The sequence below is a fragment of the Elusimicrobiaceae bacterium genome (genome assembly GCA_028700325.1).
GTDB lineage: Bacteria > Elusimicrobiota > Elusimicrobia > Elusimicrobiales > Elusimicrobiaceae > JAQVSV01.
The window spans coordinates 1-57,053 of the sequence record JAQVSV010000001.1 but is presented as its reverse complement, the minus strand read 5'-3'; the positions used below and the strand labels follow the sequence as shown (position 1 = coordinate 57,053).

General features: G+C 59.2%; 52 protein-coding genes, 3 tRNA genes and 1 other RNA gene (1 of these 56 running past the window's edge). 39 read left to right on the top strand and 17 right to left on the bottom strand.

The annotated features are described in order from the left end of the window. The 3 genes in view from PHW69_00280 to PHW69_00270 are tightly spaced (at most 33 nt apart) and all read right to left on the bottom strand, a layout consistent with a single transcriptional unit that may run on beyond the window. Positions 1 to 2,107 carry the 5' end (the start) of a DUF2012 domain-containing protein gene (locus PHW69_00280; protein ID MDD4003624.1) on the bottom strand. 15,938 nt of this gene lie to the left of the window's left edge, so only the first 2,107 of its 18,045 coding nucleotides appear in the window; the start codon lies at positions 2,105 to 2,107; its stop codon lies off the left edge, out of view. Then, the gene (locus PHW69_00275; GenBank protein MDD4003623.1) at positions 2,097 to 3,320 is read right to left on the bottom strand and encodes a hypothetical protein; all 1,224 of its coding nucleotides are present in this window, start codon (positions 3,318 to 3,320) and stop codon (positions 2,097 to 2,099) included. The genes PHW69_00280 and PHW69_00275 overlap by 11 nt, the downstream gene beginning before the upstream one ends. Positions 3,321 to 3,353: 33 nt before the next feature. Further along, positions 3,354 to 4,805 (bottom strand): FecR family protein, encoded by a 1,452-nt coding sequence (locus tag PHW69_00270; GenBank protein MDD4003622.1) that lies wholly within the window; start codon positions 4,803 to 4,805, stop codon positions 3,354 to 3,356. 770 nt (positions 4,806 to 5,575) lie between these two features. Here PHW69_00270 and PHW69_00265 point away from each other — a divergent pair. From PHW69_00265 to rlmD, 3 genes are all read left to right on the top strand, one after another. Beyond that, positions 5,576 to 5,649 (top strand) — tRNA-Glu (locus tag PHW69_00265). A 56-nt stretch (positions 5,650 to 5,705) separates the two neighbouring features. Further along, complete coding sequence (gene ychF / locus PHW69_00260) at positions 5,706 to 6,779, top strand: redox-regulated ATPase YchF (GenBank protein ID MDD4003621.1); 1,074 nt, start codon at positions 5,706 to 5,708, stop codon at positions 6,777 to 6,779. 22 nt (positions 6,780 to 6,801) lie between these two features. Next, positions 6,802 to 8,013, top strand: coding sequence for a 23S rRNA (uracil(1939)-C(5))-methyltransferase RlmD (gene rlmD, locus PHW69_00255; protein ID MDD4003620.1), 1,212 nt, complete (start codon positions 6,802 to 6,804; stop codon positions 8,011 to 8,013). 896 nt (positions 8,014 to 8,909) lie between these two features. Here rlmD and metF read toward each other — a convergent pair. Next, positions 8,910 to 9,788, bottom strand: a complete 879-nt coding sequence (gene metF / locus PHW69_00250; GenBank protein MDD4003619.1) for a methylenetetrahydrofolate reductase [NAD(P)H] — start codon at positions 9,786 to 9,788, stop codon at positions 8,910 to 8,912. Positions 9,789 to 10,084: 296 nt separating this feature from the next. On the opposite strand from metF, the gene PHW69_00245 reads away from it, so the two are divergent. The 7 genes from PHW69_00245 (at position 10,085) to PHW69_00215 (ending at position 16,474) form a co-directional block, all read left to right on the top strand. After that, complete coding sequence (locus PHW69_00245; protein MDD4003618.1) at positions 10,085 to 11,287, top strand: phospholipase D-like domain-containing protein; 1,203 nt, start codon at positions 10,085 to 10,087, stop codon at positions 11,285 to 11,287. 225 nt (positions 11,288 to 11,512) lie between these two features. Beyond that, a complete protein-coding gene (buk, locus tag PHW69_00240) occupies positions 11,513 to 12,616 on the top strand; it encodes a butyrate kinase (protein MDD4003617.1) in 1,104 nt (367 codons plus the stop codon). 12 nt (positions 12,617 to 12,628) lie between these two features. After that, complete coding sequence (locus PHW69_00235; protein ID MDD4003616.1) at positions 12,629 to 13,543, top strand: phosphate acyltransferase; 915 nt, start codon at positions 12,629 to 12,631, stop codon at positions 13,541 to 13,543. A gap of 224 nt (positions 13,544 to 13,767) precedes the next feature. Further along, positions 13,768 to 15,072 (top strand): peptidoglycan DD-metalloendopeptidase family protein, encoded by a 1,305-nt coding sequence (locus PHW69_00230; GenBank protein ID MDD4003615.1) that lies wholly within the window; start codon positions 13,768 to 13,770, stop codon positions 15,070 to 15,072. A 16-nt stretch (positions 15,073 to 15,088) separates the two neighbouring features. Beyond that, positions 15,089 to 15,670, top strand: a complete 582-nt coding sequence (locus tag PHW69_00225) for an ATP-binding protein (protein MDD4003614.1) — start codon at positions 15,089 to 15,091, stop codon at positions 15,668 to 15,670. A 12-nt stretch (positions 15,671 to 15,682) separates the two neighbouring features. Continuing rightward, positions 15,683 to 16,117 carry an SEC-C metal-binding domain-containing protein gene (locus tag PHW69_00220; GenBank protein MDD4003613.1) on the top strand — a complete coding sequence of 145 codons (435 nt, stop codon included), beginning with the start codon at positions 15,683 to 15,685 and terminating at the stop codon, positions 16,115 to 16,117. 102 nt (positions 16,118 to 16,219) lie between these two features. Further along, on the top strand, positions 16,220 to 16,474 hold the full coding sequence (locus PHW69_00215; protein ID MDD4003612.1) for a hypothetical protein: 255 nt from the start codon (positions 16,220 to 16,222) through the stop codon (positions 16,472 to 16,474). Between the two features lie 448 nt (positions 16,475 to 16,922). Here the strand turns inward: PHW69_00215 and PHW69_00210 are convergent, their stop codons facing one another. Both PHW69_00210 and PHW69_00205 read right to left on the bottom strand, forming a co-directional pair. Then, positions 16,923 to 17,453, bottom strand: a complete 531-nt coding sequence (locus PHW69_00210; protein ID MDD4003611.1) for a ferredoxin-thioredoxin reductase catalytic domain-containing protein — start codon at positions 17,451 to 17,453, stop codon at positions 16,923 to 16,925. Beyond that, entirely contained in the window at positions 17,450 to 17,704 is a 255-nt protein-coding gene (locus PHW69_00205) for a glutaredoxin family protein (GenBank protein ID MDD4003610.1), read from the bottom strand. The genes PHW69_00210 and PHW69_00205 overlap by 4 nt, the downstream gene beginning before the upstream one ends. Before the next feature lie 342 nt (positions 17,705 to 18,046). Here PHW69_00205 and PHW69_00200 point away from each other — a divergent pair, with 342 nt between their 5' ends. Together PHW69_00200 and PHW69_00195 are read left to right on the top strand one after the other, a co-directional pair. Further along, on the top strand, positions 18,047 to 18,718 hold the full coding sequence (locus PHW69_00200) for a DUF2064 domain-containing protein (GenBank protein MDD4003609.1): 672 nt from the start codon (positions 18,047 to 18,049) through the stop codon (positions 18,716 to 18,718). A 34-nt stretch (positions 18,719 to 18,752) separates the two neighbouring features. Beyond that, a complete protein-coding gene (locus PHW69_00195) occupies positions 18,753 to 18,986 on the top strand; it encodes a DUF2892 domain-containing protein (protein MDD4003608.1) in 234 nt (77 codons plus the stop codon). Positions 18,987 to 19,218: 232 nt separating this feature from the next. On the opposite strand, the gene PHW69_00190 is transcribed toward PHW69_00195, so the two are convergent. Together PHW69_00190 and PHW69_00185 are read right to left on the bottom strand one after the other, a co-directional pair. Next, a complete protein-coding gene (locus tag PHW69_00190; GenBank protein MDD4003607.1) occupies positions 19,219 to 20,382 on the bottom strand; it encodes an FAD-binding oxidoreductase in 1,164 nt (387 codons plus the stop codon). A gap of 2 nt (positions 20,383 to 20,384) precedes the next feature. Further along, complete coding sequence (locus PHW69_00185) at positions 20,385 to 22,484, bottom strand: 2Fe-2S iron-sulfur cluster-binding protein (protein MDD4003606.1); 2,100 nt, start codon at positions 22,482 to 22,484, stop codon at positions 20,385 to 20,387. A gap of 308 nt (positions 22,485 to 22,792) precedes the next feature. Between PHW69_00185 and PHW69_00180 the strand changes: the two genes are divergently transcribed. The 6 genes from PHW69_00180 (at position 22,793) to PHW69_00155 (ending at position 28,507) form a co-directional block, all read left to right on the top strand. Then, a tRNA-Met gene (locus PHW69_00180) sits at positions 22,793 to 22,869 on the top strand. 75 nt (positions 22,870 to 22,944) lie between these two features. After that, entirely contained in the window at positions 22,945 to 24,954 is a 2,010-nt protein-coding gene (locus PHW69_00175; protein ID MDD4003605.1) for a cation:proton antiporter, read from the top strand. A 32-nt stretch (positions 24,955 to 24,986) separates the two neighbouring features. Beyond that, the gene (locus tag PHW69_00170) at positions 24,987 to 25,868 is read left to right on the top strand and encodes a DUF4097 family beta strand repeat-containing protein (protein ID MDD4003604.1); all 882 of its coding nucleotides are present in this window, start codon (positions 24,987 to 24,989) and stop codon (positions 25,866 to 25,868) included. Between the two features lie 24 nt (positions 25,869 to 25,892). Further along, positions 25,893 to 26,261 (top strand): VOC family protein, encoded by a 369-nt coding sequence (locus PHW69_00165; protein MDD4003603.1) that lies wholly within the window; start codon positions 25,893 to 25,895, stop codon positions 26,259 to 26,261. A 3-nt stretch (positions 26,262 to 26,264) separates the two neighbouring features. Beyond that, positions 26,265 to 27,395 (top strand): nicotinate phosphoribosyltransferase, encoded by a 1,131-nt coding sequence (pncB, locus tag PHW69_00160; protein MDD4003602.1) that lies wholly within the window; start codon positions 26,265 to 26,267, stop codon positions 27,393 to 27,395. A gap of 86 nt (positions 27,396 to 27,481) precedes the next feature. After that, the gene (locus PHW69_00155; protein MDD4003601.1) at positions 27,482 to 28,507 is read left to right on the top strand and encodes a metallophosphoesterase; all 1,026 of its coding nucleotides are present in this window, start codon (positions 27,482 to 27,484) and stop codon (positions 28,505 to 28,507) included. 79 nt (positions 28,508 to 28,586) lie between these two features. Here the strand turns inward: PHW69_00155 and PHW69_00150 are convergent, their stop codons facing one another. From PHW69_00150 to PHW69_00135, 4 genes are all read right to left on the bottom strand, one after another. Further along, the gene (locus tag PHW69_00150) at positions 28,587 to 29,609 is read right to left on the bottom strand and encodes a PorV/PorQ family protein (GenBank protein MDD4003600.1); all 1,023 of its coding nucleotides are present in this window, start codon (positions 29,607 to 29,609) and stop codon (positions 28,587 to 28,589) included. Next, on the bottom strand, positions 29,606 to 31,081 hold the full coding sequence (locus PHW69_00145; protein MDD4003599.1) for a FlgD immunoglobulin-like domain containing protein: 1,476 nt from the start codon (positions 31,079 to 31,081) through the stop codon (positions 29,606 to 29,608). The genes PHW69_00150 and PHW69_00145 overlap by 4 nt, the downstream gene beginning before the upstream one ends. 92 nt (positions 31,082 to 31,173) lie before the next feature. After that, positions 31,174 to 31,245 (bottom strand) — tRNA-Thr (locus PHW69_00140). A 183-nt stretch (positions 31,246 to 31,428) separates the two neighbouring features. Next, on the bottom strand, positions 31,429 to 32,133 hold the full coding sequence (locus PHW69_00135) for a DUF2064 domain-containing protein (protein MDD4003598.1): 705 nt from the start codon (positions 32,131 to 32,133) through the stop codon (positions 31,429 to 31,431). Positions 32,134 to 32,226: 93 nt separating this feature from the next. Between PHW69_00135 and yqeK the strand changes: the two genes are divergently transcribed. The 15 genes from yqeK (at position 32,227) to PHW69_00060 (ending at position 47,813) form a co-directional block, all read left to right on the top strand. Next, on the top strand, positions 32,227 to 33,372 hold the full coding sequence (yqeK, locus tag PHW69_00130; protein ID MDD4003597.1) for a bis(5'-nucleosyl)-tetraphosphatase (symmetrical) YqeK: 1,146 nt from the start codon (positions 32,227 to 32,229) through the stop codon (positions 33,370 to 33,372). Beyond that, entirely contained in the window at positions 33,339 to 34,229 is an 891-nt protein-coding gene (locus tag PHW69_00125) for a LytR C-terminal domain-containing protein (GenBank protein ID MDD4003596.1), read from the top strand. Before yqeK ends, PHW69_00125 begins: the two co-directional genes overlap by 34 nt. Positions 34,230 to 34,346: 117 nt before the next feature. After that, a complete protein-coding gene (locus tag PHW69_00120; GenBank protein ID MDD4003595.1) occupies positions 34,347 to 35,483 on the top strand; it encodes a type IV pilus twitching motility protein PilT in 1,137 nt (378 codons plus the stop codon). A 3-nt stretch (positions 35,484 to 35,486) separates the two neighbouring features. After that, on the top strand, positions 35,487 to 36,392 hold the full coding sequence (locus tag PHW69_00115) for a cyclic nucleotide-binding domain-containing protein (protein MDD4003594.1): 906 nt from the start codon (positions 35,487 to 35,489) through the stop codon (positions 36,390 to 36,392). Positions 36,393 to 36,409: 17 nt separating this feature from the next. Next, positions 36,410 to 36,892 carry a ribosome silencing factor gene (rsfS, locus tag PHW69_00110; protein ID MDD4003593.1) on the top strand — a complete coding sequence of 161 codons (483 nt, stop codon included), beginning with the start codon at positions 36,410 to 36,412 and terminating at the stop codon, positions 36,890 to 36,892. 25 nt (positions 36,893 to 36,917) lie between these two features. Then, on the top strand, positions 36,918 to 37,994 hold the full coding sequence (locus tag PHW69_00105) for a type IV pilus twitching motility protein PilT (protein ID MDD4003592.1): 1,077 nt from the start codon (positions 36,918 to 36,920) through the stop codon (positions 37,992 to 37,994). Continuing rightward, on the top strand, positions 37,991 to 39,658 hold the full coding sequence (gene argS, locus PHW69_00100) for an arginine--tRNA ligase (protein MDD4003591.1): 1,668 nt from the start codon (positions 37,991 to 37,993) through the stop codon (positions 39,656 to 39,658). Before PHW69_00105 ends, argS begins: the two co-directional genes overlap by 4 nt. Before the next feature lies 1 nt (position 39,659). Then, on the top strand, positions 39,660 to 40,460 hold the full coding sequence (gene murI / locus PHW69_00095; protein MDD4003590.1) for a glutamate racemase: 801 nt from the start codon (positions 39,660 to 39,662) through the stop codon (positions 40,458 to 40,460). A 15-nt stretch (positions 40,461 to 40,475) separates the two neighbouring features. Then, positions 40,476 to 41,216, top strand: a complete 741-nt coding sequence (locus PHW69_00090) for a polyphenol oxidase family protein (protein MDD4003589.1) — start codon at positions 40,476 to 40,478, stop codon at positions 41,214 to 41,216. Positions 41,217 to 41,275: 59 nt separating this feature from the next. Beyond that, the gene (gatB, locus tag PHW69_00085; protein ID MDD4003588.1) at positions 41,276 to 42,742 is read left to right on the top strand and encodes an Asp-tRNA(Asn)/Glu-tRNA(Gln) amidotransferase subunit GatB; all 1,467 of its coding nucleotides are present in this window, start codon (positions 41,276 to 41,278) and stop codon (positions 42,740 to 42,742) included. Between the two features lie 74 nt (positions 42,743 to 42,816). After that, entirely contained in the window at positions 42,817 to 43,164 is a 348-nt protein-coding gene (locus PHW69_00080) for a hypothetical protein (GenBank protein MDD4003587.1), read from the top strand. Positions 43,165 to 43,414: 250 nt separating this feature from the next. After that, entirely contained in the window at positions 43,415 to 45,607 is a 2,193-nt protein-coding gene (locus PHW69_00075) for a UvrD-helicase domain-containing protein (GenBank protein ID MDD4003586.1), read from the top strand. 1 nt (position 45,608) lies between these two features. After that, entirely contained in the window at positions 45,609 to 45,896 is a 288-nt protein-coding gene (gene gatC / locus PHW69_00070; GenBank protein ID MDD4003585.1) for an Asp-tRNA(Asn)/Glu-tRNA(Gln) amidotransferase subunit GatC, read from the top strand. Next, positions 45,896 to 47,329, top strand: a complete 1,434-nt coding sequence (gene gatA / locus PHW69_00065) for an Asp-tRNA(Asn)/Glu-tRNA(Gln) amidotransferase subunit GatA (protein MDD4003584.1) — start codon at positions 45,896 to 45,898, stop codon at positions 47,327 to 47,329. The genes gatC and gatA overlap by 1 nt, the downstream gene beginning before the upstream one ends. 37 nt (positions 47,330 to 47,366) lie before the next feature. Next, positions 47,367 to 47,813, top strand: a complete 447-nt coding sequence (locus tag PHW69_00060; GenBank protein ID MDD4003583.1) for an NUDIX hydrolase — start codon at positions 47,367 to 47,369, stop codon at positions 47,811 to 47,813. A 59-nt stretch (positions 47,814 to 47,872) separates the two neighbouring features. Here the strand turns inward: PHW69_00060 and PHW69_00055 are convergent, their stop codons facing one another. Continuing rightward, on the bottom strand, positions 47,873 to 48,367 hold the full coding sequence (locus PHW69_00055; GenBank protein ID MDD4003582.1) for a nitroreductase family protein: 495 nt from the start codon (positions 48,365 to 48,367) through the stop codon (positions 47,873 to 47,875). 62 nt (positions 48,368 to 48,429) lie between these two features. Here PHW69_00055 and PHW69_00050 point away from each other — a divergent pair, with 62 nt between their 5' ends. The 5 genes from PHW69_00050 to PHW69_00030 all read left to right on the top strand — a co-directional run bounded on the left by PHW69_00050 (position 48,430) and on the right by PHW69_00030 (position 51,184). Then, positions 48,430 to 49,146, top strand: a complete 717-nt coding sequence (locus tag PHW69_00050) for a class II aldolase/adducin family protein (GenBank protein ID MDD4003581.1) — start codon at positions 48,430 to 48,432, stop codon at positions 49,144 to 49,146. Continuing rightward, positions 49,146 to 49,892, top strand: a complete 747-nt coding sequence (locus PHW69_00045) for a hypothetical protein (GenBank protein ID MDD4003580.1) — start codon at positions 49,146 to 49,148, stop codon at positions 49,890 to 49,892. Before PHW69_00050 ends, PHW69_00045 begins: the two co-directional genes overlap by 1 nt. Next, positions 49,889 to 50,479: a ribonuclease HI family protein gene (locus tag PHW69_00040; GenBank protein ID MDD4003579.1), complete on the top strand. Its 591-nt coding sequence runs from the start codon at positions 49,889 to 49,891 to the stop codon at positions 50,477 to 50,479. Before PHW69_00045 ends, PHW69_00040 begins: the two co-directional genes overlap by 4 nt. Before the next feature lie 58 nt (positions 50,480 to 50,537). Next, positions 50,538 to 50,895: RNase P RNA component class A (rnpB, locus tag PHW69_00035), an RNA gene on the top strand. Between the two features lie 19 nt (positions 50,896 to 50,914). Beyond that, positions 50,915 to 51,184 (top strand): hypothetical protein, encoded by a 270-nt coding sequence (locus PHW69_00030; GenBank protein MDD4003578.1) that lies wholly within the window; start codon positions 50,915 to 50,917, stop codon positions 51,182 to 51,184. 30 nt (positions 51,185 to 51,214) lie between these two features. Here PHW69_00030 and PHW69_00025 read toward each other — a convergent pair whose 3' ends face one another. Further along, positions 51,215 to 52,027: an FkbM family methyltransferase gene (locus PHW69_00025; GenBank protein MDD4003577.1), complete on the bottom strand. Its 813-nt coding sequence runs from the start codon at positions 52,025 to 52,027 to the stop codon at positions 51,215 to 51,217. 177 nt (positions 52,028 to 52,204) lie between these two features. On the opposite strand from PHW69_00025, the gene PHW69_00020 reads away from it, so the two are divergent. Further along, positions 52,205 to 53,593: an MFS transporter gene (locus PHW69_00020; protein ID MDD4003576.1), complete on the top strand. Its 1,389-nt coding sequence runs from the start codon at positions 52,205 to 52,207 to the stop codon at positions 53,591 to 53,593. 294 nt (positions 53,594 to 53,887) lie between these two features. On the opposite strand, the gene PHW69_00015 is transcribed toward PHW69_00020, so the two are convergent. From PHW69_00015 to PHW69_00005, 3 genes are all read right to left on the bottom strand, one after another. Continuing rightward, positions 53,888 to 54,850 (bottom strand): alpha/beta hydrolase, encoded by a 963-nt coding sequence (locus tag PHW69_00015; GenBank protein MDD4003575.1) that lies wholly within the window; start codon positions 54,848 to 54,850, stop codon positions 53,888 to 53,890. After that, positions 54,819 to 56,387 (bottom strand): N-acetylmuramoyl-L-alanine amidase, encoded by a 1,569-nt coding sequence (locus PHW69_00010; protein ID MDD4003574.1) that lies wholly within the window; start codon positions 56,385 to 56,387, stop codon positions 54,819 to 54,821. Before PHW69_00010 ends, PHW69_00015 begins: the two co-directional genes overlap by 32 nt. 20 nt (positions 56,388 to 56,407) lie before the next feature. Then, a partial coding sequence (locus tag PHW69_00005) for a ribonuclease E/G (GenBank protein MDD4003573.1) occupies positions 56,408 to 57,053 on the bottom strand: 646 nt, incomplete at its 5' end.

Sequence of the window (57,053 nt, the reverse complement as noted above, 5' to 3'; positions counted from 1 at the left end):
GTATGCTGGCGGTGGAAACGGCGACAAAGCTGACGCCAGAAATACTTGCCGAAGCAAGCGAAACCGTGCGGGAGGAAGGAGTAAACGCATAGCCTTCTTTCACCGGGGCCAGCAGATACGAACCCGACGCCAGGGCAAACGAATACAGACCGGCGGCATCACTGACCGTCATCCATGAGATCTGGCCGTTGTACGCGGTAACCGTAGCGCCCGCCACCGGCTCGGACGCTTCCGTAATGATGTAGCCCGCTATGTAAAGCTGCGACAGGGCCGCCTCAAAATCAATCCCCGTCGTGTTCGCTGAAAGGGTAAAACTGCTCGCGGCCGGCGCAAATTCATAACCGGCCCGGCCGGGCGCGACAGTGCAGACGCCTGCGGGCAGACCGGTCAGCAGATAAACGCCGCTGCTGTCGGTGACAGCCGAAGCGGACTCGCCGCCGCTGACACCCGTCACGCTCACCGAAGCCAGCCCGACCCCGCCCGCCGCCACCGAGCCGCTTACCGAATAGGTTTTTGTAGCAGCCGTGAAATCAATCTCGGTATCGCTTTGCAGATTGACAGTCGCCTGCGCAGGCTCAAACACCTTTTCCGCCAGCGCCGGCGTGATCACATAAGATCCGGTTGAAAGGCCCGTCACCGCATAATAGCCTCCCGCATCGGTGGTGGCAGTATGGCTGGACGCGCCGCCATAAACAGAAACAGTCACGCCGGACAGACCGGCGCTGTTCTGCGTAACGGCTCCATAAATAGCGCAGGTGACAGAAGAAGTGGCCATCCGCCCTGCAAAAATCCGGTTTTCCGGTGTCGCGTAAGATATATAGGGCCCGATTTCGGACACCAGCGAAATCTGCCGCGCGTAAGCCTGGCTTATCATGCTGTCGGAAAATTCGGCTGAAGACAGGTAAGTCCGGTTCTGCAGGTACGGCACGCCGGACCCGTCGGTCGCGGTAAACAGCACGCTCCTGCCCGTTTCGTTTATAAACGCGACCGCATTGTAACTGACGATACCGGTGCTTACTTCTGCTGTGAAACTTTCGGAGGGCAGCGCCGCGAAAAGCGTGCGTTTTCCGTCAGCGGACGAGGCCAGCACATAGGACGCGAAGGGCAGCGCGCCGGAATCAACAGCCAGGGAAACGGAATCGAACGTATCCTCCGAAGCGCTCGCCACCAGCGCCGAAACCCATTCCCCGCCCGACAGCTTCGCGTAAAAAAGCCGCTGCGGCGAGCCGGAACAGCTGTACAGCACATGCGCCGTGCCTGACGAATCCACCGCCAGCGCCGATTTCAGGCCGCAGGCCGCATCAGTCGAAACGACGGACTCCGCACCGTCATGCATCAATGTCAAAAACGTGCCGCGGTACAGCAGATATCTGCCGAACGAATTTACCCGCAAAGACACGTCAAGCGACGGCCCCGCGCCAGCCGCTATTGTGGAAGTCCACACTCCTGTTTCATCGCTTGCCAGCATGATATTTGATGAGAGGGATTTATACGCCATGAAAGAGTGGCCACCGTAAACTGCGGGAGCCGGCACGGCAGCCGTATCGGCGAGAGCCGTAAAAAGAGCCTGAATAGAACCGCCTGCTATACTCGCGTAAACCGCGCTGCCCTGCTCTACGGCATACGCCATAAACGGTATGCCGGATTCATTTGCGGCCAGCCGCGCGGAAACGCCGGCCGCCACCTCCGCAAACTCCCACTGGCCGCCGTCCTGGGCGCTCACATTCTGCACGAAATCGCTGGTGACATCCTGCGTGAGCGTGAAATCCGCCCGTTCGGGTGTGAAATATACGCCCGGCCCGCTTACCTGCGGCACCACCGCGCAGGAAACGCCGGCGGTGGGAAATGAAAGCGAATAAAAACCCGCGCCGTCGGTAGTGGCGTAAATGGTGGCGCCGGGATAAAAGCCGTTGAGGCTGACGCCTGAAATGCTGTTGCCGCTCTGATCCCGCACATAGCCGCTTATGGTATAAGCCTGCGCCGCGCCCGCGGACAAGGCCGCCGCCGCAACCGCCGCGCACAGGTATTTGGTCAAATGCTTAAAGAACCGCGCCATAATGTTCTCCCGTTTTTCAGGCGGCACGACTGCCATGTTTTCAGAATTCATATTTCACTCCGGCCAGATAGGTGAAAATGTTGAAATTGTAAACATATAGTTTCTCATAGCTCATGTTGGAGGTCTGGTTGCCGTACATGACGCTGGCCACGACATCAACTTTCTGTGACACGGGGTACGAGCCCGACAGTCGCCACACATACTCGTTGAGATAAATATTGTCCGTACCGTACGCCCCGGCGGAATTCTGCACCGGCCTTGAAGGATAGCTGGTCCGTCCGTAAGACAAACCGAAATCAACCGCCAGATACTTGTTTTTATACTCCGGCACCAGCCGCCGGTACTCCGCGTCGGCGCCGACGCGCGCTTTCGAGTAATTATAAAACTCCGGCACAAACTTCGCGCTGGTGGCGTCATAGCTGTTCTGGTTGGAACCGTTATGCGCACAGGTCAGGCTGAGCCCCGGAATGACAATCGAGGAAGGCGAAAGTTTCACCGGATATTTCAGCGTGGCCCGCCCGGAAACAAGATTGTCGTTGCGTGTCGCGCTGTCAAAAAGGCCCAGCTCGTTGACCACATGCTGGCTGCCGAACGACTGCCTGGTGTAGCCCAGCGCCGCATCCCACAAAAACATGTTCAGGCGGCCGTTGATGCTGGCGGTAAACGCCAGATTGCTGGAATTAATCACATCCTTGCCGGCCAGCTCCCGCGCCATATCGCCGCCGACCTGCGATTCAAGCGAGGTGTAATTCGGGAATTTCAGCCAGTACAGATCAGCCTCGAACCGCACGGAAAACGGATCCGCGTAAATATGCTCCACCGTTACGGCGGTGTTCGTGCGGCGGTAATCAAAAAGCCCGGTCCCCCATTTTTCGTCGCGCGTTTCGTTCAGATAATAAATCTTGTAGCCGGCTTCCGGCTTGACCGTCCAGCCATAAGCGAACTCATAAATCGCGGAAAGCGACAGCCGATGGCTCATCATCTGGTTAAACATCGTGCCGCCGCCCACGATATCATAAACCTGCTGGGTGCTCTGATAGCGCCCCTCGTAAATCGGCGTAAGGAACCAGCTCCCGGCGTCCAGCCCTACGGAAGCGGTCACGTCGGCGTTGGCCGAAAGAGAACCGCTGTTGCCGTCGTAAAAATACTGTCCGCCAAGCACATCCGCGCTGAAATAAGGCACCGCCTCCGCAAAAGCGGGCGAAGCAACGCACATACAGCCTGTCAATACAAACAACGCCTTTTTCGCAGCTTTGAATATCATCAAAACTCTCCCTGTTACGCCCGCAGAGCGGGCTTATTGCAGCAAATTGGACTGAATGAGCGTTTTCGGCTCGATCACAAGATCAATTTTCCGGCCCTCGAACAGATTGCAGGTCACCACCTGCTCGAAATTCCATTTGAGCATGTTCTGGGTGTATTCGTTGCCGCCGCGCAGGCCCTCGAAATCCGACAGCGTGGCCACTTTCCCGCGGTCATCCACCAGATAATTGTCATACTGCTCCCAGTATTCGCCGGTGCCGTAGGTGAGTTTCAGCTTGTCATGCATCAGATCGCCGTCGGGATGCAGATCCGCATTCAAAACGGGCGCGCCGCCGTTGGCGGAGCCCAGCGAACCGCCGTCCGTTATGTAATACTTGTTCACGCCGTTGGCGACCCCGGTAAGGTACGAGCTCACCGTGCCCGCGCCCGACACCGGCGACCACGACAGAAAGGTGATATCGTTATATTTTATGGAATAGGCGTCGTAAAAGGTCTTGAAAAACGCGTCGCCGGCGTTCAGCAGCACATAAGTGTTGAGCGTACCGTCGAAATAGGAAGTCACGTCGTCGGATGAATCGGCGTTGGCGTTGACATCCACCATATGCCCGCCGGAAGCGGTTTCCAGCACCGTGTCAGTCGTATTGGACCGGCCGACCTCATAACCCGTCATGTTGTACTGGCAGGCGGAACCGACGCACCCGCCCAGCTGGCCAAGCGCCACGCTCAAATCCGCCGGCAGATTGGTATTGAAAGTGCCCAGATAATAGAAATAATCAAACCGGCCCGGCCGGTCGTTAAGAGAAACCAGCTTGAACTGGTTCGGAGCGGGCCGCATTATATACTGCTCCAGCCGCACCCGCTGGCCGCTTACATCAACCATCACCTTGCCCTGCTGGTATTCGGCCAGCCGGATTTCGTCCGCCGCGGCCGACAGAACCTGCTCCTTGTTCATATTCAGGCCCACTTCCCGTTTAAGGTTCTGCTTAATGCTTTCCCTGCGTTCCTGGTTCCGTTTCGCGGGGTTTTTCAGGTCGCCCATGCCGTTGGGGCCGACATCAACGGAATAACCCGGCTCCAGCAGCCGCTGGTTGCCGAAATTGTCCGACACGGCCAGACTGCCCGTGTAAAGAACCACGCTGGTATTGTTATTGTGCACCTGCACTTCAAACTCGGTTCCGCGCACGGCGCAAACCGCGTTGGTGGTGCCGACCTCAAACTTGCGCCCTCTGAGTCTGCCCACGGCGGCTTTGAGTTTTCCGGCCAGCAGTGTCATGCTCAGGCCGGTGGCACTGTCGTCCAGATGAAGCTGATAATTGGAATTGGGACCCAGTTCCACTACGGAACCGTCACTCCAGGAGATTTTCGCTTTGGAACGGAACCCGGTGCGCACATATGAACCGCTTTCCACGGTGGTGAGGCCGGAAACCCGGCTCCAGCCGGTTCCGCCGGCAAGCCGCATTTCTACGCGCCCGCTCAGCGGCTGCACTTCCGCCGCCCGTGTTTCAACCGCAAATATTGCTAAAAATGAAAAGAAAATAAATAAAGGAAAACGAAAAAATTTCTTTTCTCGCATGCGCATAGCTTCCCCTGAGCCGCCGAAATTAACTCTGCTTGCTATAACCCGAATGTCGCTACATTGTAACCCTTAACTGATGCAAATGCAATACAGTGCGAGGATACGGGCCGCCAGTCCCGTCAGGGAGTGTATCCGTAATGTGACCAATATCACCGCAACGGAGCATTTGCCTGATCCGGGCTGACCGCAGCCGAGCCGCCCGGCCACTCGAAACACACCCTTGCCATTACCATCAAACGCAGGAGCAGATGAACAGAAATTAATCTTCGCGCGGCACCAAGCGCCACGCCTGGGGAGCGCCCGGCGCACTTCAGGCGAAGCATAACATACGACAACGGTTCAGAAAACCATGAACACAATAAGCTGAACCGGGAACTCGGAACGCGGTCATATTTTTGTGAGGCGTACCACAGCTGGGAGAAAGGAACGGTAGAAAATACGAACGGTTTGATACGGCGGTTTTTGCCAAAGAAAACGGATTCCGCCAAGATACAGGAAGCGGAAAATCGGAAGAATCGAGCAGCGGCTAAACAATCGGCCCCGGAAATGTCCGGGGGTTTATACACCAACAGAAGTGTTTAACGGTTTTGCTGCACCAGTGCCTTGAATGCGCCCACAAGCAAAAAGGCGGTCAAAAGAAGCGGAATTTGATATAATCTGCTAACAGCTTCTTTTTGCCGGGCCCGTTCGTCTAGCGGCCCAGGACGCTGCCCTCTCAAGGCAGAGACCACGGGTTCGAATCCCGTACGGGCCGGGCAAAGAGCGGCTGTTTTTTTTGCCCCCAATCATAAACACGGTGAACAGACTCTTATGAAAATAGGCATTATCGGACTTCCCAACGTAGGCAAATCCTCGCTGTTCAACGCGCTTACAAACGCCGGCGCGCAGGCCTGCAACTACCCTTTTACGACCATTGACCCCAATGTGGGCATCGTGCCCGTGCCGGACAAACGGCTCGACCGCCTGTTCGATATCTTCAGGCCGCCCAAAAAAGTCAACGCCGCAATCGAATTTGTGGACATAGCGGGCCTGGTCAAAGGCGCGAGCAAAGGCGAAGGCCTTGGCAACAAATTCCTCGCCAACATCCGCGAGGTGGACGCGGTCATCCATGTGGTTCGTCTATTCGAAGACGGGGACGTGGTGCACGTCATGGGCGGGATAGACCCCATGCGCGACGTGGAGATCATCGAAACCGAGCTGATGCTGGCCGATCTGGAAATGATTGAACGCCTCATCGAACGCAATACCGGCCCGGTTAAAAGCGGCAACAAGCAGGCGCTGGCCCGGCAGGCGGTTTACACCAGGATACGCGACTGCCTGGCCGCCGGAAACCCCGCATCGGCGCTGTCGTTCGGCGAAGGCGAACTCAAGGATCTTTTCCTGCTGACCGCCAAGCCGGTGCTTTACGTCGGCAACACCGCGGAGAAGAAAGACGCCGCGCTGCTTGAAAAAATGTCCGCGTTCGCCAAATCCCGCAATGCGGGGTTCCTTGACCTGTGCATCAGGCTGGAAGCGGAAATTTCGGATTTCACGCCGGAAGAAAAAGCGGTGTTTCTGTCCGAAATAGGAAGCGAATACACGGGGCTTGAACGCATTGTCATCGAAGCCAAACGGCTGATGGGGCTGATGGAGTTTTTCACCGCCGGCTCGGAAGACGAAGTGCGCGCGTGGATCATCCCGGTCAGCACCCCGGCTCCGAAAGCGGCGGGCAAAATCCATACCGATATAGAACGCGGGTTCATCCGCGCGGAAGTCTATTCGTTCGAGGATATTGAAAAATACAGGGACGAAAAAATCCTCAAGGAAAAAGGGCTTGTCCGATCCGAAGGCAAAGACTACATCATCCGCGACGGCGATATCTGCTTCTTCCGCTTCAATGTGTGACGCGGCGATTCCGCCATGCGAAATGGCCAGGCTCTGCGCTCATTACAAGGTCTGCGGCGGCTGCGCCTGCCAGGACGTGCCGTATCAGCGCCAGCTGACGCTGAAAATCCGGGCGCTGGCCGGCTTGCTGGGCCGGTTCTGGCCGCACGAGATTCCGATAACCCCGTCGCCCGATATCCTGTATTACCGCAACAAGATGGAGTTTTCGTTCAGCCGCCAGATAGACCGCCTCAAAACCACGCCCGACAGCCCAAAATATTTCGAAGACCGGTTCGGCATGAAAGAAAAAGGCCGCTGGGACCGCGCTTTCGACCTGACCGAATGCCTCATCTCCTCGCCCGATTCCGGCGCGCTGCTCTCCGCCGTGCGCCGGTGGGCGCAGGCCACGCAGACCCCCTATCTCGACGCGAAGACTCACACCGGCATGCTGCGGCACCTGCTGGTGCGCCAGGCAAAAAACACCGGTGGAAAAATGGCGGTGCTGTTTTTGAAAAGCGGCGGGTTTGACAAAGAGGGCTTTGTGAACGCGGTGCGGTCGGTCTGGGCTGACGCGGCGGTTTTATACGGCGAAACCGACGCCGCGGCCGATACCGCACAGGCGGACTCCATAACGCACCTCTGCGGGCCGGAATATATAGCGGAAAAATTTTTTATCGGCCCGGAGGGCGCGCCCGAACTGACGCTTTCGTTTAAAATCACGCCGCGCTCGTTTTTGCAGACCAACACCCGCGCGGCGGAGCGGCTGTACAGCCGGATCCGGGAACTGGTGGCGGAACTGAACTGCGGCACGCTCTACGATCTGTACGGCGGCGCCGGCGGGCTGGGGTTCGCCTGCCACGACAGGGTTCGCGAGATAGTTTCCGTTGAATTCGTGCCCGACGCGGTGCGCGACGGCCGTGAAAACGCCGCCCTCAACTCGATCGCCAATGTCAGGTTTGTCTGCGCCAGAACCGAAGACTGGCTGACGGAACAGGTGAAATCCGGCACGGCGTTCGCGCATGACAGCGTGTTTCTGATTGATCCCCCGCGCGCAGGCCTGCACCCCAAAGCCCTTAAACAACTGCTCGCCATACGTCCGGAAAACATGATTTATATATCGTGCAACGCCAAGGCGTTGGCACGCGATCTGGCGGAACTGGCGGCGGCATATGAAACAACGCGACTGGAAGCGTTCGACCTGTTTCCCCATACGGAACACGTTGAAACCGTCGCGGCGCTTAAGCTGAAACACTGAACCGCCCGGCATCCGCGCCGCCTCCCCCCGTCTTGAGAGCGGGAATTTTCCGGAGCATACAATCGCCTTCACCCGCCGCAAATCCGCCGTTTTTTCCGCATGACGGACGGGGGGCCGGCATAGCGGCGCAGCCCTCACCTAGAAGCAGCCAAAACCAGCCTCTGAAATATTACGCGCGGACAGCCTTTCGGCCCGAAGGCCATCCACCCGCCATACCTGATATCTCCGCCTGAAAAGCCGCCGTCAAAACATTAAAACCGCCGCACACCGTGAAACGGATGGCAGTGCCTGCCGCTTCATCCGTAAAGCGCAAATAAGAACGCTCCCCTGTTTACGGGGGAGCGTTCTTATAAAGTGAACCCCCGGTAGTGTGAGGGGGAGGAGAGGACCGGGGGCTCGGGCGACAGATAGCCGCTTGCGCGGCTACTGTTGCAAAACGAACCGTTATAGTATCTCGATAAAAACCGTTAACCGCTGCGGTGCGAGATGTCTTTGCTTTTTGGATATGATCAGTACTGTCAGGCCGGCGCATTCGCTGTCATGCACGCTGATTTCCGCCGTTAACGCAGGCCACAACTGTATTTCTCATTTCACGGCAATTCGTTAATACTATAACGGTATAATTATCTTACCAGTATTACTCCGTTTTGTCAATCCCTTTTTTCGCAATTAAAAACAATTATAAGTTTAATGCATTTTGCATATTAAATATTAAGCAAAAAATACAAAGATAACCATTTTACAACAACCCTCATAATAACCTTTTTCCAAACATCCGCAACCGAGCAATTCGAGTTTTACACTATACGTCCGAATAAGCGATTACCAAATGATAACCAGAATCGAATAGCATCGGCAACCAAGCTAATATCATTTAACCCCGCACTAACCGGATATCAATTGGAAATAAGGCCGGTGTCTTTAAGTTTTTTCAGAATGGCGAGCGCGGCGCGTGATTTGTTAAGCGTATAGAAATGTATGCCCGGCGCGCCGTTTTCCAGCAATTGACGGCACTGCTCCGAGGCAAAATCCACTCCGCGGGCGGCAACAGCCGCGTCGTCGTTTTTAACAGGCTCAAGCCGTGTGCGCAAAACAGCCGGAATGGCAGCGCCGCACATTTCCGAAAACTTTTCCAGCTGGCTGTAGCCGGTTACGGGCATAATGCCGGGTATTATGGGCACAGTAATACCCGCCGACCGGCATTGCTCCACGAAACTGAAGTAATCGGCGTTGATAAAAAACAGCTGTGTTATTATGAAATCCGCGCCGCAGGCGACTTTCCGCCCGAGATGTTTTATATCCTGCTCAAGCGTAGCCGCCTGGGGATGCTTCTGGGGATACCCCGCCACTCCGATACACGCTGACGAGATTTGCCGCAACTGCGCCACCAGCTCGTGTGCGTGCTTATAGCCGCGGGGATCGGCCGATGAGCCGGCGTAGCCGGGCGGATAATCACCGCGCAGCGCCAGAATGTTATCTATGCCGATGCGGTCAAGCTCGCGCACAATGCCTTCTATCTCGGCACGGGTATGGGTAATACAGGCCAGATGCGCCATCGGGTTAAGATCAAACCGGTCCCGTATCAGCTTGGCCAGCGCCGCCGTCTTCAGAGTGCCGAACCCGGACGGCGAATGCGTTACGGACACAAAGTCCGGCCGGAGTTCCCGCAACAGCTCCAGCGCGTCGAACAGATGACGGGTGGTTTCCGGCGTCCTGGGCGGAAAAAACTCGAACGAGAACGTTTTTCGCGTTTTCAGCAGTTCGGCTATTTTCATTTGAACAAGAGTTTATCATAATTGCAGGCCGGGCCGAGTTGAGCGGGAACAACCGCAAGGGCCTATTTTCAAATAGGCCCTTTACCCCTTACAAAGGGCAGCCAGTATGCTATACTAGTTTCAGAAAACGTCGAAAACGCCGTCGCACCGGAAACAGCGATTGTGCCCGTTTACGAGCTGGTTCACGCGGTTCGGTAATGGCTGGCAGTTGTGGCCATAAACAGCCGTGCGATGCGAAGGTTCCCGATCCCGGCACCACGCGGGTTTGCCGCAATTAAATGGAGATTGAAAACGTTATGAAAAAACTAACACTAGCTCTGCTGCTCGTCCTGACTATGTGCCAGGCCCGGTTCGCGGAAGCTTCACCCGTCGTTTTTGCCGAAAGCATTCCACTGGAAACCGATTACGGCTCCTCACTTACCGCCCGGGCGCCGCAGGTATGGGTAAACATGATAAATTCCGCCTCCAAGACGCTTGATATAGGGGAATTTTATATAGTAAGCCGGCCGGGTTCGGCCATGGCCAATGTGGTGGACGCCATAAAAGCGGCCGCCGCACGCGGCGTCAGGGTACGGATCCTCATTGACAGCGTTTTTTATTACAAAATGCCCGAAACCCCCAACGAACTGAAAAAAGTTCCCGGCGTGGAACTGCGCATAATCAACATAAGCAAACTCAGCGGCGGGGTGATGCACGCCAAATACTTCATAGTGGACGGGAAAGATCTGTATGTCGGCAGCCAGAATTTCGACTGGCGCTCGCTGGAGCAGATCCACGAGCTGGGAGTGCGGCTGAGCATCCCCGAAATAGCGGCCAATTTCACCGACGTGTTCAATTCTGACTGGGCAATCTCCCAGACCGGGGCCATCCCCGCTCCGCTGCCGGTAGCCAAGCATCCGATAACCAGCGCGAATGCCGTCACGGTGTCCTACAACGGCGGTTCGGTTGCGGTTTATCCGGCTTTCAGCCCCGCATCTTTCACGCCGGGCGGACTGGACTCGGAAATTGCCGAGCTCACCAGCTATATTGAAAACGCCCGGAAATCGGTCAAAATACAGGTGATGCAGTTCAAGGCCAAAGGCGGCTGGCGCGTGCTGTTCGATCTGCTGACCCGGGTAGCCGGCCGCGGCGTTAAAGTGCAACTCATCGTGGCTGACTGGACCATGCGCGATTCCACCGCGGCCAGGGATATCAAGGAACTCGCCAAAGTGCCCAACATCAGCATAAAGGTTTCGTCCATCGCCCCTTATTCGCAGGAACAGATTGAATTCGCGCGGGTGGAACACTGCAAATATTTCACCGTTGACGGGGAAATGGCATTCGTCAGCACGTCGAACTGGGAACGCGCCTATTTCTACCAGTCGCGGAACGCGGCGATCATTCTCAAAGGCGCGGCGGCCGCGGCCACGGCTGAAGACATCTTCAGAGTCAGCTGGAACAGCCGCTTCGCCAAGCCTGTCGTGACAGAGGCGCCGGTCGTTCCCTCCGCCGTAAAATAAAGGCTGTTTCAGAATTATACACAAGGGCCCCCGCCTGAGCGGGGGCCCTTGCGGTTTCCGCAAAGGAAATGCGCCGCCCGCCGGGCCGGACGGCGCATTTTTTACAGCCGGAGTTGAGCGCGGCAAGTTGCAATTTCGAAAATAATTTATATCATAGTGATGTCGCGCAAATTTTAAATCGCAAGCCCGCTCCGGCCGGAACCCGGCGCAGGCCCGGAGAATGCAATGGTCATGAGAATTCTTGTCATCAATCCAGGCTCCACTTCGGATGAGCTGGGCATATATGAAGACGGACGCCAGCTGGTCAAAAAAACCCTGCGCTACAGCCCGGCGGATCTGAAGGATTTTGACCATCAGAAAATAACCGCGCAGCATGAGTTCCGCAAAAAAAACGTGCTGGATCTGCTGCGCGAAAACGGGATAGAAGTGAACTCGCTGTCCGCCGTCATAGGGCGCGGCGGGCTGGTAAAACCGATACCGGGCGGCACTTACGCGGTCAACGACGCGCTGACGAAAGATCTGCGCGACGGCGTTTCCGGCGACCATTCGTCCAATCTGGGCGGCCTGATAGCGCGCGAAATCGCGCAGGACGCCGGCTGTCCCGCTTTCATCGCCGATCCCGTGGTCGTTGACGAGCTGCACGCGCTGGCCCGCTATTCCGGAATGCCGGAGAATCCGCGCATTTCAATTTTTCACGCGCTCAACCATAAACGTGTCGCGCGGCTGGCGGCCGGCAAGCTGGGCAAAAAATACGAGAACTGCCGCCTCATCGTGATGCACGGCGGCGGCGGCATTTCGGTGGGCGCGCATGTGGGCGGACGGGTGATTGACGTAAACAACGCGCTCGACGGCGACGGCCCGTTCACCCCCCAGCGCAGCGGCGGCGTGCCCTCCGGCGGGCTGGCGCGGCTGTGTTTTTCCGGCCGGGATGGCCATGCGGACATTAAACTGAAAATCAAGGGGCGCGGCGGGCTGGTGGCGTATACCGGCACGTCGGACCTGATCGCGCTTGAGAAATTCATCGCCACCGGCGAGAAGGATCCGCAGATCACCGTCAGCCGCGAAAAAGCGCATGAATGCGTTTCGGCAATGGCGTACCAGATCGCCAAGGAAATCGGCGCGATGGCCGTTGTGCTGGCCGGCCGCGTGGACGCGATCGTGCTTACCGGCGGCATAGTGTATGACAAACATCTCATGCCGGAACTGCGCGCGCGGATAGACTGGCTCGCGCCGGTGATAGAGTTTCCCGGCGGCGACGAGAACCGCGCGCTCATGGATGCGGCGACCCGCGCGCTTGAAGATCCTTCCTCGGTGCAGGAATATAAATAACGGAGCGAACCAATGAACTTTTCAAACTTTGACGAACTGCTCGGTCTTGTGCGCGGACGGGCGAATCACGTGGCCGTGCCCGGCGCCAACAACCCGGAGGCGCTTGAGGCGATTAAACTGGCGGACGAAGCCGGCCTGATTTCCGGCGGCTATCTGATAGGCGAGCGCGAAGCTGTTTCCGGCACCGCCGCGCGCTGCGGGCTCAATACCGCCAAGTTCACTGTCATTGACTGCGCCGGCATGGCGGACATGTGCGCCGAAGCCGTGCGGCTGGTGACACAGGGCAAAGCGGACTTTCTGGTGAAAGGTCTGGTGGACACCAGGCTGTACATGAAAGCCATCCTCAACAAGGAGGCCGGGCTCGTGCCGCCGGGCGCGCTGCTCAACCATTTCGCGCTGCTGACGGCTGCGAACTATAAAAAACCTTTTGTGATAACCGACTCCGCGATTCTTATCAGCCCCGACCTGAGCCAGAAAGTCAAAATCCTGAACAATTCCATAGAAATTCTGCACAGGCTGGGCGTGGCGGAGCCGAAAATATCGGTAGTCTGTCCGGTGGAAAAAGTCAACGAGGCCATGCCAAGCACCGTGGCGGCGCGCGAACTGGCGGAACTCAACCGCAGCGGCGGCATTGCCGGCGCGGTTGTGGAAGGGCCTTACGACGTCTACATTTCCTTTTCGCGGGCCGCGGCGGACGAAAAAGGCATAACCGGCGGTGTGGTGCCGGGCGACGCGGATCTGCTTTTAATGCCCAACCTTGACGCCGGCAATCTGGTTTACAAAAGCATTATCCAGCTGGGCGCGGGGATCGGCGCGGCGGCAATACTGGTCGGCGCGAAAATACCCGCGATTCTGCCGTCGCGAGCCGACACGCCTGCCACCAAACTCAATTCCATTGCTCTTGCGGCTTACCTTAAAAGGAACTGACTTTTTTTCCGCCGGCCGGGCAGTACGCCGGCGCATACCGCAAACCAGCGCGCGCGGACAAGACCTGCTCGGCGGCAGCCTTGGCATGTTCCGCCCGAACCAGCGCATGCGCGCGAAAAAGACTGTCACCGCCCCGCCTTTCATATGCTGGCTTGGCGCGCGCCATGCGCGCGCGGACAAGAATCCAGTTTAAACTTTCCGGCTGATTTGATAAATTATAGAGGATGGTTTTAAAACAGAAAAATTCCAGACGCGCGCTGTGGCGGATAAAAGCTCACTCTGCGGTTTCCCCTTTTCAGAAGCCATTAGCGGGTTCCGCCGCGCGGATACTCGTGTGGGGCGGGCTGACGCTGCTGCTGTGCTGCACGGCGATTTACTGGAAGAAACTGAAAGAGCGGGCCGCGCTCCCGGACCCCCAGACACAAACGCTTAACCGCTACGGCGGACATTTTCAGAAAGGCGATCTGCTGTATTTCGTATTGAAACGGCACGGCCTGCCTCAACAGGAAGCAGCCGACGCCATAAAAGCGGTTTCGAAAACGCTGAAAGTGTCGGCGCTCACGCCGCGCGACAGATACGACCTCACCATTTCGACCTCCGGCTTATTCCAGCGGCTGGAAATCACCCGCGGCACCAGCAAATACTTCGCCGCACGAACCGGCACGGGCAGATATGTGGCCGGCACGTTCGAGATCGCCACCACGGTGGAGCGCAGAAACGCGTGCGGGCTGATACGCGGGTCGCTGTGGAACTCGCTGGCTGCGCAGGGAATTTCGCCGCAAGGCATCATGGAATTTGCCGACGCGTTCGCCTGGAACATTGATTTTTTCACGGAAACGCGCGACGGCGACCGGTTCGCCGTAGTCTGGGAGGAAACCCGCGCGCCGCAAGGCGAACTGCTGGCCCAGAAAATTCTCGGCGCGGCCTACAGCGGCAAGGAAACCGGCCTGAAAAAAGCTTTTTCGTTCAACGGGGTTTTTTACGGCGAGAACGCCGAGGAACTGAAAAAAATGTTTCTGCGCGCGCCGCTGAGCTACCGCAGGATCTCGTCGTTTTTCAGCGCGCGGCGGTTTCACCCGATCCTTAAAATCTTCCGCCCTCATCTTGGAATAGATTATGCCGCGCCGACCGGCACGCCGGTGTCGGCCGTCGCAAACGGCGTGGTGATTTTCGCCGGCCGCAAAGGCGGGTTCGGCAATTATGTAGAGATAAAACACAACGACGGTTTTATATCGGCTTACGGGCATCTGAGCCGTTATTCGGCCAAAACGAAGCGAGGAACGCGCGTTATGCAGGGCCAGGTTATAGGTTATGTGGGGATGACGGGCCTGGCATCCGGTCCGCATCTTGATTTCCGCATCAGGCAGAACGGCAAATTCATGAATTTCCTGACGATGAAAAACCGGTCGGCGGGCATGATGGCCAGAAACAAAATACCGGCGTTCAAGGCATATATGGCCGAAACGCTCGACACGATCAACAAACTGCTGTCCGACCGAAAGTCCGGCAAACCAGCGCCCGGCAATTGACAGGGTACCGCAAACTATGACAAAAAAACTTCCCGGAAAGGTGGTGTTCACAGGCGGGCCGTCGGGCGGCAAGACCTCCATTATCGAAGTGGTGCAGCGGCATTTCGGCAAGAAAGTGGCGGTTGTGCCGGAGGCGGCCACGATACTGTACGGCGGCGGGTTCCCGCGCCAGCCGGGCGACGAGAACATGCGCCACATCCAGCGCGCCATCTATTACACCGTGCGGGAGCTGGAGGAAATAGTCGCGCTCAACAACCCGCAGGCCTCGGTGATTCTGTGCGACCGCGGCACGCTCGACGGTCTGGCCTACTGGCCGAAAGACGGGGAATCGTTTCTGGATTCGCTGCACTCCGGGCTGGCCGAGGAATTCAGCCGCTATTCGATCGTGCTGCATCTGCGCTCGCCCAAACAGGAGCTCGCATACCAGCTGTCGAAAACCCGGATAGAATCGCACAGGGAATCGCTGCTGCTCGACAGGAAGATGGACCGGGTATGGGAAGGCCACCCGAACCGCTTTATTGTGGAAGAGGAAAAAGATTTTCTTGTGAAAGTGAACCGCGTCATCCAGATCCTGGAAACGGAAATACCCAGATTATAGGAGGAGTGTTTTATGGCTTGGGACATCTTCAAATCGTTCGGAAAAAAGAAAGCGGAGCCGAAACCGGCCGCGCCAGCCGCCGCGGAAACCGCCGTCATAGCGAAGGAAAAAAACGACAGGAAAAAAAAGAGCGAATTTACCGAGGAACAGCTGGAAGCGGAACTGGCGAAACTGCCCAAGCCACTGCGCGCGCAGCTGGACAATCCCGACATAAAGAAAAAAATAGTCGCGCTGGCCAAACGCATGGCGCAGGACGGCGTTGATCTCAAGAGCATGAAACAGGTCAAATCGTGGATGGGAAAACACCCCGAAGTGGCCAGACAGCAAAAGGACGGCGCGGAGCCGGTCAAGGTGGAAACTTTCCGGCGCGAGGAACCGAAAATCGGCAGAAATGACGATTGCCCCTGCGGGTCCGGCAAAAAATATAAAAAATGCTGCGGCCGATAACGCGGCCGGCCAAACCGGATTGAAACCGTTGAATCCGGCCCGGCAAGTATATTACACTGTTGATGCGACAACAGCGAAGATTTTAGGACAAAGGGGGCTGAAATGGAAAATTATGTCGGAATAGTTGGAATTATCATTCACAACCGGGAAACCGCCGCGCCGCAGGTCAACGAAGTGCTTACCCGGCACGGCAATCTGATCGCAGGACGCATGGGGATGCCGTACCATGGCAAAAAAATGCATGTGATTACGCTGATTGTGGACGGGAAAGACTCCGATATCTGCAGGATGACGGGCGAACTGGAAGCCATTAAGGATGTAATCATCAAAACCAGCACCGCCAAATGCAATCTTTAAAAACCGGCCGGTTTGACTGAAAGTGGCGCGGGCCGCGGACAAAATCCGCGGCCCGCGCCACGCCAGCTTGCACGGACTGCCGGCGCACACACACCAATGCAGGGCCCCCGCCGTCAAGCTTGCATTGCCCGGCGCCTATAACCCCGCCCGCGCGCCACGCACCCGCCTACCGGGCAGCAACCTCCGTATATCGCGCCGTCATTACCTTATCTTCGCGATGAAACTCCCCCGGCTTGTGCCATTGGCCTGCCGGTTGTTATTACGCTTTACCGGCAAGCCGGGGTTTCCTTTTGGTCCAGACTTCGTTTGCACTGCTTGCGCAGGGTTACACACTCCATCGCCCCGCCTGAGCCATGCCATGCCGGCCAGCGCCGGATTTTTGTGTGCGGAATTTATAAGAAAAAGGCCCCGCCTGCCGGCGGGGCCTTTTTAATAATATTCATGCCCGTTACCGTGTGTTTCCGCCTGGCATAAAGAGCTCGAACCGGTCCTTTTCCGCATGGCAGACCGGACAGACGCCGGGCGGCGTGTCCCGCGCGGCCAGATATCCGCACACCCGGCACCGCCATACAGGATAAGCCAGCCCCGACAAACCTGTTCCCGGCGCGGACGGCACGGGTTTCCGTTTTGCACGGTCCGCCGGATCGGGCGGGCGGCGCTCCGGAATGGAACCGGCCTGCTTTTTCCGCTCCGCCACTTCTTTGGATACATAAAGCGCGCAGTAGCAGGCGCCGTATTCACCGAGATCCTCGTCGCGGTAATCACAGGGACAGATGATGTCTTGGTCAAGTTCGCGTTCGCCGTCGGCCAGCCGGCAGGGGCAGGCCTGATAGCCGTAGCGGTTCTGGTTGATCAGCAGGCTTTCAGCCAGTTCCATGGCAAAACCAGAATCCGGGTTCAGAAAATAGCCCCCGTCCTGCGCCTGCCGCTGAAGCTGCCGGTAAAAACCGGCGAGCCTGCTTTTGTCAATATCGGTCATTTCTGCAGCAGCTCCCTGATCCGGGCTTCCTGAAACCCCACGATCACCGTTCCGTTAATCAGCACGGTGGGAAACGAGCGGGACGGATTGTGCCGCGCCATCTCGGCAACCGCCTTCTCTTTTTCCGCGCCCTGCAGAGTGTCCACAAAAACAAAGTCATAATCCACGCCCAGCGCTGTAAGCAATTCCTTGGTTCTGCGGCACCAGATACAGGTGCTCAACGCATATAAAAAAACTTTTTTATCCGCCATACCGCCATTATAACACTTTGCCCGGCCGGAGCAATAAACATATCCGGCCGCAATTCCAGCCGGGCCGCGCAGTTTATGGCAGGTGCAGACGCGTTTAAAAACCGCGCCCGCCAAACCGCCAGCAAACAGCGAGCAGGCTGGTGAACCCGGCAGACGTTATATCCGTTCCCGCCTGCGGGATCTCATATCCTCCAATCATGCCGGCTGCAAACCCGCGCGGGTCTGGCAAGCTAATTCGCTCCGGCCCGCACGGAGTGTGGCAATAACGCGAAGGATTATGTATAAATATAACATGGCTTCGGCGCGCGGGAACCCGCGCGCATTTTATATCGGGAATTTATTATGAGAAACGCTATTGTTTTTTTCGCCGCGCTGCCAGGCGGCGGAACCCGGCATCCGCTTAACGCCGAACTGAAGCCTCACCGCGCGGAAAAACTGGTCGGCCTGTTTCATGAGGATTGCGCGGAACGTTTGCACGGTTCGGCGGACATCATTGTCTGCTATGATCCGCGCGCAGGCGTGGAGCAGTACCGCGCGCGGCTGGGCGAGGACTGCCGTTATATCGCGCAGACGGGCGCGTCCGATTCCGAAAAACTCGCTCACGCGGTCCGGTTCGCGTTCGAGCAGGCGTACGACCGGGTTGTCGCCGTGGGGATAGCGTGCCCCGACCTGCCGACTGAAACTTACGGCTCGGCTTTCGCCGCGCTGGGCGCTTCCGCCGCCTGCTGCGGGCGGGTAAAAACCGGGAATTATTATCTGCTCGGCCTGTCAAAAACGGCTTACGAACCGGGCGCATTCGACGGGATTTCCATGACCGGATCCGGCGCGTTCCGCGTGTGCGGAAAACCGTTTGAGCGGCGCTTTGAATCCTGCACCGAGCTGGCGCAGTGGCCCGGAGTGGAAACCGCGCAGGCACTTAGAGATTTATACCGCAGGAATTTCGATTCCGCGTTCACCGGCTCAAAAACTTTCGCCTATATGAGAGAAAACGCCGGCGAAGTCGGTGTCAGCTGAAGATAAAAAAGGGGGCGTTATGGCGGACGGAAAAATGTGCAGAAACGTAGGGCATGTGGACAAATGGATCCGCGTCGCCGGCGGCGTTGTGATACTGGCGATCGGCCTTTATTACAAAAACTGGCTGGGCCTGCTGGGCCTGCTGCCGATAGTGGTGGCGTTTGTCGGCTGGTGTCCGGTTTATACACTGCTTGGCGTAAACACCTGCCCGGCGGACAAAAAGATCAAGGCGCGGCGGTTCCCGGAGGAAATGCGCAATATCAAGTAGCAAAGCGTCCGATCCTTGTTTTCGGAACCGCCCGGCTGCTGTCGCAGCCGGGCGGTTTTATACATTCCGCTCGCAAAAACCCGGCGCGCGAACGGGAGAAATCAAGCGTGCAGACCCGCTGGCGGAGCAACCGATAGCTTGTTCGGCGCAAGCCGGGGCAGCAGGTTCATAAGACCACGGCAATCGTATCAAACCGCGGGCCGCAGGCTGTCCGCTTTTCCCGCCGTTCTTTTCAAGCGAATTTTTCGGTGCCGCTGAAACTGCGATCTGCGGAAAAACCGGCCAGAATCATGCCGTCCGTTGCGGTGGATTTGCCGGTCACAAGCCGCGCCAGCAATTCGCCAAGCCCCGGCCCGAGCATGAAGCCCTGTCCGCACATGCCAATCGCCGCGATATAGCCTTTGGGCGAATCGTACCGATGAACTATGGGGAACCCGTCCGGCGTCATCGGGTACAGTCCGCGCCAGGTGCGGCGCACCTTGACGTTGGCGAACCGGGGCATGATCTCCACCATCCGTTTGGCGATTGCCGGCAGAAACGACGAGGTCGAGTCGGTGTTTTTGCCCCAGAGAGTGGGTCTGGGAGTCATGCAGAACAGTATCTGGCCCTCGTGGTTCTGGTAGAAATAAAAGTTCTTGGAGGTTTCGGCCGGGCGGATATCAACCACCATCGGCTTGAACAGCATGGCTACCGGCTCGGTAATGCCCGCTTCGTGCATGTCGGGCGAGACGGGCGAATCCACCCCGAACAGCGCCGCCACCTCCCTGGCGCTGGCTCCCGCGCAGTTGAGCACGGCGGGCGCATAAACAGTGCCGCCGGCGGTGGTGATCCCTTTCACGACGCCTTTTTCAATTACCGCCGACAGTATTTTTTCCTTGAACCGGAACTCCGCGCCGAGCGCTCCGGCCCGGCGGTAAAACGCGGTGTTGGAGAGCAGGGTCGAGGCGCTTCCGTCGTCGGGAGAAAGCGTGCCGCCGCGCAGCCCGGCCGGGTTGAGGCCGGGCACCAGCCGGAGCATTTCCTCCGCGTTGAGCCAGTCAATATTGAGGCCGAATTTCTTCTGCACTTTAAGCAGTTCGCGCATCATATTCTCGTCGGACTCGTTATAGGCGGGGAAAGTGTAGCCGCCTTTTATCCAGCCGATATCGTCGCCGTGAGCGTCTTTCCAGCCGGAGAAAATCTCGAGGCTGCGCAGGCAGGCGGTGATTTTCGCGCCGTCCGAATGCGTCGCGCGGATCCCGCCGATCGCCGCTTTGCCCTGCCCCTGCGCGTTCGCGCTCAGCTCATCCACCACCAGCACGCGCAGTTTTTCCTGCGCCAGCGCGACCGCCGCCGGCACGCCTACGCTGCCGGCGCCCACGATGATTGCGTCAAAGGTATTGTTTTTGTCTGGCATAATTAAAAATCTCCGTGAGTAACGCCGGGTTCGGCTCCGCCGGCCTGACAGTTGCAGAACCGCCCGAGCGGCATTTCCATAAGCAGCGGCCGCTGGGTATTGGGAGTAACGTCGGAAAACGGCACGCCCTCCGCGCGATAGATCGCCATGATCTGCGTCAGGCAGGTTTTTCCTCCGCACGCGCCCATGCTGACGCGGGTGGCGGCTTTAAGCTGGTTGAGGTCGCGTATTCCGGAGCGGATGGCGGCGCGTATTTCGCCCAGCGTGACGCGCTCGCACCGGCAGATGACGGTTTCATCCGGCGTTTCCGCTGTGATCTGGTCGGCCGACGGAACCGGCCGGTCCGCCTCACGCAGTTTTATCCCGGCAACCAGTTTCGCCGCCTGCGCCTGCGGCGCGACGGTGACCAGCACCGTGCTGCCCGGCGTTTTAAGATCCAGCACTTTGGTGATTTCGGCCTGCCCGAGCTCCTTACCCTCCTCGTCGGTTACAGTAACCGTCTGGCCGGCTTTTAACACGTTCCGGTCAATTTCATAAGCCATGGTGACCAGCGGCCTGGCCGCGTCGGCACGGTAATCCACCAGCGTGATCGCCAGCCCGGGACAGAGCGACACGCACCGCCCGCAACCTATGCATTCGCCGTCCAGAAACGGCAGCGACGTGATCGCTTCGGTGCCGAGTTTTATGCTGTTTTTAGGACATGCGGAAACGCAGGGATTGCACGGAATTTCCTGCCGGCAGTGAAACACCGGGAACACGCCGGTATTCGCCAGTGGCGTGCGTTTGGGATAGGTTTTGCCCGGCCGGCTTTTCAGCACCTCAAGCATGTATTTCCATTCGCGCGGCGCGTTTTCCTTCACCAGCCCCAGATTGCGGGCCATGTCGCGCCCGGTAATTTTTCCGCTGAACATGGCGGCTGAAGCCTCGGCAATCTCCTCGGAGTCTCCGGCGGCGTACACGTTCATGCGGAACCTGCGCGCCTGAGTCAGCAGTTCGGCGCAGCGGTCCAGTCCGACCGCAACGAGCAGCGTGTCCACCTTCAGGGTTTTGAAGGTGCCCGGCACGGGCTTGAAATTCGCGTCCACTTCCGCTATGGTGACGGACTCGACATGCCCGCCTCCGCTCGCCCGCACTATCGTGTGCGAGGTGTAAACCGGCACGCCCAGCCGCCGCAGCTTGTCGGCGTGAACCTTGTAGCCGCCCACCTGAGGCAGCGCCTCGATAAGGCCAGCCACTTCAATGCCGGCCTGCAGCGCGTGGTAACCCGCTATAAGTCCCACATTGCCGCCGCCCACGATAAAAAGTTTCCGGCACGGCCGCACTAGATCGCGGTTGATAAGGGTCTGGAACGCGCCCGCGCCGTAAACGCCGGGCAGCGTGTTGCCGGGAAACGCCAGAAATTTTTCCCGCGCGCCGGCGGCTATGAGCAGGGCGCGCGGTTCCACGAGGCAATAGACGCCGCCGCGGTCCACTCCGATCTTGTTGTCGGAAAAAACCGCCGCCGCAAAACTGTTGAGCCAGATTTCGATATTGGGATATTGCGCCAGTTCCGCCTCAAGCTGTCGGGCTATGTCAATGCCGCGGGTTCCGGCGTGGCAGTCCGCCACGGACCCGAAAAATTTATGAGTCTGCAGAACCAGTTTCCCGCCAAGCCGGTGCTTGTCGTCTATAAGCAGCACGGACGCGCCGGCCCTGCCCAGTTCGACCGCCGCCGCCAGTCCGGCGGGGCCGCCGCCCACGATAACGGCGTCATAGCTTTTCACCTGCACTTCGCCCGCCGCGCACCCGCGGTCGGGTTCCGGCAGAACCGGCAACCCTTTGACCGTAGCCAGTTTCATGCCCTTTTTCAGCGGCGTGACGCAGGCTTTGAGCGGCACGCCGTCCACCAGCACGGTGCATTGCGCGCACTGCCCGTTGGCGCAGAAAATGCCCTGCGGGCTGTGGTCCTTATGATGATGCGAAAAAACGTGAACGCCGTTGGCGATAAGCGCGGAGGAAAGCATTTCGCCTTCCGGCGCGGAAAGCGTTTCACCGTCAAAGGTGAATTCGACGGACCGGCTGCCGGCGATCGGCAGAACCGGATGTCTGGTGATTCTGTTCATAATAAACGGCCTCTCAACCCGGGCGCGGAAGCGCGCCCTTGAAATGATGCTGCCGAGTCATCCGTCAGGCCGGTAAAACCAGTAACGGGCTGCGATGCGCGCAACGGCCTTTCGGACTCTTCATTATACATATATTGTTTCACCTGAAAAATGCAGCGCGACAGCGTTTCCGCGACGTTCAGTCAAATCCTTTCGCGCGGAAAACGCCGCAGGATCCGGGTGGACAAATAACGGCAAAGCATGCCCTCCGCAGCGCCGGCCCGCATAAAAAATATTGTAAAGCCCGCCGGATTGTGATACAATAATATTGCGGAGTAGGGAAGCCCGGTATCCCGCAAGGCCCATAACCTTGAGATCACTGGTTCAAATCCAGTCTCCGCAACCAAAAAACCCCGGTTTTATACCGGAGTTTTTTGATTTTCAGGAAGAAAAAAGCCATAAGGTTTGCTAGAATTAACTGATGAATTCCGGTTTGCTGCTTCAGGATCTGGCCGTCATCATGACGGTCGCCGCCGTGGTAATGTTTATCTGCCACAGGCTGAAACAGCCGTCGGTAATCGGATATCTGCTGGCGGGCTTCATTGTCGGGCCGTTCACTCCGCCGTTCGCGCTGGTGAGCGATATCGCCTCAATCCGCTCAATCTCCCAGTTGGGCCTTATTTTCATAATGTTTTCATTAGGGCTGGATTTTAATCTGCCGCGCCTGCGCAAAGCGGGAGTGGCTGTGGCGGTCGCGGCGAGCATCGTGGTAACAGGAATGCTGCTGACGGGTTTTATGCTGGGCCGGGTGATGGGCTGGTCAACACCCGCCTGCGCGTTTCTGGGCGCGATGCTTTCGATAAGCGGCAGTTCCCTGATCGCAAAGGTGTTTTTTGACATGCGCCTGACCAGTGAACCGTTCGCCCGGTCGGTATTCGGCATAATGATCTGCGACGATATAGCGGCGATGATCATGCTGTCGGTAATCTCCGGGCTGGGCGCGCACAGCGGGCTGATCGCGCTGGACGCGACAACTTCATTCGTGCGGATAATGTTTTTCATCATGCTGTTCCTTATTCTGGGGTTGCTGATCGTGCCGAAAGTGCTGGCTTCGGTCACCCGTTTCCGCAACACTGAAATGACCGGGATCTGCGTACTGGCTTTATGTTTCGCCAGCGCGCTGCTGGCATCGCATTTCGGGTTTTCGCTGGCGTTGGGCACCTTCCTTATCGGCGCGATAATAGCCGCGACGGATCATATTGATTCGATAGAGGACTGGGTGCGCCCGCTGCGCGACATGTTCAGCGCGCTGTTTTTCGTGTCGGCGGGCATGCTGGTCAACCCGAGAATACTGATCGCCAACTGGCTGCCGGTCACGATTATCACGACTGTCGCGGTTATCGGCCGGATGAGCTGGGGCACGCTTGCCTCGCTGGCGGTCGGGCGCAGCAATTCCGACTCCGTTAAAATCGGCGCCAGCATCGCCCAGCTAGGCGAATTCTCCTTCATCATCGTGGCGGCCGGCGCGGGGCTCGGCCTGATTTCCGACACGCTGTATTCTCTGGCGGTCGCCATTTCCACTCTGACGGCGTTCATCGCGCCGCTTCTGATCCGCCACTCGCGCAAAATAGAGGAAAAACTGTTCCTGCTCGCTCCGGCCGGCGCAAACGATATGCTGGCCCGCTACCGCGACTTTCTGGAACGCACCGCCGCGCCGGTTTATAACGAGGGCCAGCAATCGGTGTTTTCAAAATACATGCTGCGGCTGGGCATGTATGTGACCCTGCTCGCGGGCTTGTTCTACGCCGGCGGGTTCGCCGCTTCGGTGCTGGACGACGCGGATTTTCCGCGCGTGCTGATCCCCGCGTGGGTGGCGTTCGGAGTGCTGTGCGTGCCGCTTTTCCTGTCCATAGCGCGCTATTGCGACCACATGCTGCTTATCTCGCTTACCATAGTGCTGGCGCGGTTCTCTCCGGTGCGGCTGATGCAGAAAATGAATATTTCATATACCTACAAGGTGATCAATTATTTCCTGCTGACCATGTTCGGCCTGCTGTTTCTGTTCTACGCTTCCCCCAAAATAGATCTGCCGGCCGGGCTGATGTTTGTGGCGGCGCCGGCGCTGGTCATCTCGTTCATGCTTAAAAACCAGATCGCTTCAGCACGCAACAGCATGGAACTGATGCTGGATCAGGTTATCGGGCTGGCCACCAGCGAACCGCAGCATCAGTCGGTTTTCGCCCGGCCCAGAGAGCAGGTGCTGCTGTGCACGGTGGGTTTCGCCGCGGCGAAAAAACGCATTTCGGTGCTGGAGGTAAAAACCAAAACCGGCGCGACCGTCGTGGCGATTTACCGCAACGGCAAGACCATCGCCGCGCCCGCGCCGCAGACCGTATTTACCGCGCATGACATCGCCATCGTGTTCGGGCCGGAAGAACAGCGCAAGGCGGCCGCGCGGCTGCTGGCGCACAAGAAACCGGATTTTTCATAAGTTATTTTCAATATTCCGGAACAAGGAGAGATATGAACTGTAAACATGCCGTGCTGTTTTTTGCGTGCTGCGCGCTCGCGCCGGCCATGGCGGCCGAAACGACTGTGACCAGGCAATACAAGCCTGGCGAAATTAAAACCCTGAATATAGCGACCGTATCGGGCGGAATTGACCTTGACGTGGAAACCGGCCCTGCTCGTCTGGAAGTATCGCGGTACGACGACAAACTGTGCACGCTCAGCATAACGCTCGAGCGCGGCGAACTGGCGGCGCGAATAGCGCCGGTTCCCGATTCAGGCGGCGCCTGCCGCGCGCAGGTTCATATAACCGTTCCCGACCCGGCGGTCGAGCCCGCGCTTAAAACCGTTTCCGGGTTCATAGACGTTTCCGGAATCGGCTCGCGCGCCGATCTTGCCTCCACCAGCGGCGACATTACGGTGCGGGCAGGAAGCGACATTGCGGTCAGAACCGTGTCGGGCGACATAATGGTAACCGGCGCCGCCGGAAACATTGACGCCGGCTCGGTCAGCGGCGCGATAAAAATTTATTCCGGGTCCGCCGTGGTCGCCCGGAATATTTCCGGCGATATCCATGTGGCTTACACCAAAGGCCGGGCGGATCTGGGCACGAAAAGCGGCGGCATAACCGGTCTGCTTTCCGGCCCGGCGCGGATTGAAACGGTAAGCGGGCCGGTGGATCTGGACTGGGCTGCCACGCCTCCGGCGGGAGAAATCACCGCCGCTTCCGTAAGCGGGCATATCGGGCTGGATTTCCCGGTCGGCGCCAAACTGGCTTTTTACCGGGAAACCGTAACCGGCACGGTGACCGGCCAGAAAACCATGCTGGACATGAGCTCGCGGCTGAAAGTCACCGTGACCACCACGTCCGGCGATATTGACCTCGGCTATAACTAAGCCGGGTGCGGCGGGGAAAAGCCCATGCAGTTCAAATTCGATCATTACAATTTCAATGTGCTTGATTTTGAGCGCAGCATGGCGTTTTATGCAAAAACGCTGGGCCTTAAAGAGATGAAACGCCGCGAAGCGGCGGACGGCAGTTTCACGCTCGGCGATCTGGGCGACGGGCAGCCTCAGTTTCGGCTGGAGCTGACGCGGCTAAAAAACCGGACCGAAAAATACAATCCTGGAGAAGGCGAATTCCATCTGGCGGTTCGGGTGGACGATTTCGAGGCGGCGAAAAAACTGCACCGCAAAATGAACTGCATCTGCCACGAAAACGAAACAATGGGGATCTGCTTCATAAAAGACCCTGACGGCTACTGGCTGGAAATCGTGCCTGCACGGTGAGTTATGCTTATATCCAGTCTGCTTGATAACGATTTGTACAAATTCACGATGATGCAGGCGGTGTTTCATAATTTCCCCGCGGCAAACGCGGAATACGCGCTGGTGTGCCGCAATCACGAGCACGCCCGGTACTTGCCGGAAATCGCGCCGGCGCTTGAGGCGGCGGTCAGGGAACTGGGCGCGCTGCGGCTGGACAGGGCGGAAAAGGATTATCTGGCGGGGCTAAAGTGTTTCCGCGCGGATTTTCTGGAATTTCTAACCGCGTTTTCGCTCAAACCCGAACAGGTGCGGATAGAAATCCGCGAAGGAAACCTGTCCGTCCGCATAGAGGGGCCGTGGCTTCAGACCATTCTTTTTGAAGTGCCGCTGCTCGCGCTCGTCAACGAACTGTTTTACGCGGGCCGGTTCAAAACCGTTGCGCGCGACGCGCTGCCTCCGGTTGAGAAACTCCGGGCCGCCGGCGTGAAATTCAGCGATTTCGGAACGCGCCGGCGGGTGTCGTTCGAGCATCAGCGCCGGGTGCTTGACGCGGTCAGGGAATTCCCCGGGTTCGGCGGCACCAGCAACGTGCTGTTCGCCATGCTCGGCAATATGCCCGCGGTCGGCACGATGGCGCACGAGTATCTTCAGGCGGGCCAGGCGTTTTACGGACCGCGCGCCGGCCAGCGCGAGATGCTCAAGCTGTGGCTGAAAGAACACGGCGGCCAATTCGCCGTCGCGCTGACCGATGTGATTGATACGGACGGCTTTCTGGCTGATTTCGGCCCCGAACTCGCGGCCGCCTACTCCGGCGTACGCCATGACAGCGGCGATCCGCTTGAATGGGGCCGCCGCATACTGGAGCATTACCGCGCGTTCGGCATTGACCCGAAAACCAAAACGCTCGTGTTCAGCGATATGGTGACACCGGAAAAAGCGGCGGCAATAGCGGCGGCGTTCGGGGCGCAGGCGAATGTGCTGTTCGGGATCGGCTCCTGGCTTGACAACAATATCGGCCTGCCGCGCCTTAACAGCGTGATAAAGATGGTGCGCTGCAACGGCCGGCCGGTCGCCAAGATAACAAACACCGCCGCAAAAACAGTCGCCGAAGACGCGGATTATCTGCGCACGCTGCGAACCGCGTATTCCGCCTAGCTTTTTTAGAAGCCGCGGGCCGCGCAAATACGCCGGGCCGCACGGCCAGCGCTCGAAACAGCAGGTCTTTGTTATAATGAATTAATATGAGAAAATTGCTCTGGCTTTTCTGTTTCGCGCTGTTTTCCGGCGCTCCCGCATCCGCGCAGGACGGCGACACCAGCCGCGATATCCTGACCTACAACATAAACTCCGGCGGTTCCGGCAGCAAATGGGATTTCTCGTACGCCCAGCTGACCGATCTGCATATAGGCTATAACACCACCGATTACGGCACCCCGGGTTACGACGACCTGCCGCCGGATGGCGACGAGGGAACCCCCGCAAAAAACCTGCGGGCCGCGGTAAACCGGATCAACTCCAGCAAAGACAGCCTGAAAATCAAATTCGTAGCCGTCACCGGCGATTTAACCCAGCACGCCCAGAAATCGGAGTATCTGAAAGCCAGGGAAATTCTGGACTCGCTGGACGTGCCTTATGTGCCGGTCATCGGCAATCATGACGTATGGCCATACTCGGTGGGCGGAGCGGTCGCGCCCGCGCCGGCCGGGGACGAATATTTTAAAGATATTTTCGCGCCGGTGTTTTCCAGACTGCGCGGCGTGATGCCCGGCTGGGACGACGGCACCCGCCTTTCCAGAACCACCGACCCCGTCACCAACACCGCCTCATATTTCCAGAACTACGCGTTCCGTTATGGCGGGTATGCGTTTGCCGCGCTGGACTTTATCGGACGCACCTATAAACCGGACGGCGGCCCCAAAACCGGTTACAAAATTGATTTTTTTGATTTTCCCGGCGGCACCTGGCACTGGTTCAAAAATCATTACGCAAACTCCGAAGCCGGGCCCAAACACCTGATCGTCCTGTCGCATTTCCCGCTTACCAGAGAAACCTGGCAGGGCTACTTTCTGTTTTCACCGCAGGAATACGCATTTGTGGCAGATTACCTTGGCAGAACGCCTCATATAGGCCTGTGGAACTGCGGACATGTGCACAGAAACACCGATTACCCTGTTATAACGTCGGACGGAACAACGCTCTGCCCCGTGGTGGAAACAGCCTCCAACCGGGAAAAAATCACGATAAGGCTGGTTAAAGTCTGGGACTGACAGCTTGCCGGATAACCTAAAAAAGCCTCCGTATCCGCGGAGGCTTTCCATTACCAGAAAAGACAGCCCCTGCGGCGGCTTATTCGACGATGATTATGCCGGGGTCATCGGAGTCATCGGCGGCGGAGCCGCCTTGCGCGTCAGGCTGACGGATGCGGCCGCGCCCGAATTTATAAGACAGCGTGATCTGATGCCGGTTGTCCATCGCCGAGGAACTGCCAAACGCGTAATCAAGCTCGATATCGCCCTGATCCGCGCCGAGCCCCAGAGTCAAACCGTCCACATCGCGGTTGAACATATAACCGCCGCGAAGCGCCGCGCGCATATCGCTTAAAGTCAGCAGGCTGATTTCCAGCCCGCACTGCAGATAGGAATCTTCATCCTTCACATTCATCCAGTCGGCTGAAAAAGTTATTTCGCTGCTGACGATATCCATGTCCTGCGTGGCGCCCGCGCTGCCGATGCTGTAAGTGAGCGCCGCGCCGGCGCGGGTGGTTGAGGGCGGAGGATCGCCCTGCGTTTCAAACTTGATGTCAGGCCCGATGTTCTGCTGCGCCACGCCCAGCCGGATGCCGCCGGCGGCGGCGTAAACCGCGCCCACGTCATAATACATGCCGGACGTTTTCGCCTCTTCGGCCAGATTGAATCTGGCGTATTTTACCGTGCCGCCCACGCCCAGCCTCTGAAGCGGGCGGAACGAAACCGCCAGCATTCCCACCGTATCCTGCTCCGCCGTCACGTTTTTAATGCTGCCCGTGACTGAATTTTTATAGGCGATATTGCCGGAATTGTAATACAGCACGCCGGGCGTGATGTTGAGCCCGAACACACGCACCGAAACCGCCATCAGGCCGTTATTGTCGCCCGCATAGCCGCGCAGGTAAGACAGGCCCGCCGTAGGGCGTTCGATAAAAGCCAGCCCGCCGGGATTGTAGCCGAGGCTCTCGATATCACCTTCGATAGCGGTAAACGCCTGGCCCATGCCGTTAGAGCGGCCGCCCAGATACCGGCCCAGAATTGAGCCGCCGGTCCGTCCGCCTTCGGCCAGAGCCGGCGCGGCGGAAACCATCATTGCCAAACCAAGCAGCGCCATTTTTTTCATTTTATCACCACCACTTTGGCGACGGTGTCGAGTTTCGGGCCTTTAAAATAAGCCAGATACATGCCGCTGGCGGCATAATTGCCGGATTCGGTTTTGCCGTCCCAGGTAATGGTATAGGTGCCGGGCGCGACGATTGAATCATAAAGCGTGCGGACTTTCTTTCCGTTCGTGGTGTAAACCCGCACGGTCATCCGGCCGTAGGCGAAGACCGTGGCGTCACCGCGGCAGCTTTCGCCGTTGAGCGGGCGGAAAACGTTATCCATCATGTCCAGATTGCCGGGTTTGTAATCCACGGTAAGCGCGCTGGCGTAAGTACCGTACCAGCCGTCCGCGTCGGTTATTTTAAGGGTATAAACCCCGATTGTCGCGCCGTTGGTCGTCGCGTCCAGCGAAAGGCTTGTGTCGCTGTTGCGGGTCACGCTGGTAATGCTTATGCTGCCGCTGGCGCCGTAAAGCGTGGCAGTCAGCGCGCCGCTGCTGGAAAAAATTTCGCCGCCTACCGTCAGGGTCACGTTCGGATCGCTCTGGTAAACCAGGCCCGGCGAAACGGATTCGATGGTGGGATAAAAAGTAAGCAGCGTCTGCACCGCGCCTGTGGAAGCCAGCGGGCCAAACGTGGCGAACAGACGCCACCGCCAGTAATCCGCGTCGCGCATGACCGCCAGCTGGGAAATATTGACCGCTGCCGAAGTGGCGTAGCGGACGCCGCTTTCGGCGGCGCCGGCAAAAGTTCTTCCGTTATCCGAGCTGAGCCAGCTTTTTATCTGGTAGCCGCCCGTGCAGCCGGGCGGCGGCACCACCGCGTGCAGCCGCACGGAGCCGCCCGTAAGGCTTGATACCGCCAGCGCGTACACCGTCGTGCCGGACAGCAGCGCGGCCGGCGCCGCGTTGAAAGTGGAACCTTTATCGGTGCTCGTGAAATAGCCGGCCCGGTAAGTGCCGGAACTGTTAAAGCCGCCGGCATCGTACACGCAGTACAGATACATCTGGGTCGAGCTTACGGGCCAGGCTTTCGGCGAACCCAGATAAGCATACCCGGAATTCAGCTGTTTGTAGAAAGAGGAGTCCTTTGTAAAAGACACGCCATCGCCGGAATGCGCCCTCAGCAGCGAGAACCGGCCGGTCGCGCCGATCCCCACATAGTAAAGCGTATAGGCGTGACTTGCGGCGGTGTTATAGTAAATACCGGCCGCGGTTATGGAACTCGCGTCGAGCGAAGCCGCCGAGGTGGACAGCCGCATCCCGGCCTCCACGCTCCAGTTGAGCCCGTCGGCGGAAGTGGCGCTCTTCACAAAATACCCGGCGGAAGTGAAGTACATCCTGTAGCCGCCGGCGCCCGGCAGTTTTATCACGTCGGACACGGACGCGCTCGCCAGCGTCACCCCCCCCTGTTCCACGAATACCGGCCGGTCGGCGGCCATAGCCGCGGGCGCCAAGGCCGAAAACAATACCGCAAATAAAAATTTCTTCACGGAAAACACCCCTTGCGTCCCCCCGAATGCCCGTCCACAACCGCCGACCCGGCTGCACAGGCGGTTCATGTAACAGGTACTGCCAAACCGAAAGCCGAGGATGGGATTCGAACCCACAACCTACGGTTTACAAAACCGTTGCTCTACCGTTGAGCTACCTCGGCGCGCTGCTGCGGCGCATATAGTGTATCTTAACATTTTGCCGAAGACAGGGCAAAAATCCGTATTGTCCGGCCGGGCGCGCAACCCGGCCGGGCCCGGACTGCCGAACAAATGCAAAAGACCGGCGCTCCGCGAACTGACCGGGCGCGGCCCCGTTGCGGCGCGGCTGATCGGTCATGCTCCGTTCAGGCCGCCGGCGGGATATCGGGCCCGGGACTGCCGGACGGTTTCGCCGGAAAATCTTTTTTCGTATTTACGGCAGCACCGTTATGCTTCAGAACGGTATCCGTTTTCGCGAGCCATTCTTCAAGAGTATCAACGTCAATCACGCTGTAAAATTCCGGCAGGGTGTATATGGTCTGGCCGGCGCTCTTGGCGCGCTTGCCGATCATAACGCCTTTATTCTCGCCGGTCCACGGGTAATCTTTGAACATATCGGCTTTTATGCCGTTAAAACCCAGCAGATACCAGCCGCCGTCGCGGGTCGGCCCGAGCACCAGATCACGCTCGGCGAGCATTTCAAACGCTTTCGCGATCCATTCGTCCGCCATGCCGGGCGACTGGGCCGACACGCACACCACCCGTTTCGCGCCCGCTTCGAAACACCAGCGCACCGATTTTATGAAAGACTCTATGAAAGTCTGGTCGCGCGGAACCAGAAAGCCCGGATCATCCGCGTCCAGCCAGCGCAGATCGGGGTGCCGGGAATCGCGCCAGTAACAGATAACCACGTCGGCATCAGGCTGGCGGCGCGCCAGCGCGAAAACCTGTTTCGCCATTTCGGTGTAAACGGTTACCGCCCGGTCGGAGCCGAAATTCTCGACCAGCGCCGGCTCCAGGGCCGGCACGGCCGGCGCTGGCAGAGTGAGAAGAATGCAGTTGTCTTTCATTGCTACATATTTTACAAAATAATCGGATCGGGTTGTGCTGTCATCTCAGGCCGGAACAGCGCGGAAACAATAATTGCTATAATTTCCGACAGTATGGCAAAGCGCATACTTGTTTACGGCGGCAGTTTCGATCCGCCCCACAAAGGACACCTTAAACTGCTCAAGGCGGCCGTCGGCTCCGTGCGGCCCGATGAAATTCATATTGTGCCGGCTTTCCATGCGCCTTTGAAAGACGGGCACGCCGTCAACGCGGAAACGCGGCTGGAACTGGCGCGGCATGCCTTCGGGCCGGGCCCGGTCGGGCCGGCGCCTTGCGTAAATGATATCGAGATCGCCAGCGGCCGGAAAATATACACCTGGCAAACCCTTGAGCGGTTCAGGCGCGCCAATCCGGCCGCGCAGCTGTTTTTTCTGATCGGGAGCGACTGCCTGCTTGATTTCAGCCGCTGGCAGCGCCCCGACCGCGTACTCGAGCTGGCGGTTGTGCTGGCCGGGTCAAGGCCCGGATCGCCGATTCCCATGGATTCCCCGTTCACCGTGCTGCCGGGCGAGTTTCCTGACCTGGCCTCCTCCGCGCTGCGCGCGGAAATGTTCGCGTTCGGCAGGATACCCGCCAGCGTCGCGCCCGGCGCGGCCGGCTACATCCGCGGCAACGGGCTGTATTATCTCAATATTCATAAATGGCTCGCGAAAAATGTAAGTCCCGCGCGGTATGAGCATATATGCCAGACCACGGGCCTTGCCATCGAGCTGGCGGTTGTGCATGGCGCGAACAGCAACACGGCCGCGATGGCCGCCCTGCTGCACGACTGCGCCAAAGGCATTCCCACTCCGGATCTGGCCAGATACTGCCGCCGGCACCGGCTTCGCGTTCCGATGTTCGATGAAATCAGCGCCTTGCACCCGGGCCTGCTGCACGCTTACGCCGGCGCGCACATGGCACAGCAGCGGTTCGGGGTGCGGAACAAAGCGGTTCTCAACGCCATCCGCTATCACACCACCGGCCGCGCGCGGATGCCGCTGCTGGAAAAAATAATTTATGTGGCCGATTCCTGCGGCCGCGACCGGCGGTACCCGATGGCGGACCGGATCCGCCAGACCGCGCTCGCCGGCAGCCTTGACGACGCGCTCTTCGCGGCGGTGCGCGCGAAACTTTCCTATGTGGTGCAGACCTGCCGCTGGCTGTACCCGAAAGGGCTTGAACTATGGAACAGTCTGACAGCTCGCAATCCGGCCTGACCGGCGCGCGCGTAACCCTGCTTGCGTTCTGCCTGCTGGCGGGGGCGCTGGCGGTTCGGCATTTCTCGTCCGGGCTGACGCGCGCCGCGGCCGCGAACAGGCCGTTTGCAATCGCCATGCTCACCAACCCGCCCGCGCTGGCGGAAATCGCCCCGGACAAGGGCCGGGTGCGGTTCAGCATAATCAGGGAACCGGCCGGCATGGCGAAAAAATCCCCGCATGAACGCGCGGTGCCGCTTTTAAGCGCAGCGCAGCAGGCTTATTGCGGAGCGTACTATTTCCAGCCCGCGGATCCGAACCCCTCGGCCGCGTGGGATGCCGCGCGCGACACCGCTCTCAATTACCGCGCCCGTCCGCGGCTGGCGGTCGCTTATCTCAAAAACTACTTTTCAGCGCTGTTTTCAGGCAGAACGAATATCGCGCCGGACGAATTTTACATAATCACCTCCGCGCTCGCCAGCGCCAGAACCGACGCGTTCATATCGGTGCTTAATTACTCCCCGCAGGAGGACCGTGACGAATTGTCCGGCCAGCCCGGGCCGGATCAGCCGGACTCCATCGTCCGAACCCTTACAATAGAGGTTCTGAACGGATCCGGTGAATCCGGCATGGCGTTGAAAGCCACCAAATACCTGCGCTCGCTGGCGGGGCCGGATTTCAGGGTGGACGTTTTACGCCACGACAACTCGCCCGGAACCAATAAAACCCGGTTTATAGCCTACACCGGCCGCGAAGACGACATCGCCAAACTCGGCGCCCGGCTGGGACTGGCCATACAGATTGATTCCGCGCATAGCGATATAGGCGATACGGACGCCCGGCTCATTCTCGGCAAAGACTTCAAACTGCCGCAATAGCCCCCGCAACGGCTTCGATGTATGCATGACCGCGTTAAATGCTAAACTTAAAAGAAGCGGTCTGGCCGGAAACAGCGGTGACAGCCCAACATGCAAACCCCAGGGGGAGAGCTGATCATGAACATGGTTGAAGTGCTTACGAAAGCGGTAAAACTCGGCGCGAGCGATATACACATAGTGATAGGCAAGCCGCCGATGATGCGGCTGCACGGCGAGATTCTGCCCGTGCCGGATTTTCCCGAAATCTCCGCAGAAGACGCGAAAAACACCATTTATTCGGTCCTTTTTGAAAACCAGCGGATGATTTTCGAGCGGGAATGGGAACTGGACTGTTCGTTCGGAGTGGCGGGGCTGTCGCGCTTCCGCATAAACGTGTTCATGCAGACCCACGGAGTGGAGGCGGTGATGCGGGTCATTCCGTCGAAGATTCCCACGCCTGAAGAAATCGGGCTCAGCAAATCCATAAAGGAACTGGCGGGGCTGGACAAAGGGCTGGTGCTGGTGACCGGGCCCACGGGCTCGGGAAAATCCACCACGCTGGCCGCATTGCTCGACACCATCAACCGCACCGAAGCGCGCAATATCCTCACCGTGGAGGACCCGATCGAGTTTTCCTATACCAACAACAAATCGGTTTTCCGGCAGCGCGAAGTCGGCCAGCAGACCAAATCATTCGCGGCCGCGCTGCGCTCGGCGCTGCGGCAGGATCCCGACGTTATTCTGGTGGGCGAAATGCGCGATCTGGAAACCATCCAGCTCGCCATAACCGCCGCGGAAACGGGGCACCTGTGCTTCGGCACGCTGCACACGCAGGATTCCGCCTCCACCGTTGACCGCATCATTGACGTTTTCCCGCCGCATCAGCAGGCCCAGATCAGGGTGCAGCTGGCGAATTCGCTCAAGGCGGTCGTGTCGCAGGTGCTGCTGCCAAAAGCCGAAGGCACGGGCCGCATAGCGGCGCGCGAACTGATGGTGGTGACGCCCGCCATCTCCAATCTCATCCGGGAAGGCAAAACCCACATGATTTACAACGCCATAGAAACCGGCGTCAACTACGGCATGGTTTCGATGGACAAGGCGCTGGCCCATATGGTGAGCGAACAGCTTGTCACGCGCGAAGAAGCCGAACCGCGCGTGCACAGCATGGAAAGTTTCCGCCAGCTGCTGGGCGAAAACCCCGGCTCCGGCGCAAACCGGCCGGCCGGAAAATATTCCGGATCCATGGCGGACGCCGGATCCATGCTGGACGATTGAAATATGCCCGAACCCGCCATAGAGCGCCTTAAAGCGCTTTCATTCTTCACCGGCTTTCCCGACGCGGCGATCGCGCTGTTCCAGGCGAAAGCGCGCCGGCGTGTCTGCGCGCCCGATGAAACGGTGCTGGAAGAAAACGTCAAAGACGACAGATTCTACGTTCTGTTGAGCGGCCGCGTCATCATAGCCAAGCGCGTAAGCGAGGAAGGCGAGGCTTATGCGGCGAAACCGCTGGCCGATCTGGGCGCGGGAGAATTTTTCGGCGAAATGCAGCTGTTCGACAACATGCCCAGCTCCGCGCGCGCCACCGCGGTTTGCGAAACCGAACTGCTGGAGCTGGGCCGGGAGGATTTCGAGGAAATGATCCGGTCCGACCCCGCGACAGGCTTCGCGTTTTATTCCAGAATAACAAAAGCCCTGACCCAACGGCTGCGCGCCACGTCCGCGGAACTGGCCATGCTGTTCGATATAAGCGAACTGCTTTTCAGGGACTTTGCAAAGGAAAGCGGTTTTTTAAGCAAACTGCTGTCGGAACTGCGCCTGCATCTCGGCTATGACTGGCGGCTGGCGGCTTTCATCTATAATGTTTTCAGCGAGGAATACGAACCCGCGGGCGCCTGCGGGCCGGGCCCGGCGGAAGGGCTGCCGGCATCGGACCGGCTGCCCGGCATCCGGGCCGGCTGGCTCGACGGGCAGACCTACGCGGCCGTTTTGCCGGGCGATGAAAAACCCGACGGCTGCCTGTTTTTCCAGGCGCCCCGCGAACTGACGCGGAAAGAACGTGACCGCCTGGCCATCCCGTTCGACACGGTGGCGCGCATCGCCAATTCAGCGGTGGACAGGATCCGCTACGCGCGCGAAAACGCGCTGCGTGACCGGCTGGAGCGCAACCGGCAGAATTTATTCTAACAAGGACAAACTACCTCATGGCACAAATCAAGATAGACGTTCCCGTCAAAACGCGGCCTTCAAGGCTGACTGCGGCGGAATTTAAAAAACTGGCGGTCGCGGCGGCGCGGTTCGCTGACGGAAAGAAGGCCGAAAACATTATCGTGCTGGACGTGTCGGCCGAATCCACGCTGTGCGATTTCGTGGTGATCGCCACGGCGGACTCCGAGCCGCAGATTAACGCGATCGGAGATGAAATAGCCGAAAAGTTCAAGGCGGACGGCCTCCTGCGCACACATATAGACGGGTCCGACAGCTCCTCCTGGAAAGTGCTTGATTTCGGCGGCGTGCTCATTCATGTGATGACCCCCGAAATACGGGAATTTTACGGGCTCGACAAGATTTTCCATTTCGGCGCGAAGGTGCGCTGGGCCAGCCCCGCGCCCAAAACGGCGGTTAAAAAACCTGCGGCGAAACAACCCGCCGTCAGGAAACCGGCCCCGCGCAAAGCCGCCAGATAGCTTTGCGCCCGTTGCGGAGGATTGCATGGATATAGTGAAACTGTTCGAGTTCGCGGTTTCAAAAAACGCCAGCGACATAGTGGTGGCGGCGGGTTCACCGCCGCTGATCCGGCTGGCGGGCGAGATACTGCCGGCGTCCGAATCGCCGCTAACGCACGAGGAGGCGCGTCAGGTCGTCTATTCCGTTATGAAAGAGGATCAGCGCGCCCGGTTCGAGCAGGATTGGGAGCTGGACTTTTCCTTTTCCGTGCCCGATGTCGCGCGCATGCGCGGCAACGTGTTTCTGCAGCAGCGCGGCCTGTGCGCGGTGTTCCGGGTGATTCCGGGCCAGATTCCGGCGCCGGAGGAACTGGGCCTGACTCAGCAGATGGCTGAACTGGCCGATCTGCCGCGCGGGCTGGTGCTGGTTACGGGGCCGACCGGCTCGGGCAAATCCACCACGCTTGCAAGCCTTGTGCAGTCAATCAACCGGAAATACTGCAAAAGCATAATCACGATCGAAGATCCCATCGAATACGTTTACCAGAACCGGAAAAGCCTTGTGCTGCAGCGGGAAGTCAACCGGCACACCAAGTCGTTCGCGGAAGCGCTGCGGCGCGCGATGCGGCAGGCGCCGGACGTCATTCTGATCGGCGAGATGCGCGACCTGGAAACCATCCAGTACGCGATCAGCGCGGCCGAAACCGGACATCTGTGCCTCGCCACCCTGCACACGCAGGACTGCGCCTCCACGGTGGACCGCATGGTGGACGTGTTTCCCACCAGCCAGCAGCAGCAGATCCGCACCCAGCTCGCGCTTACGCTTAAAGCGGTGCTGTCGCAGGTGCTGCTGCCGCGCGCCGACGGCACTGGCCGGATCGCCGCGCGCGAGTTCATGGTAATGACCACGGCAATCTCGTCGCTGATCCGCGAGAACAAGGCCCACATGATTTACAGCGCGCTCGAATCCGGCGGAAAATACGGCATGACCACGCTGGACAAATCGCTCGCGCGGCTGGCGGCCTCCGGCGTGGTTACGCCGGAAACCGCTCAGCGCAAGGCTCACAGCCCGGAAACGGTGCTTCAGTACGTCAATCAAATCAAGTCAGGATATCCCGTATGAAACTTCATGATTTACAACAGCTTGTTTCCCAGACGGTCATCGCCCGGTTCGGCGCGGACCTGCCCGCGGCAGGCCTGTCCGCCGCGCCCGACCATGTGGCGGCGGATTTTTCGCTGAGCTGGCCGCTTTCCGCGGCGAAACTGCTGAAAAAATCGCCGCTGGAACTGGCCGGCGCGCTGGCCCCGGACATAGCGAAACTGCCGGGCGTGGCCGGAACAGACGTGGTGCCGCCGGGTTTCGTAAACATAACCCTGTCGGCCGCGGGCTGCGCGGGCGCGATAACGGAAATTCTCAAAGACCATGCCGCCTGCCTGAAAAATCCAGCGAACGCCGGCACGAAAGTACTGCTGGAATTCGTGTCCGCCAATCCCACGGGCCCGCTGCATGTGGCAAGCGGGCGCGGCGCGGCGCTGGGCGACAGCCTGGCGCGCATTCTGCGCGCGCTCGGCTACACGGTGGAAAGCGAATTCTATATCAACGACGCCGGCAACCAGGTGCGGCTGCTGGGCGAATCGGTGCTGGCGCGGCGCAAGGGGAAAACCGTAGCGGAGGAAGGGTATCACGGCGATTACGTCAAAGATCTCGCCGCCGCGGTTTCCGACGACTCCGGCTGGACGGCGGACGATTATTCCCGGTTCGCCATTGACCTGCTTCTGAAAGGCCAGAAAGAGGATATGGCGGCTTTCCGCACGCACTTTGACCGCTGGTTCCACGAAACCGAGCTGCACCGCGCGAACGAGCCGGAAAAACTGCTGGCGCTGCTGCGGAAAAACGGCATGACCCACGAAGCGGACGGAGCGGTCTGGTTCGGCGAGCCCAACGAATCCGGCCGGGAAGAGGACAAAGCGCGCGTGCTGGTGCGAAAAGACGGCTCGCCTACCTATTTCCTGAACGATATCGCCTACCACAAAAACAAGCATGACCGCGGTTTCGACATTATTATTGACATCTGGGGCGCGGACCACCACGGCTATGTGCCGCGCATGCGGCACGCAATGGCGGCCATCGGGCACGACCCGGAAAAATTCAAGGTGATACTGCATCAGCTGGTGCACCTTAACAAAAACGGCGAGGCGGTCAAGATGTCAAAACGCGCGGGCGAATTCATCACCCTGCGCGAGCTGACCGGTGAAGCGGGAACGGACGCCTGCCGGTTTTTCTTCGCGTCGCGCACGCCGAACTCGCATCTTAATTTCGACATCGAACTGGCGAAAAAACGTTCGCAGGAAAACCCTGTTTTTTATGTGCAGTACGTGCATGCGCGGATCTCCTCGATTCTGCGGTCGCTGGAAGAAAAACTGCCGGCCGGCGCGCCCGCCGGGCCGGTAACGATCAGAAACGCCGCCTCGTTCGCGCCCGGGCTGGACTTTACCGCCGCGTTTGACGGCTATGAATTCGCGCCGCAGGAAAGAAAGCTCATAAAGAAAATGCTGCTTTACCCGGCCGTGCTGAAACTCTGCGCGGCCGACCTGACGCCGCACTACGTCACCACCTATCTGACAGAACTGGCGGGCCTGTTCCACCCGTTTTACGACGCGTGCCGGGTTCTCGATCCCGACAGGCCGGAAACCACCGCCGCGCGGCTGTGCCTGTGCCGGGCGGTAGCCGGAGTCATCAGCTCGGGACTGGACGTGATAGGGGTTTGCGCGCCGGAGGCCATGTGATATGCGGCAGCGGCCTATAGGAATTTTCGATTCCGGGCTGGGCGGACTCACCGTCTTAAAGGCGGTCCAGCGGCTTCTGCCGAACGAGAACATTATTTATTACGGCGACACGGCGCATGTGCCGTACGGCTCCAAATCGAAAAAAACGGTCACGGATTATTCGCTGGCGATAGCGGATTTCCTGACCGGAAGGCATATCAAACTGCTGGTGATAGCGTGCAACACCGCGTCCGCCTCGGCGGCTGATATCCTGAAAAAACACCTGAGCATTCCCGTAACCGGGGTGATCGTGCCCGGCGCGCAGGCGGCCTGCCGGGCAAGCGGGACGGGCAGGATCGCGGTTATCGGAACCGAAGCCACCATCCGCTCCGGCGCGTATGACAAGGCGATCAGAAAAATCAGCAAAACGGCGCGGGTGTTCAACAAAGCCTGCCCGCTGCTAGTGCCGCTGGTGGAGGAAGGCTGGTGGAACGACGACATCACCGACCTGACCGCGCGCAAATACCTGGAGCCGCTGCGCGGCTGCGGAGCCGACACCCTTATTCTCGGCTGCACCCATTATCCCGTCATCAGGCCGGTCATTCAGCGCGCGATAGGCGGCGGGGTAACGCTGGTTGACTCGGCTGAAGCTACCGCCGCCGCGGTACGCGACATGCTGCGCGCGCAGTCGCTTCTGCGCCGGTCTTCCGGCGGCAGAACCGCGTTTTACGCGAGCGACGATCCCGTCCGGTTCGCAAGGCTCGCCAAAAACATTCTTGGCCGGCCCGTGGCGAAAGTAAACCTCAAAAAACTGGCGAACTGATATGCGCCTTGCATTATGACCGATACGCAGACGACAGGCCAGCCTGTGCCGCAAATCATGCCCGCCCCGATTACCGACCCGCGCCTGAGCGCGCTGGGCGCAACGCACGGCTCCACTTTTTACGCGCACGGCGACATGAAAACGGCCGCCGCGCGGAAAAGTTTTTTTACGCGGCTCGGCATCGCGCCGGCCCGCATCATGCTGCTGCACCAGATCCACAGCGCGGACGCGCTCGAGGTGCTGCGCGCCGATGATGTGGCGCGCTACGGGTTCCGCCCGCGCCCCAACGCCGACGGCTGGATTCTGGGCGGCGGCCTGCGCGGGATAGGCGCGGCCGTCTATTCGGCCGACTGCGCGCCGGTGTTCTTATGGGACAAAAAAGCCGCTTCGGTCGCCATTCTGCACTGCGGGTGGCGCGGCACGGTGGCGGGTTTTGCTGGTAAAGCCGCGCGCCGGATGACTGAACTGGGCGCGGCGGGCCCGCTGAACGCGTTTATCGCGCCGCATATCGGGGCCTGCTGTTTTGAGGTGGGGCCTGAAGTGGCCTGCCAGTTCAACCCCGCCTGCGTGACCCGGAAAAACGGGCGCGATTACGCCGACATAACGCTCGAACTGACGCTTCAGCTGCAAGCGGCGGGGCTTAACCGGGCCGATATCCGTTCCGCCCCGCAATGCACCAGATGCAGCGGTGAAACATACCATTCGTTCCGCCGCACCGGCCGTACCAGCGCGATGCTTTCCTATATTCTGCTCTGAGCGGCGCGGCCCGCGCCAATTTGATATCATATGGGATATTCCCCAGTTCCGAGGTGGCCATGCCGGAAACCGTTTTCGAACCAGTGATAGGCCTTGAAATCCATGTGCAGTTAAACACCGCGACAAAACTGTTCTGCGGCTGCGCGGCGGACAGTGCCGCCGCGCCCAACACCAACATCTGCCCGGTCTGCACCGGCCAGCCGGGCTCGCTGCCCGTGCTCAACCGCAAAGCCGTGGAACTGGCGGTCAGGGCGGCCGCAGCGCTCGACTGCGAGATAAGCGAACGCTCCGTTTTTTCGCGCAAGAATTATTTTTATCCCGACTGCCCCCGCAATTACCAGATTTCGCAATACGACAAACCGCTCGCCCTGCGCGGGCGGATAAGAATAGAAACCGGGCCGGCGGAACATACGGCCGAAAAAATTATCGGCATCACGCGGGTGCATGTAGAGGACGACGCCGGGAAATCGCTCCACGCCATCGGCAGCGCGGAACTTGATTACACGCTGGTGGATTTCAACCGCGCGGGCGTGCCGCTTATCGAGATCGTGTCGGAACCGGACATGCGCTCGCCGGACGAAGCCTACAGCTACCTTGCAGCCCTCAAAAACGCGCTTGTGTGGTCCGGCGTATCCAGCTGCGACATGGAAAAAGGCGAACTGCGGGTGGACGTCAATCTGTCGCTCCGGCCAGCCGGACAGGAGCGGTTCGGCACGAAAGTGGAACTGAAAAACCTCAATTCGTTCAAGGCGGTAAAAGACGCCCTGCACCACGAAATAACACGGCAGGCCGCGGTGCTGAACTCGGGCGGGATCATCATGCAGGAAACACGGCTGTGGGACGAGAAAGCCGGGCAAACGGTGCTGATGCGGATCAAGGAAGACGCGCACGACTACCGCTATTTCCCCGAACCGGATCTGGTGCCGCTCGCGCCCGCACCCGGCTGGGTGGCGGAAATAAAGGCCGCTCTGCCGGAACTGCCGCAGGCCCGCAGGGCACGGTTTATCAGGGATTACGCGCTCGGGCCTTATGACGCGGGCGTGCTGCTGGGCGACCGCGCGACCGGCGATTATTTCGAGGCGGTTATGCGGGCCGGGAAACTGCCGGCAAAAACCGCCGCGAACTGGATCGGGACGAACATGCTGGCTAAACTCAATTCCGAAAAACTTACCGCCGCCGGGTCTAAAATCCGGCCCGAAGCGCTGGCGGAGCTGCTTGCGCTGATCGAAGCGGGCAGGATTTCCGCTACAACCGGCAAAGAGGTTTTCGAACGGATGTGGGCAACGGGCAAAGCCGCCGCCGACATAGTGGCGGAGAGCGGGCTGGCCCAGGTGTCGGACGACGGCGCGCTGCGCGACTGGGCAAAAGCGGCGATCGCGGCCAACCCCAAGGCGGTTGAGGATTTGAAATCAGGCAACGAAAAAGCGATCAGCGCGCTGGTGGGCTTCATAATGCGCCAGTCGAAAGGAAAGGCGAACCCCGGGCTCGCCAACAAAATCATCAGGGAACTGACTGGGCGGGCATAAGTTTTCCCCGGCTGCAGCGCAGCCGGGTTTAATCCGCGGTACGGGGATTAACAGCTTCAACTGGAGGTATTACCATGCATGAACACGAAGAATGCTGCGACGGACGCCACGATCATGAAATGAACGAACAGGCGCTCCGGGAGCAGATCGAGCAGGAGATTCTGAGCGAGCTTGAAGAGGAGTCCGACCCGGTCGGCTCGTGGCGCGACGCGTTTGAAGACGCTTATTACGAGCTTCAGGTTGAAGCGATGAAAGAGATTCTGCGCAAGAAATATAAAAACATCATCGGCAAAGGCGCGGAACTGATGGCCGATCACCTGATTGACGAAATCCATGACGAGGCCCGCCGCGCGGAAGCGGAAGAGCTGGTGCTCGATAAAATGGAAGCGCTGCTTGACGAAGACAAGAAGCATAAAAAATAAAAACTTGCCGCTCCCGCGAAAAGCCCCGGCTCCGGCCGGGGCTTTTTTACGCCTTGCGGCGCTATGGCGAACCCATTTGCAAAACCGGCCCGGACGGACACGGCCCGCCAGCAAAAACTATCTTCCCCGTCGCGAACGCCGCGCTTTCACCGGCACGAACCCGCCGCGCCGGCCTTTTCCGGGACGCAAGGTTCTACGGACCAGCGTAAAAAGCTATAATGTTTATATTCATACGCGCAGGCGGCCATTAATGGAACTTTCTTCACCGAAGTACGATATCTCGTTTCTCGCCAAGCTCAATCCCCGGCAGCGGGAAGCGGTGGAATGCAGCGGCGGCCCGACCCTCATCATAGCGGGCGCGGGCACCGGGAAAACCCGCACCATCACCTGCCGCATCGCCAAACTGATAGCGGACGGGGTGCCGCCCTGGCGCATTCTGGCGGTCACATTCACCAATAAAGCCGCGGGCGAGATGCGCGAGCGCGTGGAAAAACTGGTGCCGGGAGCCGGGTCGAAAGTGTGGATCTACACGTTCCATTCGTTCGGGGCGCGGCTGCTGCGCCAGCACGCGGAACGGCTCAACCTGCCCAGGGATTTTACGATTTACGACGATGACGACCAGAAAAAAATCATCCGCAACATCTTCGACGAGCTCGGCGACAAGACCGAGAAGAACAAAGCCGGCCTGTACTTAAACATCATCTCGCGCGCCAAGGACGACATGCTTGACGCGCAGTCCTACGCCATCCATTCGCAGACCTCCAATTCCTCATTCCGGCTGCCGGTGGCGGACATCTACCTGCGTTACGAAAAAAAACTGCGCGAAGCGGGCGCGCTGGATTTCGGCGACCTGCTGCTTAAAACAATGGAACTGCTGCGCGACAAACCCGATATCCGCGAGCATTACCAGGAATATTTCCGGCACATTCTGGTGGACGAATACCAGGACACCAACCGCACCCAGTATATCATCACCAAAACGCTCGCGCAGAAACACCGCAATCTGTGCGTGGTGGGCGACCCGGACCAGTCCATTTATTCATGGCGCGGCGCCGATATCCGCAACATTCTGGAATTCGAAGACGATTTTAAAGACACCCGCGTCATAGCGCTGGAACAGAATTACCGTTCCACCGCCAACATACTTAACGCAGCCGACACGCTCATCCGCAACAACACCAAACGCCGCGCGAAAACCCTTTACACCTCGAAAACAGGAGGCGACCCCGTAGTCGCGCAGGAAATGACCGACGAGCGGCACGAAGCGCGCTGGGTGGCCGACACCATTACACGGCTGGTGGGCGAGGAAGGCTTCAACTACCGGGACATGGCGGTTTTCTACCGCACGAACGCGCAGAGCCGTCTGTTTGAAGAATCGCTCCGGCGCGCCGCAATCTCCTACCGGCTGGTGGGCACGGTGCGGTTTTACGACCGCGCGGAAATAAAGGACGCGCTGTCCTACGCGCGGCTGCTGGTCAACCCCTACGACACCGTCTGCCTCCAGCGCGTTATCAACACTCCAGCGCGCGGGATCGGCAAGACCGCGCAGGACCGAGTGATGGCGTTCGCCAACGGGCGCGGCATCTCGTTTTACGAGGGCCTCAACGCCGCGCATGAAATAGAGCTTGCCCCGGCGGCCCGGCGCGGCATAAGCGATTTCTGCAATCTGCTCGGCCAGCTGCGGATGGAAATGAACAATACCGCGCCGTCGGCGATCATGGAACGGCTGCTGAGCCTGTCGGGCTACTGGGAAAGCGTGGAGTCGCAGCTGGACAAAGATCCCGCCGACACCAAGTCGCGCCTGGGCAACCTGTCGGAACTTGTAAACGCGGTAAAAGATTACGAGGAACGCGCGAAAGAAAACGCCACGCTGTCGGGTTTTCTGGAGGAAGTTTCCCTGACCGCGAGCGCCGACCAGAGTTCCGGCGAACAAAACGGCGTCACGCTGATGACGGTGCATCTGGCCAAGGGGCTGGAATTTCCCGCGGTGTTTCTGACGGGCCTTGAGGAAGGGCTTTTTCCGATCGGAGCGGGCAATACCAGCGAAGACGAAATGGAGGAGGAACGCCGCCTCTGTTATGTGGGCATGACGCGCGCGATGGAACAGCTTTACGTCACGCATACCGCCGCCCGAAAAGTGTTCGGCAGGCAGTACACCAATCTGCCGTCGCGGTTTCTGTTTGAAAGCAGGCTGATGACCAAATCGCGCTACCGCGACGAACAGGACGACCGGCCTGACACGGGGTTCCTGCCTCCGCCCCGGTCGCAGGCGCAGGCTCGGCCGTCGTCCGTTTCAGGCGGGCGGGTGCGGCATGCGGTGTTCGGCGCGGGACGGATTGTGGGCGAGTCCGGTTCCGGCGACAACAAAAAAATCACGGTCGTATTCGATTCCGGCAAGCGGCAGGTGTTCATGCTCCGCTACGCACCGTTGGAGATACTCTGATATGAAAGTCACACAGGCTGAAGTGGAAAAAATCGCGCGGCTGGCCATGCTGGAACTGACCCCGCAGGAACTTGCGCTTTACGGCGCGCAGTTTGAGCGGATACTGGAACTGGTCGGGCATCTCGACGCGGTGGACACCTCCGGCGTGCCCGAAACCGCGAACGTGCACGGCTTTGAAAACGTCCTGCGCCAGGACGAACTCCGGCCGTTCGCCAACGGCGCGGCCATTCTCGCCAACGCGCCCGAACGGGAATACAGCCTGTTCAAGGTAAAAAAGGTGATCGAATAATGAGAACCGCTTTTGAAACCGCCGAAGCAGTGCGCGCCGGAAAACTGGGCGCGGAAGAAAGCATAAACGAATCGCTCGCCGCGATAAAAGCGAAAAACGGGGAACTGAACGCGTTTCTGGAAGTGTTTGAAGAGGACGCGCTCACCCGCGCGCGGGAGCTGGACGCAAAAATCAAAGCCGGAAAACCGGCCGGAAAACTCGCGGGCGTGCCGGTCGCGATCAAAGACAATATCCTGTATGAAGGCCGGCTCTGCACCTGCGCTTCCAAAATCCTGCAGGGACACCGCGCGGTTTATTCCGCCGAAGCTGTGCGCCGCCTGCTCAGCGAAGACGCCGTAATCGTGGGCCGCACGAACATGGACGAGTTCGCGATGGGCTCGTCGGGCGAGAATTCGGCGTTCGGGCCGGTCCGCAACCCGCTGGATATTTCGCGCGTTCCGGGCGGCTCAAGCAGCGGCAGCGCGGCGGCCGTGGCGGCGGGCATGGTGCCCGTGGCGCTGGGGTCCGACACGGGCGGCTCGGTCCGCCAGCCGGGCGCGCTGTGCGGCGTGACCGCGCTCAAGCCGAGCTACGGCCGGGTATCGCGGCGGGGCCTGGTGGCGTTCGGCTCCAGCCTCGACCAGATCGGGCATTTTACCGCCGACGCGCGCGACAGCGCGCTGGTGCTTTCCGTAACCGCCGGGCACGACTCGGGCGACAGCACCTGCGTGGACAAACCGGTTCCCGCCTGGCACGAAACCATCGGAGCCGGCGTGCGGGGCCTCAAAATCGGCCTGCCGAAAGAATATTTTGTTGCCGGGATGGACCCGGAAACAGAAAAACTGGTGCGCGCCGCCGCGGCCAGGCTGGAAACCGCGGGAGCCCGGCTCGTGGACATAAGCCTGCCGCACACGAAATACGCGGTGCCGGTTTACTATATAATAGCGTCGAGCGAAGCATCGAGCAATCTGGCGCGGTTTGACGGCATGCGCTACGGCTTCGCCGCCGGAAAAACCGGCGCGTCCCTCAATTTAAAACAGGCTTACGAAAAATCGCGCGCCGCGTTCGGAGCGGAAGTCAAACGCCGCATCATGCTCGGCACCTACGCGCTCAGCTCCGGCTATTACGACGCGTATTACGCGAAAGCCCAGCGCGTGCGCACCCTCATAAAACGCGATTTCGACGCGGCATTTGAAAAAGTGGACGTCATTCTTACGCCCACCGTGCCCGCGCCGGCTTTTAAAATAGGTGAAAAAACGGACGATCCGGTTTCGATGTACCTGTCCGATATATTCACCATCCCGTGCAATCTGGCGGGCCTGCCGGGCCTGTCGGTTCCGTGCGGGAAAACGGCGGCGGGCCTGCCGGCCGGCGTGCAGTTTCTGGCCGCGCCGTTTAACGAGGCGGCTGTTTTCACGGCGGCGCAAGGGCTGAGGGCCGACGGCGCGGCCTGATTTTTCCGGAAATTTTTACGGAAAAGGAACTGGCTTAATGATTCGGAAAGAATTTTCAAGCGGAGGCGTGATTACCGACGGCGAGCGGGTTTGCGTTATTGTCATACGCAACATCCGCGGCGCGGAAATAGTTACGCTGCCAAAAGGCCATGTCGAACGCGGCGAAACGCCCCGCATGGCCGCACTGCGCGAGGCGGAGGAAGAAACCGGCTGCCGATGCGAAATTCTGCGCCCGGCAGGCCGGGTGCGCTACAGTTTCCAGACCGATAGCGGCGATTCAATCCGGAAAACAGTGCAGTGGTATCTGATGCGCCTGAAGGAAATTACCGGGCGCGCGCCGGATCCGGCGGAAATATCCGAGGTGCGTTGGCTGACATTTGACGAAGCTGAACGCACTGTGCGTTACCCCAGCGACCGCCGGCTCGTGAAACTGGCCCGCCAGTACCGCCAGCCAGGCTCCTTGTCCGCCAAACCAGCCTGTTAGCTTCTGCCGCGCGGCGTTTTGCACGCCGTCCGGTGCGCGCAGGCGGTTTGCACAACCTCCTAAAACTGTTCCCAGTGCAGCACCTCGGAAAGTTTGCGCTTGGGCGCATTGCCTTTCTCTGCGGCCACACCGATGCCCACCATGCTGACCAGCCTAAACCCGCCGGGCGCGCCGGCAAAACTCAGCACCGCGGGCGCGTAATCCTTTTTATCGCCCGCCACCCAGCAGGTGCCCAGACCCAGCGCGGTCGCGGCTATGAGGATATTCTGAGTGGCGGCGGCGCAGTCTTCGAGATAGTATTTTTCCTCGCGCGACAGCACCAGCACAACCGCTCCGCAATCCTTGAAAAACGGCGCGTTATTGGGACAGATGGCAGTCAGTTCGTCCAGCGCCGCCTGCGCGGTAACCACTACAAATTCCCACGGCTGGCGGTTGACGGCCGTTGCGGCGAGCCGGCCGCAATCCACGATGGTTTCCAGCTGTTCGCGCGGAATGGCAGCCTTTATGTACTTGCGCACGCTGTGCCGTCCGACAATCGCGTCAATCGCATCCATACGCACCTCCGCAAAGCAATTTATGTACAATATAGCATATCATTCGCGGCGGGGAAAACACAGTGACGGAAGCCGAAACAAGGGAAAGGATCGTTGAAACCGGCAGGCGGCTTCACGCCGCCGGGTTCGTCGCCGCCAATGACGGCAACATCAGCGCCCGCCTGCCCGGCGGTTTTGTGCTGGCAACCCCGACGGGTGTAAGCAAAGGGTTCATGCGCGCGTCGGAGCTGTGCGTTACCGACATGTCGGGCCGGCAGGTTTCCGGGCCGCTCAAACCGTCTTCGGAGCTGAAAATGCATCTTCTGATCTATTCGCTCCGGCCGGATATCGGGGCTATAGTGCACGCCCACCCGGTCACTGCGACGGGCTTTGCGGCGGCGGGGCTGAATCTGGACCAGCCGGTCATAGCGGAAACCGCCGTCACGCTTGGCCCTGTGGCGCTCGCTCCCTACGGCACTCCGGGCACAGACGAACTGGCTGACGCGCTGCGCCCGCTCGTGCCCGGCCATGACGCCGTTCTGCTCGCCAACCACGGAGCGGTAACATATGCGGCGGATCTCGAACGGGCGCTGTTTATGATGGAAAGCATGGAGCATTGCGCCAGGATAACGCTTGTCACCCGTCAGCTGGGCCGAACCAGCCCCATACCGCCGCGTCAGCTGGAAAAGCTGGCCGCCCTGCGCCGGGCGGGCGAACCGCTCCGGCAGGACGAAGAAGCCGTAATCTCAGCCGTAACCGCCGCGCTGGCGGAATTTAACCGCCGTTGCACCGGAGCATAATGTTTTCAAAAACCGAACTGGACAAATTCATAGAACTGCAGGCGCAGGACCGCCGGATCGCGCGCACGCTGGAACGGTTCGTTGAAATTCCCCGCGACATCGCCGCGCTGGAAACCGAATTCCGGCAGCGAACCGCCATATTCGAAAGCAAAAAAGCGCGGTATAAAAAACTGCTCGTCACCCGCAAGGAACTGGAAGGCGAACTGGCGGCGGCGGAAAAACTTATCGAAAAACACCAGCAGGAGCTGAACCTGATCAAATCGAACGACGCGTTCAAGGCGCTGCTCTCTGAAATAGAATTGCAGAAAACCAAAAAAAGCGATATCGAGACCGCCGTGTTGCAGTGCCTCGAAAGCATTGAAGCGGAAGAAAAAATACAGGAACCGATCCGCCTCGACCATGAGGAAGACGCGGAGCAGACAAAAAAAGCGATCGCCGCGCTTGCGGCGGAAAAGGACAACCTGTCGAAACTCACTGACGGGCTGAAAACAGCGCGCGAACTGTTCGCGCGCACGATAACCGACCGCGCGCTTTTCGAGAAATACGAGAACCTGCTGAAGCGGCGCGACGGAATCGCCCTGTCACTGGCAAAACGCAGGCCGAACGGCGTCATGATCTGCACGCAATGCAACATGACGCTTCTGCCGCATCAGGCCAATGAAGTGGAGTCCGGCGAGAAACCGGTTTTCTGCGAAAGCTGCACGCGGATATTGTACGCCGTCCGGGCGGAGCCGGAGCCGGCATGAAACTTCTGATCAATATAGACGGCGGCTGCCGGGGCAACCCGGGGCCCGGCTCGTCCGCCGTGGTCATAAAAGACGAAACAGGCCGGCTGCTGAAAGAAGAAGGCCGGTATCTGGGCCCGCTGACAACCAACAATAAAGCGGAATTCACGGCGCTGCACGTCGCGCTGGAGTGCGCGCGCGAACTGCGCGCGGACGAGCTGGACATCCGCTCCGATTCGCTGCTGCTGGTCAAACAGTACAGCGGCGAATTCCGCATAAAAAACCCGGACCTCGCGGCTCTGATGACTCAAATCCGCGCACTGGCAAAACATTTCGCGCGGGTAAGGCTTTCGCATGTGCGGCGCGAACTGAACCGCGAGGCTGACGCGCTGGCCAACCGTGTGCTGGACTCCGCCGAACGCGGCGAATCCGGCCCGGCAGTTCAGCCGGACACCGCGGCCGGCCGGCCCGGCGCCCCCGCGGCGGACAGGCAGGGCCGCGCAAATCCGCCTGCCGGCAATTGGAGCCCCAAGCCCGCCGCGCGCGGAAAAAAACACGCGGAAAAACCGGCTGACGCCGGCGGGCCGGAACAGCTGACACTATTTTGACAGCCGGCTCGCGCCCGCTTGAGCATCGGGAGCGGACGGGCGCAGAACGGACGATTTGGCGCGCGGCCGGGAAGCCGCCGTTCCGGGCGACCGGAGCGGAGGAACTTCCGGACTCCGCATGGCACAACGCCCGCCGAAAGGCGGGGACCGGCGGTTCAAGCCGCCGGGACGGAAAGCGCAACAGAAAACATACCGCCCGCAAGGGTAAGGGTGAAAAGGTGCGGCAAGAGCGCACCGCCGCGGCGGCAACGCCGCGGGCAGGGCAAGCCCCGTTGGGAGCAAGGCCAAAACTGCGCAGGGACCGCCTGTCCGTCCCCGCAAGGGGACAGCGCATAGTGGGCCGCATAGATTAATGGCTTCCCAGCCGCGTTTAATACCGCGGCGGACAGAATCCGGGGTACAGGCCGCGCGCCAGCAGTTATTACAGGGAGCGTTATGAAATCGTTACAGGCAGCAATACCGGAAATCCAGACGGCGAACACCGCGGAACAGATTCCGTGGAAAAAAGCCGTCGTCTGGATCACCGACGACGGCAAAACCAGAACCTACGAATGGCTCACCAGCGAACATATCCAGTACGTCAGCTGGGTCAACGGCAACGTTTCCATAATACCCAGAGACTCCTCGATACTCGACACTCATTTCAGCGGCATTGTCATTCAGGGCAAAATGGTTTTCGTGGGAAAAGAAATAACCGTGTCGTAACCGGCCCGCGCAGCAGGTTCGCGGCAAACGTTATTTTACGGCGGTTTTTACGGCCAGCCGGGCATTGCAGGCGGCGATATCCCTGACGGCGCAGTAAAATCCGTCCGGCGGTTCGGATCCGGCGGGCAACGCCTCGATATTTTGTCCGTTAAACCGGCACGGCGCGAGCCCGGCTTTCGCAAGCGGAGCAAGCGCCGCCGCGGCATCCGCTCCGTACCGCCCAAGCGCGCACCGCGCCAGCTCAAAACAGACCGCGTCAGTCCGCGCAAGCGTTTCGCCCGCCCCGGCAAACGCAAACGCCTCGTAGCCGTTAACGCTGACATTGACCAGCGCGATTTTATTTTCCAGCCTCCACAGCAGGCCGTCGAGCGTGTCGGCATCCGCCGGCTTTCCGCCGAACAGACAGACCCGGTTGAAACCGGCCGCCCGGAAATCGCTGATCCGCAGGAAGCCCTTCGCGCCCGCCGCGGCCGCCCGGACGGTAAAAACATTCTGGAATCCGTTTAACGCCACATTGTCGCGCAGATAGCCGTAGATTCTGGGGTGCGGCTCCACCGCCACGATTCTGCCTTCCGCCCGCACCAGCGAAGCGGCAATCAGACTGAGCGCGCCCGGCCCGGCCCCGATATCGGCAAACTGATCGCCGGGCCGCAAGTACGCGCGGGCAAACTCCGCGCCCGGCGGCTCATGACTTATGCCGGGTTGAGACTCTCCGCTCAAAAACACGGGCGCGGTTTTCAGCATATATCCGTTAAAACGCGCAATATGGCACGCGCCGAACCGGGCTAACGCCCGTTCGGCCAGTTCGCGAAAAAAACCGTAATCTTTCAGGCCGGCCGGCATAGATTCATAGATTGTATAGAATAAACGGCATGTTCCTCAAGAATCAATCGCACGGATGACGCTTAACGGATTGCGGGAGGGTTAAGACTATTCGCCATTGCCCGTTGATTCCGGCCGTTTTCAACGGAGTTCTTATTTGTATATAATTTTGATAACTGAAAATTTTCAGGAGATTCTATGGGTGATCTTTCCACCGCGCACAGTTCCGCTTTCCGGTTCAGACGTTTTCTCAATTGGTTTCCCCTCGGCATCAGCTACGCCCTCCTCTACATGGGCCGCTACAATTTAACGGTAAGCAAAAACGCGCTCGGCGATCTGATGAGCAAAGCCGCGTTCGGCGAAATCTTCGGGCTCGGCGCCACGGTTTACGCATTCGCATTCCTGATAAACGGCCCGCTGACCGATAAGATCGGCGGAAAAAAAAGCATGCTGATCGGCATGGGCGGCACGATACTGGCCAACCTGCTGATGGGCGGCTATCTCTATTCCATACTGAACGCCGCGGCCCGGCCCGACCCGGCGCGGCTGCAGCTTGTTTTCAGCGTGCTTTACGCGCTTAACATGTATTTCCAGAGTTACGGCGCGGTGGCGATCGTGAAAACAAACGCGCCGTGGTTTCATGTGCGCGAGCGTGGAACTTTCGGCGGGATTTTCGGAATCATGATTTCATCGGGCCTGTTCTTCGCGTTCGACGTCAACCAGCGTATTCTTGACCACGCCCCGACCGTTGCCGCCACCGGCGGACAGGCAGTCTGGTGGGTGTTTTTCGCGCCGGCCGCGCTGCTGGGCGTTTTCTGGGCGCTTAATTTCCTGTTCCTCTGCAACAAGCCCAGCGAGGCCGGCTTCAAGGACTTTGAGCTGGGCGACGCCTCAAGCGGCGAGGACGATGTCCAGCCACCCGTGCTGATTATCCTTAAACGCGTTCTTACAAACCCGGTAATCCTTACAATCGCGTTTGTGGAGATGTGCACCGGCATAACCCGCAACGGCATCATGCAGTGGTATCCGATTTTCGCCAAGGAAAACCTTGCGCGCGGCATAACCACCGGCTTTAAATACACGCTCGACAACTGGGGCCTGATCCAGATGATAGCGGGCGTGACCGGCGGGGTTTTCGCGGGCTGGGTGAGCGACCGGTTCTTTAATTCCCGCCGCGCGCCGTCCGCCGGACTGCTATATGTGACCATGACCGTCTGCACGGTGTTCATGCTGTTTTGCCTTGAAAACGGCTGGACGCTGTCGCTGCTCACGTTCCTCATGTCCATCTGCGTAATCGGCACGCACGGCATGCTCAGCGGCACCGCCACGATGGATTTCGGCGGCCGCAAGGGCGCCGGCACCGCGGTCGGGATCATAGACGGCTTTGTGTATCTCGGCACCGCGATACAGGCGTTCGCCATCGGCCACATCACCAGTTCGCCCGCGCTCGGCTGGAACTACTGGCCGCTGTTTATGCTCCCGTTCGGCATCATCGGCACTGTTCTGCTCACGCGGATCTGGCATGTGCTGCCCCAACCCGTCAAACGGGCGGCCCCGGAAGTGCAGGCCGTCAATACCGACGTGTAACACGACTTTTCCAAACAACAGAAATCCGCCCCCGCAGTTGCCTTCCGGGGGCGGATTTCAATTGTAAGTTCACTCCTGCCGCGACCTGCCGCTGCCAGCGCCTGCAACTTCGCATCCGAACCCGCCAGCCGGACTGGCCGCCATACGTTCATTCAACCGCGGTTCCTGCTTTTCCAAATAGGCGGGCAACACCGGTTCGGGTTCGCCCGCGGGCTACACAAGGCGGCGGAAAAGCCTTTTTTCAGTCAGGCACCGCTCAGCCTCACCCCTAGTATACACCCGCAAACACTAAAGTCAACCCCTGTTTTTCAAATCCTTCAAATTCAGCTTCACGCCGGCCGTGCGCTCTATTTTCACGCCCGGATCCCGCGCCCGGACATACCGCCCGGCAGCGGCGTCAAACCCAAGCCGCTCAAGCAGGAACCGCTTAAGCCCGGCAGTGTAAACCGGGCCGGAACTCCTGAACCCGTCCGAGTGGCCGCCGGACAGCTCGATAAAAGTTTTAGGCTCGCGCGCGGCCTCATAATTGCGCCGCGCCTGACTGAAAGGAACGACTTCGTCCTCGCGGCTGTGGAAAATCAGAAGCGGCATTTTTATCTCGGCTATACGCCTGAGCGTCGCGTAAGAATCGCCCAGCACCGGCCCTGCGGGAAGCCACGGCAGCGTTGCCCTGCCCATATCCGCCAGCGAAGTGAACGGGCTTTCCAGTATCAGCGCCGCCGCATTCACTTCCGTAGCCAGCGCGCAGGCGACCGCCGTGCCGAGCGATTCGCCGTACAGTATGATCCGGCCCGGCTCAATACCCATGCCCGCCAGCCGGTAATACATGGCGCGCGCGTCGGCGCGAAGCCCCGCTTCCGACGCTTTGCCCCGGCTCTGCCCGAACCCGCCGTAATCAAACATCAGCACGCCCAGCCCCATGTCATGCAGCAGGCGCGCCTTGCAAAGCCGCAATTCGCCTGAAATGTTGCCGGCGTTGCCGTGACAGTAAAGCACCGTCGGCCCGTCGGCCCGCGCGGCCGGCAGATACCAGCCGGAAACATGACGGCCTTTGAAATCGAGTTCCACGGGGGAATAGCGCAGACCGATTGTGTCGGGCGTGGTTTTTATGACGGTATCGAAATGATAGGTCATGCGGTACGCCAGCTGTCTCACCAGCAAATAGTACCCGCCCGCCAGAACCGCCGCGCCGGCAAACGACAGCAGCAGGCGGCGCAGGCGCGGATTATTTCCAGCCGTTCGCTTTTGCGTAGTCATCAATGCCTTCGTAAATGCCTCTGGCGATTTTTTTGATCACTTTCGGATTGTTGAGCTGCTTGCAGTCGTCGGCATTTGACATGAACCCGGTCTCGACCAGCACCGCCGGCGCGTAGGTCCCGCGCAGCACATAAAAAGCGGCCTGCTTCACGCCGCGGTTCTTGAGCGGCGTACGGATTCCGAGCCTTTTTACTATCATGCCCGACAGCCGCGCGCCCTCGTTCATGTACTCATTGCGCGCCATTGAATGCAAAAGCATTTCGGCGGGATCTTCGAGCGGCATTTTTTCGTCCGGCCGCAGAACGGAGTTTTCCTTCGCGGCAACCGCCGCCGCCAGAGGATCGGACGCGTTCTCCGACATGAAATAAACCTCGAACCCTTTCTCGCGCCTGTTGGAATTGGCGTTGGCGTGAAGCGAAACAAACAGATCGGCCTTGAACTCGTTGGCCATATCGCAGCGCTGCGGCAGCGAAATGTAATAATCGGAGGTGCGGGTCACCAGAATGTCGTAACCGCCGTCGTCCGCCAACAGCTGGGCCAGCTCCTTGGCGACACGCAGATTGAGCGATTTCTCCGGCAGGCCGTACCGCTTGCGCCCGCCGGGATCCTTGCCGCCGTGGCCCGGATCTATGACGATTCTCCTGCGCCCGGCGCGGTCGGGCGAAATAATGTCGGGAATCTGGAGCGTGTCTTCCGAAACAACCGCGACGCCGTAATCCTCCCCGCTGTCGCTTATGCCGCGAACCGTGGCTTCCGTCCGCCCGCCAGCATCCTCCTCACGCTCGTCACCGGTTTTCTTCGACACCTCGATCACCAGCGTATCCTGCTCGCGGCCAGCTTTCCAGACATCATCGTTCTCGGACAGGTAAATGTCAATCTGCACATTGCCGTTGGAACCGCTGACCGCCACGCTCTGCACGAACTCGTCGTTGAGGCGAACCTTCTCCTCCAGCTGCGCAAGCGCGTCGGCAATTACAATCTGCACATGCCGGGGCCCCTTCTCCACGGCGGAAAATTTCTCGACACCCTTAAGATCAAAACTCAGGCGCATCGAAGTGCCGTACGAGAAATAATCCACCTGGCTGACGTTATAGGGTTTTTCCACGTCCAGCGAATGCGCCGTTTCGTTATAGGATATCTCCCGCTCGATCGCCGGGCCGAAAGTGTCGCCGGTGATGAAATCAATCGGCAGGTAAGGTATGCCGTCCGACACGCGCAGCGCCGACGACATCTCGTAATCCCTGCCGTCAACGCGCACCTCCCGGCTGCCGGTTTTGAAAACCGCCGCAACCCGTTTTATCCGGCAGCTGAGCCCGCCGGACCTGGCGTTCCAGTAAACCGTGCCCTTAAGCAGCTGGCATACGGTTTTGGCCTGTACATGGAGGTTGCCGTCAATCTCCAGAGTGTCCACGCTGCCGGCGTATTTCCCGGCCACCGCGAACTGGATCTTGTCCCTGACCGTTCTGGCCGGGGCCGGACCGGCCAGCCCCGCCAGAACGCACATAAATGACACAGCAACGGAAATGAGTCTTTTCATCTTCACTACTCTCCAGTGTGTTACTCCAGCACTATCCGGTAATCTTCCCATGTCAATTGCGGATCCGACTGGATCTTTATGCCGCGGTGCACGTTCCGCTCGATCTGCTCCTGCCGGGAACGCATCGTTTCGGCCAGCATCGGATGCAGAACCAGCCGCATGTTCCCGCCCGGCCGGCCCAGCGTAAGATTGCGGATCTCGCGCTGTATTTTTATGCGCATGCTCTCCGAAGAAAGCACGCGCCCGGAACCGTGGCACTCGGGACATTCCTCTGTAAGCAGGCTTCCCGTGCTTTCGCGTTTGCGTTCGCGCGTCATTTCCACCAGCCCCAGCCGGGTGATCGGCAGAATGCGGATTTTCGCCCGGTCGCGCTTGACCGCGCGCGTCAGCGCTTCAACCACTTTGTTGCGGTTGGAGGCTTTTTTCATGTCAATAAAATCAATCACTATTATGCCGCCGATATTGCGCAGCCGCAGCTGGTGAGCCACTTCCGCCGCCGCTTCGATATTGGTCTGCGTGACCGTTTCCTCCTGCGATTTGTTGCCGGTAAACTTGCCGGTGTTCACATCAATGGCGCAGAGCGATTCCGCCTCCTGGATGATAATCGTGCCGCCATTGGGCAGTTCGAGCTTGACCCGGCGCAGGTTGTCTATATCCTTATCTATA

Excerpts from the sequence above, each read along its gene's own strand:
- rsfS (MDD4003593.1), top strand. The coding sequence starts at position 36,410 with ATGGCACAAATCAAGATAGACGTTCCCGTCAAAACGCGGCCTTCAAGG.
- gatB (MDD4003588.1), top strand. The coding sequence starts at position 41,276 with ATGCCGGAAACCGTTTTCGAACCAGTGATAGGCCTTGAAATCCATGTG.
- PHW69_00135 (MDD4003598.1), bottom strand. The coding sequence starts at position 32,133 with ATGAAAGACAACTGCATTCTTCTCACTCTGCCAGCGCCGGCCGTGCCG.
- PHW69_00115 (MDD4003594.1), top strand. The coding sequence starts at position 35,487 with ATGCCCGAACCCGCCATAGAGCGCCTTAAAGCGCTTTCATTCTTCACC.
- PHW69_00245 (MDD4003618.1), top strand. The coding sequence starts at position 10,085 with ATGAAAAAACTAACACTAGCTCTGCTGCTCGTCCTGACTATGTGCCAG.
- PHW69_00020 (MDD4003576.1), top strand. The coding sequence starts at position 52,205 with ATGGGTGATCTTTCCACCGCGCACAGTTCCGCTTTCCGGTTCAGACGT.
- PHW69_00125 (MDD4003596.1), top strand. The coding sequence starts at position 33,339 with ATGGAACAGTCTGACAGCTCGCAATCCGGCCTGACCGGCGCGCGCGTA.
- PHW69_00170 (MDD4003604.1), top strand. The coding sequence starts at position 24,987 with ATGAACTGTAAACATGCCGTGCTGTTTTTTGCGTGCTGCGCGCTCGCG.
- gatA (MDD4003584.1), top strand. The coding sequence starts at position 45,896 with ATGAGAACCGCTTTTGAAACCGCCGAAGCAGTGCGCGCCGGAAAACTG.
- PHW69_00015 (MDD4003575.1), bottom strand. The coding sequence starts at position 54,850 with ATGACTACGCAAAAGCGAACGGCTGGAAATAATCCGCGCCTGCGCCGC.
- PHW69_00190 (MDD4003607.1), bottom strand. The coding sequence starts at position 20,382 with ATGCCAGACAAAAACAATACCTTTGACGCAATCATCGTGGGCGCCGGC.
- pncB (MDD4003602.1), top strand. The coding sequence starts at position 26,265 with ATGCTTATATCCAGTCTGCTTGATAACGATTTGTACAAATTCACGATG.
- PHW69_00205 (MDD4003610.1), bottom strand. The coding sequence starts at position 17,704 with ATGGCGGATAAAAAAGTTTTTTTATATGCGTTGAGCACCTGTATCTGG.
- PHW69_00215 (MDD4003612.1), top strand. The coding sequence starts at position 16,220 with ATGGAAAATTATGTCGGAATAGTTGGAATTATCATTCACAACCGGGAA.
- PHW69_00185 (MDD4003606.1), bottom strand. The coding sequence starts at position 22,484 with ATGAACAGAATCACCAGACATCCGGTTCTGCCGATCGCCGGCAGCCGG.
- buk (MDD4003617.1), top strand. The coding sequence starts at position 11,513 with ATGGTCATGAGAATTCTTGTCATCAATCCAGGCTCCACTTCGGATGAG.
- ychF (MDD4003621.1), top strand. The coding sequence starts at position 5,706 with ATGAAAATAGGCATTATCGGACTTCCCAACGTAGGCAAATCCTCGCTG.
- PHW69_00030 (MDD4003578.1), top strand. The coding sequence starts at position 50,915 with ATGAAATCGTTACAGGCAGCAATACCGGAAATCCAGACGGCGAACACC.
- PHW69_00025 (MDD4003577.1), bottom strand. The coding sequence starts at position 52,027 with ATGCCGGCCGGCCTGAAAGATTACGGTTTTTTTCGCGAACTGGCCGAA.
- PHW69_00055 (MDD4003582.1), bottom strand. The coding sequence starts at position 48,367 with ATGGATGCGATTGACGCGATTGTCGGACGGCACAGCGTGCGCAAGTAC.
- rlmD (MDD4003620.1), top strand. The coding sequence starts at position 6,802 with ATGGCCAGGCTCTGCGCTCATTACAAGGTCTGCGGCGGCTGCGCCTGC.
- PHW69_00075 (MDD4003586.1), top strand. The coding sequence starts at position 43,415 with ATGGAACTTTCTTCACCGAAGTACGATATCTCGTTTCTCGCCAAGCTC.
- PHW69_00045 (MDD4003580.1), top strand. The coding sequence starts at position 49,146 with ATGTTTTCAAAAACCGAACTGGACAAATTCATAGAACTGCAGGCGCAG.
- murI (MDD4003590.1), top strand. The coding sequence starts at position 39,660 with ATGCGGCAGCGGCCTATAGGAATTTTCGATTCCGGGCTGGGCGGACTC.
- PHW69_00275 (MDD4003623.1), bottom strand. The coding sequence starts at position 3,320 with ATGATATTCAAAGCTGCGAAAAAGGCGTTGTTTGTATTGACAGGCTGT.
- PHW69_00220 (MDD4003613.1), top strand. The coding sequence starts at position 15,683 with ATGGCTTGGGACATCTTCAAATCGTTCGGAAAAAAGAAAGCGGAGCCG.
- PHW69_00175 (MDD4003605.1), top strand. The coding sequence starts at position 22,945 with ATGAATTCCGGTTTGCTGCTTCAGGATCTGGCCGTCATCATGACGGTC.
- PHW69_00210 (MDD4003611.1), bottom strand. The coding sequence starts at position 17,453 with ATGACCGATATTGACAAAAGCAGGCTCGCCGGTTTTTACCGGCAGCTT.
- PHW69_00225 (MDD4003614.1), top strand. The coding sequence starts at position 15,089 with ATGACAAAAAAACTTCCCGGAAAGGTGGTGTTCACAGGCGGGCCGTCG.
- PHW69_00090 (MDD4003589.1), top strand. The coding sequence starts at position 40,476 with ATGACCGATACGCAGACGACAGGCCAGCCTGTGCCGCAAATCATGCCC.
- PHW69_00200 (MDD4003609.1), top strand. The coding sequence starts at position 18,047 with ATGAGAAACGCTATTGTTTTTTTCGCCGCGCTGCCAGGCGGCGGAACC.
- metF (MDD4003619.1), bottom strand. The coding sequence starts at position 9,788 with ATGAAAATAGCCGAACTGCTGAAAACGCGAAAAACGTTCTCGTTCGAG.
- PHW69_00150 (MDD4003600.1), bottom strand. The coding sequence starts at position 29,609 with ATGAAAAAAATGGCGCTGCTTGGTTTGGCAATGATGGTTTCCGCCGCG.
- gatC (MDD4003585.1), top strand. The coding sequence starts at position 45,609 with ATGAAAGTCACACAGGCTGAAGTGGAAAAAATCGCGCGGCTGGCCATG.
- PHW69_00060 (MDD4003583.1), top strand. The coding sequence starts at position 47,367 with ATGATTCGGAAAGAATTTTCAAGCGGAGGCGTGATTACCGACGGCGAG.
- PHW69_00195 (MDD4003608.1), top strand. The coding sequence starts at position 18,753 with ATGTGCAGAAACGTAGGGCATGTGGACAAATGGATCCGCGTCGCCGGC.
- PHW69_00165 (MDD4003603.1), top strand. The coding sequence starts at position 25,893 with ATGCAGTTCAAATTCGATCATTACAATTTCAATGTGCTTGATTTTGAG.
- PHW69_00120 (MDD4003595.1), top strand. The coding sequence starts at position 34,347 with ATGAACATGGTTGAAGTGCTTACGAAAGCGGTAAAACTCGGCGCGAGC.
- PHW69_00235 (MDD4003616.1), top strand. The coding sequence starts at position 12,629 with ATGAACTTTTCAAACTTTGACGAACTGCTCGGTCTTGTGCGCGGACGG.
- PHW69_00230 (MDD4003615.1), top strand. The coding sequence starts at position 13,768 with ATGGTTTTAAAACAGAAAAATTCCAGACGCGCGCTGTGGCGGATAAAA.
- PHW69_00040 (MDD4003579.1), top strand. The coding sequence starts at position 49,889 with ATGAAACTTCTGATCAATATAGACGGCGGCTGCCGGGGCAACCCGGGG.
- argS (MDD4003591.1), top strand. The coding sequence starts at position 37,991 with ATGAAACTTCATGATTTACAACAGCTTGTTTCCCAGACGGTCATCGCC.
- yqeK (MDD4003597.1), top strand. The coding sequence starts at position 32,227 with ATGGCAAAGCGCATACTTGTTTACGGCGGCAGTTTCGATCCGCCCCAC.
- PHW69_00080 (MDD4003587.1), top strand. The coding sequence starts at position 42,817 with ATGCATGAACACGAAGAATGCTGCGACGGACGCCACGATCATGAAATG.
- PHW69_00105 (MDD4003592.1), top strand. The coding sequence starts at position 36,918 with ATGGATATAGTGAAACTGTTCGAGTTCGCGGTTTCAAAAAACGCCAGC.
- PHW69_00010 (MDD4003574.1), bottom strand. The coding sequence starts at position 56,387 with ATGAAAAGACTCATTTCCGTTGCTGTGTCATTTATGTGCGTTCTGGCG.
- PHW69_00155 (MDD4003601.1), top strand. The coding sequence starts at position 27,482 with ATGAGAAAATTGCTCTGGCTTTTCTGTTTCGCGCTGTTTTCCGGCGCT.